This window comes from Aureimonas sp. CAS, assembly GCF_059838215.1.
Window position 1 is genome coordinate 3241851 of record NZ_CM187563.1, and the last position, 55226, is coordinate 3297076.

Genomic DNA, 55226 nt, shown 5'->3' on the forward strand with positions numbered 1-55226 from the left:
GGCGACCTGCGGGCGCCTCGCCGCCCAGCGCCTGACGGCCGAGGACCGGGCCGCCCTGGAGGCGACGCACGAGGCCTGCCGGCGCGCGCAGGAGGCGGACGACGGCGAGGCCTATTATCCGGCCAACACGGCCTTTCACGATGCCATATACCAGGCGACGCACAACGGGCATCTATTCGAGCACGTGCGGCGCATGCGCGACCGGCTTCAGCCCTATCGGCGCCTGCAGTTGCGCGCGAACCAGCGCCTGCGGAACTCCTTCGCCGAGCACGAGGCGATCCTCGCCGCGATCCTTTCGGGGGATTCGGCGGAGGCGGACGCGCGCCTGCGCGCCCATGTCCAGGTTCAGGGAACACGCTTCGGCGACTTCGTCGCGAGCGTCCGCACGCTCGGGCAGGCGCCGGCGGCCTGATCGGTCAGGGCACAGGATGGAGGACGAGGTCGCCGCGCGCGTCGGCGGCCTCGAACCACCGACGCTCGGCCTCCCAGGGATGGCCGTCCCAGCCCGCGAAGCCGAAGCCGAAGATCTCGATCGGCCGATCGGGGCGCCGCCCGTCCAGAAGATCGAAGACGACGAGGAAGCCGGTGCTCGGATCGATCCGCCCCGGCGCCCCGAGCCCCCGGAGCACGCGGCGCGCCCGCTCATGCAGGTCGCCGCGCAGCGTGCGCGTTCGAACGCCGAAGGGCACCAGCCTCTCCTGCATCTCCCGCGTCCAGCAGATGTCCGGCGGGCCGTCGACCAGGCGCGGAAAGGGCAGGATGACCTCGCTCGCCTCCCGCAGGGCCGGCAGGCGCGCGAACCCCTCGTCCACCCATTCGCGCGGCTGCCCGCCCCGGTTGACCAGCGCCAGATGGGTGACGCGCCGTCCCGCCGCTCCGCCGAAGCCGGGCGCGTTGTTGAAGCGGATCACCGTGCCGCAGGAATCGATCTTCGCCGCATGGTCCCCTAGATCGGGCGCATTGCCGACAACCGCGATCGCGGCGCGAGCCGCGGGGGCCAGTCCGGACGTCGAGACAGCGGCAGTCGGCTCGGAAGCGGAGATATCGGTTCGGGTGATCATGATCGAGTTTCCGTCCGTTCGACCGGACTCCGCGAACGCGCCCGGCGGGCTGGCGTTGCCGCCGAACCCCTCCTTTCCGCCGCGACAAATCGGTGCCCGGCTATGAGCTTCGACGCCGGCGCCCGCTGCCCGGCCTGTTCGGCGCGCGCCCTCCAGCCGACCGACCGAGCCTTGCGGTACCCGGACGGCTCGCGCCGGAGCTTCGCCTTCGCCTGCGCCTCCTGCGGGCTGCTCCTCGGCTCCGACATCCAAGCCGCCGGCCATGCGCTCGGCGCGCTCGGAGCGGGCTCGTTCGCCTCGCCACCGGACGCGCCCTTCGGCCTCGATCTCTACACGCTGCGCAGCGCGGCCCTCGCGCGGGACCTTCGCGCCCTCCCGGCCGACGGAGCGCAGGCTCGCGCGCTCGTCGAGCCTCATTCGGAGCTCGCAGCAAAGGCCCGGCTCCTGCCGCTCGCCACGCAGGTCCCGCGCCCGGTGTCTCTCGGCATTCTCTGCAAGGCGAGCGAGATCGAGGCCGTGCTCGCTGGCCTTCACCTCCAGACCGCCGCCACATCCAGCATCATCATCCTCGCGGATGGCGAAGCGGCCGAGCCTCGATCGGTAACGGTGGACGGTTTCGCAGAGAACACGGTCCGGCTCGCCTTTCGGCCGCTGGCGGGCGACTTCGCCGCGCAGCGCAACGCGCTGCAGGATCTGTCGCGCGAGACATGGATGCTTCAGCTCGATTCCGACGAGACGCTGGCGCCCGGCTGCGCGGCGAGGTTGCCCCGCCTGGCGGGGCTCGCCGAGGCGGACGGGCTCCTGTCGGTCGGCCTGACGCGCCGCAATCTGGTCGACGGGATCGCCTCCGACGTCTTCCCGGACGTCCAGTACCGGCTCAACCGACGCGACATCCGCTATGCCGGCCTCGTTCACGAGCGGCCCGAGCGGCCCTGGACGAAGAGCCTGCTCGTTCCGGGCGCCGGGATCGAGCATCATCTGACGCGCGAGCGCGTGCTCACCCGCTCGCGGACCTATGAGGCGATGGCGCCCGGCCACGGACGCCCGGAGGAGGAAGACGACCTCCTGAAACCCTATCGCGACTGACGCGAAGCGATGGCGCGGGCATAGAGGTCGAGCGTCCTTCGGCCGAGCGTCGCGCGGCTGGAGCGGCCGGCGGCCTCGAGCGCCCGTGCCCGCAGTTCTATGCGACGCTCCGGCGAGGCGACGAGCGGACGCAGGGCCTCGGCGAGCGCCGGTCCTGTCGTGTCCGACGCCAGTTCGCCGACGCCACCGATCGCCTCCCGCGCGCTGGCGTCCTCGGCGCTCGCGACGACCGCGCGGCCATAGGCGACCGCCTCCTCGTAGACGAGGCCGAAGCTCTCGTATCGCGAGGGCGAGACGACGATGTGGGCGCGCTCGTATTCCTCGTGCAGCGCCTCGCCCGGCTGCCGGCCGAGCGGGACCAGCCGGGACCGAACGGCCTCGGCAAGATCCGACGGCAGGTCGCCCTGCGACACGCCGAGCAGGCGCAGTTCGAAGGCGGGCAGGTCGTCGCCCGCGCAAAGAAGACCCACGGCCTCCAGCAGCGCGTCGAAGCCTTTGCGGTGCTCGGCGCGCCCGACGAAGAGTAGCCGCACCGGCCCCTCAACGGGATAGGCCGCGCGCGTCGCCCGATCGAGGAAGTCGGGCGCCAGCGACAGGCCGATGACGTCGTGCGGCCGGCGGTCGAGCCCGTAGAGCGCCTCCATGCGGCGGCCATGGTCGATCCTGTTGTAGATCGCCGCATCGCTGCCGCGCGCCTGCCGCCGCTCCAGGGCGTCGGCCCCGGCCGCGTCGATCCTGTCCCGAAGGCTCGTCGCCGGATCGCGCGAGAAGGCGGCGGGCGTCGAGTGCCGCGTCACGAGCGCCGGCCCCTGTCCGACGAGGAGGCTGGCGGGGCCGTACCAGTTAGTCGCCTCGACGACGTCGAACGGCCGGCGGGCATGTTCGGACAGGACCGCGCGGCGGAACGCGATCGGCGCCGCCAGATGCCCCGCCCCGCCCCAGAGGCGGAGCCGCGAAAGGGCCGAGCCCGTCGCGATGGCGCAGCCGACGATCCGCACGCCGCCGGCTTCGGCCGTCCCCTCCCGGTCGAGCGTGAAGACCGTCGCCTCCGCGCCCGCCTGGGCGAGGCTTTCGGCGATCTCGCGCGCGGCGACGGACAGCCCGCTCGGCGCCGGCGGATAGTCCCAGGCGATCAGCGCGGTGCGCATCAGGAGGCCCGGCCGAGGAGGTCGTGATAGATCTCGATGTAGCGCTCGGCCATCCTCTGCGCGGTGAAGCGCGCCTCGAAGCGCGCCCGGATCGCCCGGCGGTCGAGCGTGTGGAGCCGTCCCACCGCCGCGACCGCCTCCTCCTCGGTCTCGACCACGAAGCCGGTGACGCCCTCCTCCACGATCTCGGGCACCGAGCCGTTGTTCCAGGCGATCACCGGGGTGCCGCAGGCCATCGCCTCGATCATCACGAGGCCGAAGGGCTCGGGCCAGTCGATCGGGAAGAGAAGCGCCTCGGCGCCTCCGAGGAGATCCTGCTTGCCGGCATCGTCGAGCGTGCCGACATGGATCGCGTCCTCGCCGAGCAGCGGGCGGACCTCGCGGTCGAAGTAGAGCGGATTGCCGACGTCGATGCCGCCGGCGAGCCGGATCGGGCGGCCGGCGGCGCGCGCGACGCGGATGGCGCGGTCGGGCCGTTTCTGGTCCGTCATCCGGCCGACGAAGGCGAGATGGCCGGCCGGCCGCTCGCCGAGGCGGTAGCGGTCGGCGTCGATGCCGTGATGGACGATGCCCGCGCGGTTCGAGGCCGGAATGCCCCTCTCCTGCGCCGCGGAGATCGCCGCGACGGGCAGATCGGGGAAGGCCTCGAAGAACAACTTTCGGTCGAGCTCATCGACCCGCCAATGGATCGTCGTCAGCGATCGGCGGCGCGATTCACCCAGCAAGGCGGCGTGCGCGAACTCTCCGTGGCAGTGCACGAGGTCGAAATCACGCAGCCGGCTACGCAGTTCGTCGAGCCGCACCGCGTCGAGAACCCCAGGGATTCCAGGGGGTACGCTTCCGTGTTCCCGTTCGAGAGCGGAAAGACTCGGCAACCGGCCGACCCGCGTCAGTATTGTCGCACTATCCGATGGAGCGAACAGCGTTAGCTCGACTCCGGCGTGCGCCAATGCTCCGCACAGGTCGTGGACGACGCGTTCGGTCCCGCCCTCCTTCAGGGGAGGCACGGGTAGGATGCTCGGAGCGACCTGGGCGACCCGCAGCGGCGCGCGATTGAGGTGCGTGGTTGGCATCCGCACTTGTCCGTCTGTCTTGCGTCAAGGCCGCGTCATGTACGTTCTGCACATCGCTCTCCAAGGCTGCCTGAAGGGCGCCGAGGTCGAATACGGGATGACCGCCGATACGGGGGGACATATCCGATACCTTCTCGACCTCGCGCAAGCGGTCTCTTCCTGCGACCCTCGGACGCGCATGGTCATCGCCACGCGGCGCTTCGAAGGGTTCGGCCCGGACTACGAGACGGCGCGGGAGAGCGTCCGGCCGGGCCTCGACATCGTCCGCCTGCCCACCGCCGATCCGGCCTATCTGCCGAAGGAAGCCCTTCACAGCGAAGTGAAAAGCTTCGCCGAAGCGCTGATCGCCTTCATCGAGGCGGAAGGCCGGCCGGACCTGATCCACGCCCATTATGCGGACGCGGCGAGCGTCGCCTCGATCGTCAAGGCGCGCCTCGGCATCCCCTTCTTCTTCACCGCGCACTCGCTCGGGCGCGTCAAGCGCGAGGCGCTCGGGGCCGACCACCGGATCGAGGGCATCGACGAGCGCATCCGCGCCGAAGAGACCGCGCTGTCCGACGCATCGCTCCTGATCGCCTCCTCGCGCGACGAGGCGGAGGTGCAGTACGCCTCCTACGAGGGCTACGACGCCGGGCGCATCCGCATCCTGCCGCCGGGCAGCGACCTCTCGGCCTTCCGCTCGGCGAAAACGAGCTTCGACGTCGATGCCGAGCTGGCGCGCTTCCTGGCCGATCCCGGAAAGCCCGTCATCCTCGCCATCGCGCGCCCCGTGCGGCGCAAGAACCTCGCCGCCCTCGTCCGGCTCTTCGGCGAGAGCCCGGCCTTGCGCAAGCGCGCCAATCTCGTCGTCGTCGCCGGCACGCGCGAGGACATCGACACGCTCGACGGCGACATGGCCGAGACGATGCGCGAGATCCTCATGCACATCGACCGCTACGACCTCTACGGTCAGGTCGCCTACCCCAAGCATCACCGGCCGCAGGACGTGCCGGCCTACTACGCCTATGCCCGCGAGCGCGGCGGCCTCTTCGTCAATCCTGCGCTGAACGAGCCCTTCGGCCTGACGCTTCTGGAAGCCTCGGCGGCGGGCCTGCCGATCGTGGCGACCGACAGCGGCGGCCCGAACGACATCGTCGAGACCTGCGGCAACGGGCTTCTGGTGGACCCGCGCGATCCCGGCGCCATCGGCGAGGCGATCCTGCGCATCCTGTCCGACCGGCATCTGCGCGAGCGCTTCGCCAAGGCCGGCGCGCGGGTGGCGGAGGCCTACGACTGGTCGCGCCATGCCAAACGCTACGGTGAACTGGTCGAGGGCACCGTGCGGCCGGAGCGCCCGGCGGCCGAACCGCGCCAGCTCCTCATCAGCGACATCGACAACACGCTCGTCGGCTGCTGCGAGGGCGTGCGGGCCTTCGGCCACTGGCGCCGGCACCAGAGCGATCTGGCCTTCGGCATCGCCACCGGCCGCTCCTTCCACAGCGCCATGGCGATCCTGGAGCAGGAGGAGGCCCCCCGCCCGCAGGTGATGATCACCTCGGTCGGCTCGGAAATCTACCATCTGGACGAAGGCGGCGTGACCTACCGCGCCGACGAGGTCTGGCGCCGGGCCATCGCGCGCGGCTGGGACCGGGCGGGCGTGCGCACCGTCCTCGACGGCTTCGCGACGCTGACGTCGCAGGCCCCGCTGGAGCAGCGCGCCTTCAAGCTCTCCTACTTCTCGGACGGCGACCCGGACACGGTGCGGATCGTGCAGGAAAGGCTCGAGAAGGCCGGGCTGCGCGCCTCGCTGATCCACAGCCACGGCCGCTATCTCGACGTCCTGCCGTTCCGCGCCTCCAAGGGCACGGCCGTCGATCACGTCCGGCAGCTCTTCAGGCTGCCGCAGAACGCCGTCTATGTGGCGGGCGACAGCGGCAACGACGTCGAGATGCTGCGGACGGTCCCGCAGTCGATCATCGTCGCCAACCATTCCGACGGGCTGGCGAGCCTGCCCGCCCTCGCCCATTCCTACGTCGCGCGCCGCACCCACGCCAATGGCGTGATCGAGGGCGTGCTGCACTTCCAGACGATGTCGCGGAACCCATGCAAGCCGGTGTCCTGACCCTCGTCCGGGGGCGGGAGGAGCACCTGCGCAACCTCATGCTCGGCCTGTCGCGGCAGACCGAGCGCCCGGCCGAGCTCGTCATCGCCTGGATGCAGAATGCGCCGGCAGCCCACCTTCCCGACCCCGGCTGCCCCGTCCGCCACGTCATGGTTCCGGGCGAGCCGATGCCGCTGGCCGCGGCACGCAACCGGGCGGCGGAGGCCTGCGGCAGCGATCTCCTGATCTTCCTCGACGTCGACTGCATCCCCTCGCCCACTCTCGTGAAATCCTACATGCAGGCCGCGTGCGAGAGACGCGGGCTGTTTCTCGGCGAGGTCCTCTATCTGCCCGGCGGCGCGGTCGACGAGCCGCTCGACTTCGGCCGGCTCGACGCGCTGGGATGCGTCCATCCCTCCAAGCCGCCGATCCCGGAGGACGGCGTGCGCGAGGAGCCGGACTCCGGCGAGCTCTGGGGGCTTTCCTTCGCGCTCGCCGCCGAGGACTGGCGCGCGCTCGGCGGCATGGACGAGGCCTTCTTCGGCTATGGCGGCGAGGAGACGGACTTCGCCGCGCGCGTCTCGGCCGCGGGCCTTCCGGTCTACTGGACCGCGAGGGCGCGCGCCTACCATCAGCACCACCGCGTCCACGTCCCTCCGCTCCACCAGTTCGGGCACATCCTGCGCAACGCGAGCCTCTTCCACGAGCGGCACGGGCGCTGGTGCATGGATTACTGGCTCGGCCAGTTCCGCGAGGCGGGTCTGATCGAGTGGAGCGAGGGCGCGGATGCCATCCATGTCGTCCGCCCGCCGACCGAGGTCGAGATCGCCGCCTCGCGGCGCTCCGACGACATTCTCTTCTCCTGACGCCGCCGGCCGAGGACGCCTTCGATGCAAAAGCCCATCGCCTTCTTCGTCCACCATCAGGGGCGCGGCCATGCCAACCGGACGATGGCGCTGGTGGAGGAGATGTCCGCCACGCGGCCGGTCTCCGTCCTGACGGCCGGCCCGCACCTCTTCGACGGCTTCTCGCGCGACATCGAGATCGTGGAGCTGCCGAACATGATCGGCGCGGCCGTGCCGACGCCCCGTCTCTTCGCCGAGCAGACGCCGCAGGTGATGCACTGCGTGCCGCTCGGCGTCCCGGAGATGCGCCGCACCATGCGGACCATCCTCGACCATCTCGACGAGCGCGACATCGGTCTCTTCGTCGTCGACGTCTCGGCCGAGATCGCGCTCCTGTCGCGCGCCGCCAGCGTTCCGGCCGTGCAGATCCGCATGCACGGGGACCGCTCCGATATCGGCCATATCGGCTCCTACGAAGCCTGCGTCGGCATGTTCGCACCCTTCGACGAGCGGCTGGAGCAGGCGGACTACCCGGCCTATCTGCGCGCCCGCACCTTCTATTCGGGGGGCTCTGCACGACGCGCGACCCGATCCCGACCAAAGCGGAAGCTCGCGCGAAGCTCGGAATCGACCCGGAGCGCGAGCTCATCGTCGTCCTCACCGGCGGCGGCGGGGCCGGCACGCCCTACGCTCCGCTGACCGTCGGCGCGAGGGCCGCGCCCGACGCGCTCTGGCTCGTCCTCGGGCCCACTTTGCGCGAGGGCCACGAGACCGATTTCGCGAACTTGCGCGAACTCGGCTGGGTGCCGAACGTCACCGACCATCTGGCGGCGGCCGACATCGTCCTCGCCTCGGCGGGCGACAACACGGTCCACGAGGCCGCGCGCGTCGGCGCCCGGCTCGCCGTCATGCCGGAATGGCGCTACTTCGCCGAGCAGCACCGCAAGGCGGATGCGCTGGTCGCGATAAGCGCGGCGGCGGGCGCTCCGGCCTGGCCGGGCGACTTCTCCGCCTGGACGGACCTTCTTGATCGTGCCCGCGCGCTCGATCCCGACATCATCCGCTCGCTGCACGCGCCCGAGGCCGCGCGGCGGGGCGCCCAGTGGCTGGAAGGGCTGACCGACGAGCTCTGGGCGGGCGCCGCCCCCGTCGAGGCGCCGCTCCTGCGCGCCGTCTGATGGCTACCCTCGTCACGGTTCTGAAGGGCGGCGGGCGCTACGACGCGTCCTGGGTCGAACGCCTCTCCCGCGGCGTCCGGCGACATGCACCCTCCTTCGACCGCATGATCTGCCTCACCGATCTCGATCTTCGCGTCGACGGCGTGACGGCCGTGCCGCTTCGCCACGACTGGCCGGCGTGGTGGGCGAAGATGGAGGCCTTCCGGCCCGGCCTCGTGACCGGCACGGCGGTGCTCTGCGACCTCGACACGGTGCTGACGGGAGACGCTGACGCGCTCGCCAGCCCCGGCTCCGCCGTGATGGAGGACCACTTCCTGAAGGGCCGGGCCTCGACCGCGCTGCTCCGCTGGCAGGGCGACGACCTCGCCCATGTCCACGACGCCTTCGCGGCCGAGCCGGAGCGTTGGATGCGGCCGGGCTCCTGCGGGACGGTGCCGAACGCGGTCCATGGCGATCAGGTCGTGGTCGATCATCTGATGCGCCGTGCGGGCGGTCTGCCGCCCTTCCTGCAGGACGTCCATCCCGGGCTGATCGACTTCTACGATCCGGAGAAGGCCGATCCCGGCCCGGTCGTGGTCTTCATCGGCGAGGCCAAGCCCGACAATGCGCGCGGCCCGGTCGCCGGCCACTGGCGCGGCGACTGACCGTCAGGCGCGCCAGTGCGCCTCGATCGTCTCGCTGGTCGTCAGCGCGACCTGAAGGCCGAAGCGCTGCGCGTAGAGCGCCATCAGCGCGTCGTGCGTGTCGTCGGTCGAGGAGCACATCCCGTCCTTGGCCAGCACCACGCGAAAGCCGTGGTCGACCGCGCTCATGACGGTGGAGAGGACGCAGACGTCGGTCTCGGTGCCCGTCACGATCAGCGTCTCGGCGCCGCGCTCGCGCAGGTGCGGAAGAAGATCGGGCGTCGAGAAGGCCGAATAGCCCGGCTTGTCGAAGACCGTGGCGGGCGGCACGAAGCGCGCCAGTTCCGGCACGAGGTCGGCGATGCCCGGCTCGGCTTCCTCGCCCGTGAACTGGTGCCATTTGGCGAAGTAGTCGGTCCAGGACCCGGCCGCCTCCTCGGCCCGGACCGGCGGCATGAACCGCGTGAAGACTGTCCTGTCGGGGTGCAGCGAAACGAGACGCTCCGCCACGGGACGGACCCGGTCCATCCAAGGCGCGCGCCACGCCGTGTCCTCGGCGAACATGCGCTGCATGTCCACGCACAGATGAAGGGTCGGCCGCGCCAGGAAGTCTATGGTCTGATCGGTGTCGGACATGAATGCTGCTCCTCCGCAAGAGCGACGAGCGCTCTCGAAGAGGGCAACGCGCATCCGGCGCGCGAAGCTGCCCTTGCATGGCCGGCTGATGGTTGGACGCGAAACGAACGTCACGCGTGAAGGCGGAGAATCGGATCGCCTTCAGGCCGAGATGTCGCGCCAGCCCTCTTCCAGCGCCCAGCGCGCGGCGTCGAAGACGAAGAAGCATCCGCCGCCGGAGACGGGCTGGCCGCGCCGCATCGAGATCGGCTCGTTCAACAGGTCGCAGAGGAGAAGCGTACCGACGCCGCCATGCGAGACGAGGCAGATGTCGTCATGACCTGACGCCGACGAGGCGATGTCGCGCACCGCTCCGACGATGCGGGCCTGCGCATCGCGCGCCCGCTCCCATCCCTCGACGCTGACATCCGGCTCGGCGAAGAAGCGCTCGACGATCTCCCAGAAGCGCGGCGGAGCCACATAGCCGGTCGCGGACCGGTCGTTCTCGCCGAGGCGGGCATCGGCCTCGACACTCAACCCGAGCCGGGCGCCGACGATCGCCGCCCCGTCGCGCGCCTTGCGCTCGTCGCTGCAGACGATCCGGCCGACCGAGGCGAGTTCGGGACGGCCGCAGAAGGCTTCCATGCGCTCGCGCCCGAGCGGCGAGAGCGGCCAGTCCGGCACCGGAACGGCCGGATCGATCACCACCTCCGGATGGGTGACGAAGAGGATCCTCATGCGGGCTCGCCCGCTTTCGTCCGTCAGAAGTCCAGCTCGGAGTAATGGCCGGCGGGCGAGACGCCGCGCAGCCGCTCGGCCAGAAGCGGGCGGAAGGCCGGGCGCGACTTCAGCCGCATGTACCATTCCTTCGCCGCCGGCTCCTCGTCCCACGCCACCTCGCCCAGATAGTCGAGGACCGAGAAGGCGGCGGCGCCGGCGAGATCGGCGTAGGAGAGATGGGTGCCCGACAGCCAGTTCCGGCTCTCCGACAGCCAGCCCACATAGCGCATGTGGTGCTTCAGATTGGCGCGCGCGGCCCGGATCGCCGACGAGTCCGGCGCCCCGCCGCCGTGCTCGGCCCGCATCTCGCGCTTGAACACGCGCTCGCGCACCAGATAGCGCGTCACCTCCGCGTCCATCTTGCCGAGGAACCATTCGGTGAGGCGCCGGATCTCGGCGCGCTCGGCCGGCTTGTCGGCGAAGAGCCGCCGCTCACGCTGGAAGGCGCCGCGCGTCTCGTCGAGATATTCGGCCGCGACGAGCCCCCCGACGATGGGCGGACCGTTGTCCTCGACCATCACCGGCAGGCTGGCGGCGGGATTCATCGCCAGGAACTCGCGGCGGCGCTCCCAGGGGCGTTCCTCGATGAGCTCGATCCGCTCGCCGTACTCTCCGAGCACAAGGCGCACGAAGCGCGAGGCCGCCGACATGGGGTGATGGTGAAGCCTGATCATCGAAATCGCCCTGAAACCCCATGCTCGTTTCGCCGCGCACGGGCCGCCCAGCCCTGCCTATCGTCCGCAGTATCAGGCTTTCTCAAGGCGGAGCAAAGCATGTCGCGCCGACTTCGTGCGATGCAGCAATGCGACATAGCGCCGAATTTCCACTCCGGCGGGCCGGCCGCCTTCATCCTCGCGCAAAGGCTAGGGCATAGGAGAGCCGAAAGAATGGCGAGGGGCCCATGACGACCGACCTCTTCAACGCGACGCTGCTCGGCGTGATCGAGGGACTGACCGAGTTCATTCCCGTCTCCTCGACCGCCCATCTCCTGCTCGCCGGCCGGATGATCGGCTTCGATTCGACCGGCAACAGCTTCGAGGTGCTGATCCAGCTCGGCGCGGTGCTCGCCATCGTCACCGTCTATTTCGGCCGCCTCTGGGCGATCGCCCGGACCCTGCCGACAAGCGTGGAGAGCCGGCGCTTCGTCCTCTCGGTCCTGCTCGCCTTCCTGCCCGCCGCCGTGATCGGCGCCCTCGCCCATTCCTTCATCAAGGACGTCCTGTTCGAATCGCCCGCCCTGATCTGCGTGATGCTCGTCATCGGCGGCTTCATCCTGCTCGCGCTCGACCGCATGACGCTGGAGCGCAAATACACCGACGCGATGCAGTTCCCGCCCTCGCTCTGCCTGAAGATCGGCTTCATCCAGTGCCTGGCGATGATTCCGGGCACCTCGCGCTCGGGCGCGACGATCGCGGGGGCCCTGTGGCTGGGGGCCGAGAAGCGCGCGGCGGCGGAGTTCTCGTTCTTCCTCGCCATGCCCACCATGGCCGGCGCCTTCGTCTACGACCTCTACCGCAACCGCGACATCCTCTCGATGGACGACGCGGCCATCATCGGCGTCGGCTTCGTCGCCGCCTTCCTCTCGGGCGTTCTGGTCGTGCGCTACCTTCTGGACTTCGTGTCCAAGCACGGCTTCGCGCCCTTCGCCTACTGGCGGATCTTCGTCGGCCTGACGGGGCTCGCGACGATCGCGATCTTCGGCTGAGCGAGCGCCAGGATCGCCGAAAGGATCGCCGCCCGCGTCCTCAGACGCGGGGCGCGATCTCCTCGTCCACCGTCTTGTCGGAGGTCGGGGCGCCGCGCGTGAACTGGCCCTGCGGGCGGAAGCGCACGAGATAGGTCGGCAGGATCGCCTCCAGCGAGCGCGGCGTGATGCCGAAGGCCTCGAAGGTGCGGCCCTCGGCCTTCGCCGCCTCGGAGACGACGTTGTCGCGCTGCAGTTGCACGACCTGATCGGAGGTGATCGGCGCGCCCGGCAGCTTCTCCATCACGCCGGCGAGACGCGAGGCGATTCCCTCCGACAGCGGCAGGATGAAGCGCTTGCGGTCGATGACGAGGAGCATCTCCTCCATCAGCTCGCGGAAGGTGCGAATCTCGGGCCCGCCCAGCTCGTAGACCCGGCCGCCCTCCACCGCGCCGTCCACGGCGCCCGCGACGGCGAGCGCCACGTCGTTGACGAAGACCGGCTGGAAGCGCGTGTTGGCGCCGACGAGCGGCAGCACCGGCGAGAGGACCGCCATCGAGGCGAAGCGGTTGAAGAACTGGTCCTCGGCACCGAAGACGATCGAGGGCCGGAGCACCACCGAGCCGGGCACGAGCGAGAGCGCCGCCGCCTCCCCTTCCGCCTTGGTGCGCGCATAGCGGCTGGCCGAGCCCGTGTCGGCGCCAATCGCCGACATGTGGACGAGACCGGCGCCGTTGGCCGCGGCCGCTTCCGCCACGTGGCGCGCGCCCTCGGCCTGGACCGTGGAGAAGCGCTGCGCCCCGCTCTCGGCGAGGATGCCGACGAGGTTCACGACATGATCGGCGCCCTGGACGGCGCGGTCGATCGACCAGCGGTGGCGCAGATTGGCCTGGATCGGCTGGATCTGGCCGAGACGGCCGGCGATCTGCAGATGATAGGCGAGGTCGGGCCGGCGGCAGGCGACGCGCACGCGGTGGCCGCGGCTGGCGAGCGCCTGGACGACGTAGCGGCCGAGGAAGCCGGAGCCGCCGAAGACGGTGACGAGCTTGTTGGTATCGACCTTCATGGCAGCCTCTTCTGGCGCGGCGTCTCTTCGATGTCGCGGCTCGATCTACAACATCGGCCGGCAAATCCGAAACCCATTTCGGGTCCATCCCGGCCCTTGGAGGAAGATAGGGCGAACGGCTCGTTTCATCCGCCCCGGAGCGCTCTCGCCGCCCTGTCGTCTTCGCGTTCGGCGTGACATCGCGAGCCGGTGCGGGACGCCTCGGACGGCCCTTTGAAAGACATGCGACAAGGGCTTGATCGGGCAATCGTTATGGCTATAGTCCGCGCCGTTCGAGGGCGGAAGCTTCGTTGAGCGCCGACCGGCCCACGAAGCATCCGTTCGAACGGACGGAGGGGTGGCCGAGTGGTTGAAGGCGCACGCCTGGAAAGTGTGTATACGGGAAACCGTATCGGGGGTTCGAATCCCCCTCCCTCCGCCATTTGTCCTCGCGTAAACGTTCTCCCGATCCAGCTGCGGCCGGGTTTTCTGTTGTTTTTGCGGGTTAACGAAAGGTGCTGAGCACTGCCTTCGGCGCCATCAGACCCAGGAGTGGCCCTCAGGGCCGAAATTCTCCGGACCTCGTGACTGCGCGGATTTGGTGGAATCCCCATAAGAGCTTGTCGAAGCAATGAAATCCCGGCGCTGAAATTGCTTGGATTGAGGTCGCGTCTGCCTCCGCCGCGACCGGGATCGGAGCTCTCAGGCCATAGCCCGTTCCAACCTCTACTTCCGCAGTTCCCAATCTGGCGTCACCTTGTCAATCGGCTCAAAGAATGCGGGCCGTGATGTGGCTCAGCCGCTTTCGGCGAAACCGCCGAGGCCGCGCTCACCGGCATCTTCGACATCACCAAGATCGGCTCGCAGGCCTGATGGTGGCGAACTGGGTGGCGGACCTAGCCGTCGGCCGCCGGTAGTGCCGGCATAACCGTCCGCAACAGAACCGCGAGCTGACGCTGATACTCGGCAACCGAATGCTCGGGATTTCCGACTCCGGCTACGTGCGAGAGCGTGAAGCCGTGCAAGTGGTCGACGAGAATATCCGACCATTCCTGCCGCAGTCCAACCGCAGCCACGATGAGTTTGAGTTGTCGGGTCCATGCCTCATGTGGTCGAGGCAGGTCGCCCGTCCTAGACACGAGCGCCAGGGTCAGGCCAGCGTGAGCCAAAATACGTTCGCAGTACCAAGTCAGATGGTGACGTAGAGCTTCGGCATCCGCTGTCGCACCCTTGCTTGGCACGTCTTCGAACCAGCGCTCGGCAAGGCCAAGCAAGACGTCGTCGACACCCTCGACATGGGAGTAAAGCGCCATCGGTGTCACGCCGAGGTCACGCGCCAGAACACGAAGTGAGAGGGCCTGCGACTGAGGATTGCTAAGACGCGCCTGTGCGACAGAGAGGATGGCCTCACGGCTCAGGGGAGACGCCTCCTTCTTTGGACGTCCGCGCCCCCGCGTCATCGGACGACCTCGTAGCGTGACTGCACCAGACCGGAGGGAAAGCTGCGTGTCTCCACATGATCGAGCCTGATATCGGCGTCCACTGGGCCGAAGAGCGGCAGGCCAGTCCCAAGAAGGACCGGAATCCGCGTGATTACCATGTCCTCGATAGCACCGACTCGCAGGAAGGACCGGATCGTCGCGCCACCGTCGACATATGCGCGTTTCCAACCCCGACGAGCGGCTTCCTCGCGCGCCTCCGGTACATTTCGCGCAATCGAAACCTGACCCGCGAGGTGACCAGGGATGTCCGCATCCTGGAGTTTGGAGCTCAGGACAATGATCGGCTTGTCATACGGCCATGGTTCGAAGCCGAGCGAGACGTCGAATGTCGCGCGTCCCATGAACAGACCGTCGATGCGAGAGACGAAGGTGTCGTAGCCGTGATCCTCACCTGTGGCATTTGCCTGCTGAAGCCAATCCAGCCCGCCGTCCGAGCGGGCAATGAAGCCATCTAGGCTTGTTGCAATGAAAACGTGCCCGGTGGTCATCCGTCACTCCAGAATCATTTATACGTCGTATAAATCTACTCAACGGTGACGACAACCGCTCAACAAGATCGAGCCGAGGCAATGCCAACCGCCCGCGAACCCCCCTTATCGCGCTCCACACACGGCTCTCGGCGTAGGGCGGAACGGGAGGGGCTCTTTACGTTCAGCGCGATGACTTTCCTTCAGTCGCAAAGTCCCACCTGCGACTCCTCGATTTACCGTCTTGTCTGAATGCTCGGCAGGTGAGGGTGCGTTCCGGTGCCTCCGCACTGCAGAAGGACGCACTCAATCCCAGAATCTGCTCCGGGGAGAGGTTGTAGAGGGCGATTCCATCCCCTTACGGCCACGCCTTGATCTATCGAAAGCCTACATTGCGGGCCCTCAGCAAAGCGCTATCTCCTGCCGGCACTCATCTACGTCGCCTAGAAGCATTTCAGCTCAAGGTCGCGTTTCGTGCCAAGATGAAACAGTCAATAAACGGCGCCGCGATCGTCGAAGAATTGGACCGTGGCGTCACAGCGTCGGTGATGACGCAATGACCAAAACACTCGACGGCACCAGAAGCTTTAAAGAGGTGAGTGGAGCCAAACCGTCCGGAGTCGAGTTGACTGTTCAACAGCGTGAGCCGCAGAACAATACATCGTTGGAGCACGCGCTTTTCCCGCGGCGCACGCTCCGCGTTTCAGGGCCTACAGGTCACGTCCCAAGCCCAAATGCCACTGACCCACACCGACAGGACATCAGGCCGCCCGGAAGCTGATCCCGGCCTCCGGCACCCCTCCCCTCACGCGAACCCTAGCTTGAAAGCCGCCGGTCCGCCGCTCTCGCGCCGCGATCCTTCATGCGGGCAAAGACGCTCGCCAGCATGGCGCCGCTGATATTGTGCCAGACGCTGAAGATCGCGCTCGGGACCGCGGCGAGCGGCGAGAAATGCGCGCTGGCGAGCGCCGCACCGAGCCCGCTGTTCTGCATTCCCACCTCGATGCTGATGGCCTTGCGCTTGGCGAGCGAAAGCCCGCTCGCATAGGCCGCGGCGAAGCCGATCAGGAACCCGATGCCGTTGTGCAGGACGACGACCGCGAAGATCATCAGGCCGGAGGTCGCGATGGCGGCCTGGTTGACCGCGACCACGGCGGCGACGATCAGGACGATGCCGGTGACGCTGACGAGCGGCAGCGCGGGGATTGCGATCCGCACGAGGCCCGGAAGAAGCTTCTGGAGCGCGAAGCCGAGGGCGAGCGGCACGAGAATCACCTTCACGATGCTGACGAACATGCTCGACGCGTCGACCGGGAGGAACTGGCTGGCGAAGAGCCAGACGAGGAACGGGGTGACGAACGGGGCGAGGAGCGTGGTGACGCTCGTGCAGGCGACGCTGAGGGCCACGTCTCCCTTGCTGAGATAGGTCATGACGTTGCTCGACGTGCCGCCCGGGCAGCAGCCGACCAGGATCACGCCGGCCGCGACCTCGGGCGGCATCGGGATGACGAGCGTCAGAAGAACCGCGACGAGCGGCATGATGAGAAACTGCCCGAAGACGCCGACGGCGACGTCGAAGGGACGCTTGCCGACTTCGGCGAAGTCCTCGAGGGAGAGGGTCAGCCCCATGCCGAACATGATCACGCCGAGCAGCGTCACGATGTAGGGCGCGATCGGGGTGAAGACCGGCGGCGCGACGAAGCCGAGGACCGCGAAAGCGATCACCCAGATGGCGAAGGTCCGCCCGACGAAGGCGGAGACAGAACCGACGAAACCCATGCGTCCCTCCCTATGAATGGACGATGCAGTACCGCCCGGTACGGCCGCGCGCAATCCTCAAACCCATGTCCGCAAGCTCAGGCGGCTCCGGATGCGTCTCTTGAGAATCCGATGGCGAGCGTCTCGGCTACGTGGAATGATGACTTTGCGGCACGTCCGGCCGTCTGGGCGCGAATATGAGATACTGGTTCCCGATCGCCGCCGCTGCGGCCCTTCTTGCCCCAACCGTTGCGAGTGCGGTTTCACTCGACTCCTTTGAGCTCGATGACGGGTCGTCGGTCGTGACGATCAGCGGGGAGTTCGCCTTCGAGGACGACGCACGCGATCTCGTCGCCTTCGTCCAATCGACAGGCGCGACCACTGTTACTTTCAATTCGGGTGGCGGCAACGTTGACGCGGCCATGCGGTACGGCCGCGCGATCCGCCTTCTCGATCTGTCGACGATCCAGCTGCGGGCGTTCGAATGCTCGTCGGCCTGCGCCCTCGCCTTCCTCGGCGGCGCCGAACGGTATGCGGAATCCGGCGCGATCGGCGTCCACCGGTCATCCTTCAGTGCCGTCGAGGGTTTGGACACCGAGACCGCTGTCGCCAGCATCCAACTCGGCGTGGCCAACACAATGGCCTACATCACGGAGATGGGTGCCGATCCGAAGCTGATGCAGTTGAGCCTGACGATCGACAGCGGCGACATGCGCTATCTGACCAGCGCCGAGATGATCGAATATCGCGTCACGACGATCGATGGTCCGCAGAGTTCGTCACCGATCGCGGGCCAAGACTTGGTGGAACCGCCGCCCCGCACGCTTTCCAAAGCGCCCAGCGTCACAAGCTCCGCGCCGCGCGATCCGCAGAGGCCGAACCGCCTCGCGCTCTACGATGGTCTCGACTTTCTCGGGCGAGACATCGACATGCGTTCGGTCGCGGACGGCCCCAGCTGTGCGGCGCAATGTCTGGCGCACGGCCAATGCAGGGCCTTCACTTTCAACACCATGACGCCAATGGACCGAGGCCCGAACTGCTTCCTGAAGGACGGGCAAGGCGACCTCGACGGGAACTCGGCGGCGATCTCCGGGCGCCTGCTGAGACCGCTCGATCCAGACGCCCCGCCCTACAGCTTCGGCACGATAGACCCGAACACTGCCCTCTACCGTGATCGTGACATTCCCGGCTACGACCTGTCGCCACGTCCTCTCCTCGGTGCCGAGACGGAGTTCCAGTGCCGCATGGCGTGCGTCAACGAAGCAACCTGCGCCGCTTTCACCTTCGTCCGGCCGAAGACGCAGTGCTGGCTGAAAGGCGCGGTCGGGGACGCGCGCGCGATGGCCGGCGCTGTGACGGGCGTGAAGAGCGCATCCACCTTCGCTCCGACACATGTTCCCCTCGACTGAGCAGGAGGTTCGATGACGTTTACGACCGCAGGCCACCCCGGCGTATCCGAAGGACCGCCAAGCCAGGTGCTGTTGGCTCTCGTGCTCGCGGTCGGTGCGGTCGCGGTGCCGGGCCGGGCCTGTGCCCAGCTCTTCGACGAGACGCCCCGCATCGCCGTCATGTCGGCCTTCGAGCCCGAATGGATCGCGCTTCAGGAGGCGCTGAGCGACGGGCAGGAGCATCGGGTCGGCGAGGTGCGGTTCCTCTCGGGGACGATGGAGGGCCGCGACGTCGTTCTCTTCCTGTCCGGCGTCTCGATGGTCAACGCCGCGATGACGACGCAGATGGCGATCGACCATTTCGCCGTCGAGGGCATCGTGTTCTCCGGGATCGCGGGCGGCGTCGATCCCGCCCTGTCGATCGGCGACGTCGTCGTGCCGGAGCGCTGGGGTCAGTATCTGGAGGGGGTGCTCGCGCGCGAGACGGAAGACGGGACCTTCGAGGTGCCCGGCTTCCTACAGGCGGCGCCCTTTCCCAATTTCGGCATGATCTTCACCCGGGAGGTCGGCCTGCCGAACGCGGACGGGGAGCCGGAGAAGCGCTTCTGGTTCGACGTGGACCCCGGGATGCTCGAAACGGCCCGCCGGGTCGCCTCCTCCGCCGAACTCGAACGCTGCACGGGCGACGGCCAGTGCCTCGAGGACCCGAAGATCCTGGTCGGCGGCAACGGCGTGTCCGGCTCCTTCTTCATGGACAACGCGGCCTTCCGCGAACACGTCTTCGCCGCGTTCGAAGCCAACGTTCTCGACATGGAGAGTGCGGCCGTCGCGCAGGTGGCGGCGGTCAATTCCGTCCCCTTCATCGCGTTCCGCAGCCTGTCGGACCTGGCCGGCGGGGACGGCGGAGCCCCGAACGAGATGGCGACCTTCATGGGCTTGGCGTCCGGGAACGCCGCCTCGGTCGTGAGGGCCTTTCTTCGCGAGCACCCGGCGGACTGATCGGCCGCCCCCGCAGACATGCGCCTCCCCCGCAAAGGCTCGGACGGCGGGGGCGAGACGCCGGTGCATCCCGCCCGTCGCGCGTTCCCGCCAAGCTCAGCGCGGCTGGCCGGCCTTGAAGGCGGCGTAGCGGGCCTTCGTCTCCTCGTTCATCGGATAGAGACCCGGCAGGGGAACGCCGCGCTCGACCTCCGTCATGATCCAGGCCTCCATGCGCTCCTGCTCGGGCGCCTCGGCCAGCACCTCGTCGAGATAGGCCGCCGGGATCAGCACCGCGCCGTCCTGATCGACCACGACGATGTCGCCCGGGAACACCGCCACGCCGCCGCAGGCGATCGGCTCCTGCCAGCCGACGAAGGTGAGGCCGGCCACCGAGGGCGGCGCGGCGACGCCGTCGCACCAGACCGGCAGGCCGGAGCCGAGCACGCCTTCGGCGTCGCGCACGACGCCGTCCGTGACGAGGGCCGCGACGTTGCGCTTCACCATGCGCGCGCACAGGATGTCGCCGAAGATGCCGGCATTGAGGACGCCCATGGCGTCGGCCACCGCGACGACGCCCTCCGGCATCGCCTCGATCGCGGCGCGGGTGGAGATCGGCGAGGCCCAGCTCGCGGGCGTCGCCAGATCCTCGCGTGCGGGCACGAAGCGCAGCGTGAAGGCCGGGCCGACGATGCGCGGCTGGCCCGGACGCAGCGGCTTGGTGCCGCGCATCCAGACATTGCGCAGCCCCTTCTTCAGAAGCACCGTCGTCAGGGTGGCGGTCGAAACCGTCTTCAGCGTTTCGATCGCCTCGGCGTCGAGAGACATGGAATTTCTCCTGGGAATGCTTGGGTGCGCGAGCGGTCCAGAACGGGAGCCGACCGCTCGCGGCCGGTCCCCGTTCGGCCTTCGGGTCAGTGGCCGGCGATCAGGCCGCCGTCGATCCGGATCTGCGACCCGGTGACGTAGGAGGCACGCTCGCTGGCGAGGAAGGCGACGACGTCGGCGAACTCCTGGGGCCTGCCGTAGCGCTGGATCGGGATGGCGCCCTTCGACGCGGCCTCGACCTCCTCCAGCGGCTTGCCGGTGCGCGTGGCGGCGCCCTCGTCGAGCTGGCGCAGCCGGTCGGTCGCAATGCGCCCCGGCAGGACGCTGTTCACCGTCACGCCATCGGCCGCCACCTCGGAGGCCAGCGTCTTGGCGTAGCCGACGAGCGAGGCGCGCAGCGCGTTCGACATGCCCAAATTGGGGATCGGCTGCTGGACGCCCGAGGAGACGACGTTGACGATCCGGCCCCAGCCCCGCGCGCGCATCGACGGCACGAGATGGCCGGTCACGGTGAAGAGCGAGGTGATCATCGTGTCGAAGCTCTTGCGCCACTCGTCCGCCGAGACGTCGAGGACCGAGCCCGGACGCGGGCCGCCGCCATTAGCGACGAGGATGTCGATGTCGGTCGAGCCCTTCGCGCCGAGGCTCTCCACCGCGCGTTCGACGCTGCCCGCGTCGGCGAGGTCGATCAGGAGGGTCGAGGCGTTGGCGCCGAGCTCGCCCGCGATGGCGTCGAGCCTGGCCTGATCGCGGCCGCCGAGGACGACATGCGCGCCCTCCGCGTGAAGGGTGCGGGCGATGGCGTTGCCGAGGCCGCGCGTCGCTCCGAGAACGAGGGCGCGCTTGTTGGTCAGTCCGAGATCCATGAGATCAGCCTTTCAGACGGGTTTCGAGGCGCGCCAGAAGCTCGTCGAGCTCCTGATGGTCGCGCGGGGAGAGTTTGGGTCCGGGGTGGCGGACATGGGCGGTGGCGATGGCGCCGCGCCGGCGCAGCACCTCCTTGCGCACCGCGAAGCCGAAGCCGAGCTGCTGCTCGTGGCGCAGATACGGAAGGTAGACGTCGAAGGCGTCCTCCGCGCCCTCCGCGTCGCCGGCCTGGAAGCGGTTCACCACCTCCACCAGCATCTCCGGATAGGCGAAGCCCGTCATCGCGCCGTCCACGCCCCGGCGCAGCTCCTGCGGCAGATGCAGCCCGCCATTGCCGACGAGGATCGAGACGCGGCGCCCCTCCCCCCTGTCGGAGCGCTCGCGCATCTTCGTGATCTTCGTCAGCCCCGGCGATTCCTCGTGCTTGAGCATGACGAGGTTCGGGAAGGCGTCGATCAGGCGGTGCAGCACGGCGACGGAAGTCGAGACGCCCGTCGTCTGCGGATAGTCCTGATAGCAGACGGGAATGCCGTCGAGGCGCGAGAGCACCGTCTCGAAATAGGCGTAGATCTGGTCGTCGGTCTTCAGCCCCGGAATGGGGGCGACCATCACGCCCGCCGCGCCCGCGTCCATCGCCGATTTGGAGAAGGCGACGAGATTGTCCGTGCCGGGGTTGCTGGCGCCCACGATCACCGGTTTGGCGCCGTTCAGCCGCTTCATGTAGCGGTCGAGGAAGCGCTTCGATTCGTCGGGCGTCAGCTTGTTCGCCTCGCCCAGAATGCCGAGGATCGTGAAGCCGGTCACGCCCTTCTCGACATAGAAGTCCACCAGCCGATCGGTGGATTCGAGGTCGAGCGACCCGTCCTCTCCGAAGGGCGTCGGCGAGATGATGTAGACGCCCTTCGTGGTTTCGTTGATCCGTTCGGCTGCCATGCCTGTCTCCCGTTTCCGCTCAGATGGAGGAGAGCATCGCGATGATGCTCTTCTTCACGTTCTCGATATGCGTCTCGACCAGAGCGCGGGCGCGCGTCGCGTCCTTCGCGCGCAGGGCCTCGACGATCTCCAGATGTTCCCTGTGACCGACGGCGAAGCGCTCGGGGATCCGCTCGACGTTGAACATGTGCGTCTTCAGACGCAGTTCGCCGATCAGCCGTGCCAGCAGCGAATTGCCGCTGTGGGCGGCGATCGCGCCGTGGAGGAGATTGTCGATCTCCCAGTCCTCGTCGACGGTGGGCGAAGGCTGCGCCATGAGGCGCGCGATGGCGGCCTCCACGGCGTCGAGCTCGGCCTCGGGGATGCGGCCGGTCGCGAGCGTCGTCGCCTCGCCTTCCAGAAGCCGCCGCACGTTCAGCGCCTCGATCACCCCGCGCGTGGACAGGCCGCGCACGACCAGGACGCGGCTCGCGTCGCGGCTGACGAGCCCTTCGCGCTCCAGCCGACCCAGCGCCTCGCGCACGGGCGTGCGCGACACGCCGAGACGCTCGGCCAGCCGCCGCTCCTGCAGGACCGAACCCGAAGGCAGCTCGCGACGCAGAATCAGATCGAGCAGCTGCTGGTAGACGCGCTCGCCCAGATGCCGGTCGGCCGGAGAGGCACCTGCGTCCTCGGAGGGGGAATTGACGGCCATCGATGCCTTCGGCTTCACGCTGCCGCGTGCTTTTCGATGGTATACCAGAGGAATGCAAGCGTGATCGGCGAAGGATCGGATGTTCGTCGTCGGAAACGGGCTCAACCGTCGATCGGAGCGCGAGGCCTGCGCGACGCGCCGCCGGATCGCGCGCGAATGCCGGCGCGCGAGATGCGACAGCATCGGCCCGAAAATCGGAATCGATCTTCGGAAAGCCTGATGCGTCAAATCAAAGAGGTAGAGCGGCCTCTGTGCGTCCGAACGGATGCACGGCGCTCTACGGTTCGACGGTCGGCTCCGGGCAAAAGAAAAGCCCGCCGGAACGAAGCTTGAGGGCTGGTTCCGCGGGCTGAGGATTGGTTGCGGGGGCAGGATTTGAACCTGCGACCTTCAGGTTATGAGCCTGACGAGCTACCGGGCTGCTCCACCCCGCGCCGTGCCGTTCGGGCCGTGCGGCCCTCGGTGAAGCGCGATATAGGCGATCGTGACGGCTCTGTGAACCCCCTTTCCGGATCTCCCGACCTTAAAGTTTCGCCTCGGGCGCGGCGGATGCTGTAGGAAGCCGGCACGCACAGACAGACCGGAGTTCCGCTTGCCCTTCACCATCGCCACTTGGAACATCAATTCGGTGCGCCTGCGCCTGCCGCTCGTCGAAGGCTTCCTGCGCGACCACCGGCCGGACGTCCTCTGCCTGCAGGAGACCAAATGCCCGAACGAGCTCTTCCCGAAGGAGGCGTTCGAGGCGCTCGGATACGAGCACGTCGCGTTCCATGGCCAGAAGGGCTATCACGGCGTGGCGACCCTCTCGAAGCAGCCCTTCGAGGACATCGTGCGGCAGGATTTCTGCGAGGTCGGCGACGCACGCCACCTCTCGACGCGCATCGCTGTCGGCGGAACGCGCATCCGCATCCACAATCTCTACGTCCCGGCGGGGGGCGACGAGCCCAACCCGGCGATCAATCCGAAGTTCGACCACAAGCTCAAGTTCCTGGCCGAGATGCGCCTGATGCGCGCCGCGGCCGAGCCGGGCGTCTCCGCCATCCTCGTCGGCGACCTCAACGTCGCGCCGCATGCGGAGGACGTCTGGAGCCACAAGCAGCTCCTCAAGGTCGTCTCCCACACGCCGGTGGAGACAGACGCGCTCCTCGCCGCCATCGAGGAGGGCGGCTGGGACGATCTCGTGCGGCGCCACATTCCCCTCCCCGAAAAGCTCTACACGTGGTGGAGCTACCGCTCGAAGGACTGGACGGTGGGCGACCGGGGCCGGCGGCTCGACCACATCTGGGCCTCGCCCGATCTCGGCGAGCGGCTGATCGAGGCGCGCGTCCTGCGCGAGGCGCGGTCCTGGGAGCGGCCGTCGGACCACGTGCCGGTGCTGGCGACGCTCGATGTCTGAGCCCTTCTTCGAAGGCTTCGCGCTTTCGGAGATCGAGGCCGGCGGCGTCCGCTTCCGGCTGCGGCAGGGCGGCGAAGGACCGCCGCTCCTGCTTCTGCACGGGCACCCGCGCACCCAATCCACGTGGTGGCGGGTGGCGCCGCTTCTGGCGAAACGCTTCCGGATCGTCTGCCCGGACCTGCCGGGCTTCGGCCGCTCGCGCTTTCACGAGGGTGCGGACCTCGCCGAGGTCTCGACCAAGCGCGCCAAGGCGGCGGCGCTCGCCGCGCTCATGCAGGCGCTCGGCCACGAGCGCTTCTTCCTCGCCGGCCACGATCGGGGCTCCTACACCGCCTTCCGCCTGGCGATGGACCGGCCGGACCTCGTCGAGCGGCTGACCCTGATCGACTGCGTTCCGATCCTGGAGGCATTGGAGCGTTGCGACGCGCGCTTCGCCGAAGCCTGGTGGCACTGGTTCTTCTTCGCCGCGCCCGGCGGCAAGGCGGAGCGGGCGATCAACGCCGACCCGGACGCGTGGTACGCGCCCGACGCGGCGCGGATGGGGGCGGCCAGCCATGCCGACCTGCGCCAGGCCATCCACGACGAGAGCGTGGTGGAGACGATGGTCTGGGACTATCGGGTCTCGCTCGATCGCGACCGCGCCGACGACGAGGCGGACCGCCGCGCCGGCCGAACGCTCGCCTGCCCGACGCTCTGCCTCTGGTCCTCGCGCGACGATATGGAGGCGCTCTACGGCGACGTTCTGTCCGTCTGGAGACCCTGGGCGCCCGATCTTCGCGGCGGCCCGATCGACAGCGGTCACCATGTCGCCGAGGACGCGCCCGAAGACCTCGCTTCGGCCTTGGGCGGCTTCTTCGACGATCTCAGTCCCGGAAGCGGCTCTCCAGCCGGGTGATCGCGCCGGTGAGGTCCACGAGGTCGGAGGCGACGCGCTCGCGCAGCGTCTCGGCGATCTCGGGAAACTCCTGCAGCATGCGCCGGAAGAGCGGACGCGAGATGCGGATCACCTCGCAGTCGGTGCGCGTCACCGCGCTCGAGCCGCGGCGCGTCTCGATGACGAGCGCGAGTTCGCCGAGCAGAGCGCCCGGGCCGACCGTGGCGAGGATCCGGGCGTTCCCGCCCTCGCCGGCGACGAGGTCGATCTCGCCCGCCACCAGAACGAAGCCGGCGTCGGCCCGCGCCTCCTCCCGGTACAGGTACTCGCCCGCGCGCACGATCCGGTGCTCGGCGCCGAAGGCCAGGAGACGGCGCTGGTCGCGCGTCAGATCGGCGAACAGAGCGACGCCGCCCAGAATATCGATGTCGCTCTCGAGGCTCATCGGCTTATGACATCGCGTCCCCGTTGCGCGAACGCGTCATGCGCTCGCGCACAGTATCAGGATCAATCCCTTCGCAAGGATCAATTGACCTTGGCCGTCCCCCCGGGCGGCGTCAGGTCGGGCTGCCCCTCAAGGCATAAGCTTGTAGCCGCCCGACTCGGTGACGATCAACCGGGCATTCGAGGGGTCGGGCTCGATCTTCTGACGAAGTCGGTAGACATGCGTCTCCAGCGTATGGGTGGTGACGCCCGAATTGTAGCCCCAGACCTCCTCGAGCAGCACGTCGCGCGTCACCACGCGGCGGTCGGCCCGGTAGAGATAGCGGATGATCGCCGTCTCCTTCTCGGTCAGGCGAATGCGCCCGCCCTTCTCGTCGGTCAGCGCCTTCTGGCTGGGGCGGAAGGTGTAGGGTCCGACCTGGAAGGTCGCGTCCTCGCTGAGCTCGTGCTGGCGCAGCTGGACGCGGATGCGGGCCAGAAGGACCGCGAAGCGGAAGGGCTTCGTCACGTAGTCGTTGGCGCCGGATTCCAGGCCGAGAACGGTGTCGGCCTCCGAATCGTGCCCGGTCAGGATGATGATCGGCGCCGCGAAGCCGGCCTTGCGGAGGATCTTGACCGCCTCGCGCCCGTCCATGTCCGGCAGGCCCACATCCATGACGACGAGATCGACGCGGCCTTCGCGCGCGGCGGCGATCCCGGCGGCGGCACTTCCCGCCTCCTGCACGACGAACTCCTCATGCAGCGACAATTGCTCGGCCAGCGTCGTCCGCAGATCGGTGTCGTCGTCCACGATCAGGATGCTTCGCGCGGTCATGGATGTAATCTAGCTTTCTTCTGTTTCTCGAACGAGCAGGCCCGTCCTACCGCGTTGGTCCCCTTCCGTCTGGAAACAATCTGTGAACGATAGGCACCGGAGTCCAGCTTTCGAAGGCGTCTCTTGCGAAAAAGACATCGACTGACGGTGCGGCGCTCGCCGTCCGACCCCTTGAAGGGAATCATCGCGGCGGGTTCCCTTCGTCTGCGCTGCGCCATCGGCAAGGGCGGCACCTCGATCTTCAAGCGCGAGGGAGACGGCGCGAGCCCGGTGGCGCGGATGGAAATCCTGTCCGCATGGCGCCGGCCGGGGCGGATCGCCCTGCCGCGTCTGGCTCTGCCCTCCCGCAACACGACGGCCAGGGACGGCTGGTGCGACGCGCCGGGCCACGGCGCCTACAACCGCCCCGTCCGGCTGCCCTTTCCGGCCAGTTGCGAGCGCATGGCGCGCGCGGACCTGCTCTACGATGTCGTCCTCGTCCTCGACTGGAACGTGCGCGAGCGCCGATCGTCCCGCGGCAGCGCGATCTTCCTGCACCTCGCCCGCCCCGGCTACGAGCCGACGGAAGGCTGCGTTGCCGTGTCGCGCCGCGACATGGTCCGGCTGGCGCCGCTCCTTCGAACGGGCACGTCGGTCGAGATCGTCCGATGAGCGGCAAAGCATGAAGGTCACGCGGTCGTTTCGTTGAACCGAAACTTTCCTGCGTCATTTGCCCCTGTGTCGGCGTTGGGACCGCAGAAGAAGAGGAGTGACGACACATGCGCCGCAGCGAGATTCAGTCCGAGCCGACGGTCAAGCCCTACGACCAGCCCACCGGCGGCTGGGGTTCGATGAAGTCGCTTCTCGACAAGTCCCTGGCGGAGAAGATTTCCAAGCCCGCGCTCATGGCGGCGCTCGCCAAGCAGAACAAGGCGGACGGCTTCATGTGCGTCTCCTGTTCCTGGGCCAAGCCCGGCAAGGAGCACGCCCATCCGGTGGAGTTCTGCGAGAACGGCGCGAAGGCGACGATCTGGGAGATGACCGAAGCGCGGACCGACAAGGACTTCTTCGCCCGGCACAAGCTCACCGACCTTCTGGAATGGACCGACTACGAGCTGGAGAAGCATGGCCGGCTGACGAGCCCCATGCGCTACGACGCCACGCTCGACCAGTACGTGCCCGTCTCCTGGAAGGACGCCTTCGCGGAGATCGGCGCGGAGCTGCGCAAGATCCGCGAGTTCGATCCGAAGGCGGTGATCTTCTATCTCTCGGGCCGCGGTTCGCTCGAGACGAGCTTCATGTACCAGCTTCTGGCGCGCATCTACGGCAACCAGAACCTGCCCGACTCCTCCAACATGTGCCATGAATCGACCTCGGTCGGCCTGCCGAAGTCGATCGGCTCGCCCGTCGGCACGGTGACGATCGAGGATTTCGATCACACCGACATGATGTTCTTCTTCGGCCACAACACGGGCACCAACGCCCCGCGCCTGCTCCACCCACTGCAGGAGGCGCGCAAGCGCGGCGCGCCGGTCGTCACCTTCAATCCGGTCCAGGAGCGCGGCCTGATGCGCTTCAAGAGCCCGCAGAACCCGGCCGAGATGCTCTCGCCGGGCCCGGGCACGAAGATGTCGAGCGACTATTTCCAGATCAAATGCGGCGGCGACATCGCCGCGATGACCGGCATCGCCAAGACCGTTCTGCAACTCGACGACGAGGCCAAGGCCAAGGGCGGCGAGCGCGTTCTCGACGTCGCCTTCATCGAGGAGCACTGCCACGGCTTCGAGGAATTCGAGGCCTTCGTGCGGGCCTCCTCCTGGGACGAGATCGAGCGCGTCTCCGGCCTCTCGCGGGCCGATCTGGAAGGCGTCGGACGCACCTATTCCAAGGCCAAGGCCGTCATCGGCCATTACGGCATGGGCCTGACGCAGCATCGCAACGGCGTCCAGAACGTCCAGATGCTGTGCAACCTCCTCCTGATGCGCGGCAATATGGGCCGCAAGGGCGCGGGCGTCTCGCCGATCCGCGGCCATTCCAACGTGCAGGGCCAGCGCACGGTCGGCATCACCGAGAAGACCGAGCTCGCGCCGGTCGAGAAGTTCGAGCAGTTCTACGGCTTCCAGGCCCCGCGCGAGAAGGGCAAGGCGACGGTCGAGGCCTGCCAGGGCGTGCTCGACGGCACCGTGAAGGGCTTCATCGGCCTCGGCGGCAATTTCGTTCGCGCCATTCCCGAGACGCAGCTCATGGAGAAGGCGTGGCGCAATCTCGACCTGCATGTCGAGATCGCGACCAAGCTGAACCGCTCGCATCTCCTGCCGGGCAAGGTCACCTATCTCCTGCCCTGCCTCGGCCGCACCGAGCGCGACACGCAGAAAACGGGAGACCAGTGGGTCTCGATCGAGGACTCGACCGCGACCATCCACGGCTCCTTCGGCTACCGGCCGCCCGCCTCGCCCGAGCTCCTGTCCGAGCCGCGCATCGTCGCGGAGATCGCCAAGGCGACGGTGCCGGGCGAAAGCACGATCCCGTGGGACGAATGGGTGGGCGACTATTCCATCGTGCGCGACGAGATCGAGCGCTGCTATCCGCAGCACTTCCGGGACTTCAACCAGCGCTTCCGCCAGCCCGGCGGCTTCCGCCGCGACATCAAGGCGGCCTATCGCGAATGGGAAACGCCGAACCGCAAGGCCAACTTCCTGGTGCCCGAGGACGGGTTCGACGCCTTCACCAACATCGACCTGACGGGCGAGAACGTCTTCACGCTGATGACGCTGCGCTCCAACGACCAGTTCAACACGACCATCTACGGCTATGACGACCGGCTTCGCGGCGTTCACGGCTCGCGCATGGTCGTGCTGATGAACAAGGACGACATGAAGCGCCTGGGCTTCAAGGACCAGGACTTCGTGGATCTGGAGACCAACGCGGATGACGGGGTCGAACGCCGCGCCACGGCCTTCCGCGTGCACTCCTACCCGCTGCCCAAGGGCAATGTCGGCGGCTACTATCCGGAGCTGAACAAGCTCGTGCCGCTCTGGCACCACGCCAAGGAGAGCGACTGCCCGGCGGCGAAATCCGTGCCGGTCCGCATCACGCGCTCCACGGGCCCGGTCGCCTGACGGGTCGAGGCGGACTTCGTTAAAGGGTCGGGCGCGAGAGCGTCCGCCCCTTTCTCATTCGGCGGGGGCCCGCGCCTGCGCCTCGGCCAGCTGCCGCTCCAGCTCGGCCTCGCGCTCGGCGCCCGATTTGGAGAAGCGGGCGAGACCGAGATAGACGACCGGCGTCAGGAAGAGCGTCGCGACCGTCGACAGGCCGAGCCCGCCGACGATGACGTAGCCGAGCGACATGCGCGCCTCCGCCCCCGCCCCGAGCGAGAGGATGAGCGGGACGCCGCCCAGGACCGTCGAGATCATCGTCATCATCACCGGGCGCAGGCGGATGACGCTCGCCTCCTCCACGGCCTCGCGCACGCTGCGGCCCTCGTCGCGCAGCTGGTTGGCGAACTCCACGATCAGGATGCCGTTCTTGGCCATGATCCCGACGAGGAGAACCAGCCCGATCTGCGAATAGAGGTTCAGGCTCTCCCCGAAGAAGGAGAGCGCGAAGACCGCGCAGGCGAGCCCGAAGGGCACGGTCGAGATGATGATGAGCGAGGAGACGAAGCTCTCGAACTGGGCGGACAGGACGAGGAAGACGATGAGGAGCGCGATGGCGAAGACGATGGTCACGCCGCTCGACGTCTCCTGCAGGGCGGCGGCCTCGGCGAGCGGTACGAGGACCATGCCGTCGGGCAGGCGCTCGGCCGCGAAGGCGCGCAGCTCGTCCCAGCCCTCCTGCACCGTCAGGCCCGTGGAGAGGTCGGCCGACATGGAGACCGCGCGCGACTGGTCCTCGCGCGCCAGCGAGGGCGCGATCGCCTCCTCCTCCATGCTCGCCACGCTCGACATCGGGATCATGCGCCCGTCGCCGGCGCGCAGGAAGATGTTCTGGAGGTCCGACGGGTCGAGCACGGGCTCGGCGGTGGAGACGAGCCGGATCGGCACCGAACGGTCCTCGACGAAGGTCGTGGCGATCTCGCGCCCGTCGAGGAGGGACTGCATGGCGGTGGCGATGCCGTCGATGGCGATGCCGAGATCGGCGGCGCGGCGTCGGTCGATCCTGACCGAGAGCTGCGGCTGCGTGGCGTCGAAGGAGAGTTCGGGCGTGCCCCAGCGCCCGTCGGCCGCCATCGCGTCGCGCAGATCCTCCGCCGCGTCGGCGATGGCGTCGTAGTTCGAGCCGGTGATCGCGAAGCTGAGGCCGCGCCCGCCGCCGCGGATGCCGAGCGAGTTGGGCTGGATCGCCCGCGCCGAGACGCCGGGAATGTCGGCGAAGGCCGCGTTGATCTCGCCGACGATCTCGCCTTGGCTGCGCTCGCGGTCCCGCCAGTCGGCCAGCGGCATGACGAGGAAGGCGCGATTGCCCGTGCCGAGCCCGACGCGGGAGAGGATCGTCGTCGCCTCGCCGCTCGCCACATAGGGGTCGAGCACCGCCTCCACCGCCCGCATCTGGGCGTCGGTGTAGTCGAGCGACGCGCTCTGCGGCGCCGAGACGCTCATCAGGACGACGCCCCGGTCCTCGTTCGGCGTCAGCTGGCTCGGCAGGGCCTGGAAGACGACGAAGGCCGCCATGGCGAGAACGGCACAGGCCGCGACGACGGCGACCGGGAAGGCGAGGGCGAGCCGCAGGAGGCGCCTGTAGAGGCCCGCGGCACGGTCTCCGAAGCGGCCGATGGCGCGCTTCGCGGGTCCGGGCTCGCGCTGCCGGCCGATCAGGCGCGAGGCCAGCATCGGGCAGAGGGTCAGCGCGATGAAGGAGGAGATCGTCACCGAAATGGCGAGGACGAAGCCGAACTCGCGGAAGAGCCCGCCCGCGACGCCCGGCAGGAAGGAGATCGGCACGAAGACCGCCGCGAGCGTCGCCGTGGTCGAGATGATGGCGAAGAAGACCTCGCGCGCGCCCAGCACGGCCGCCGCCTGCGCGCCGAGCCCCATGGCGCGGCGGCGCACGATGTTCTCCAGGACGATGATCGCATCGTCGACGACGAGGCCGGTCGCCAGCACCAGCGCCAGGAGCGTGATGATGTTGAGCGAGAAGCCGGCGAGATAGATGCCCGCAAGGACACCGACGAGCGCGATCGGAATGGTGAGCGCGGGGATGAGCGTCGCCCGCATCGACAACAGGAAGAGGTAGATGACGGCAACGACGATGAGGATCGACAGGACCAGCGTCGAGCGCACCTCCTCCAGCGCGCCGTTGATGAAGATGGCCTCGTCGGAGGTCACGATCACCTGCGTGCCGTCCCGCATCTGCTCGTTGATCTGCGCCGCGGCCTCGCGCACCCCTTGCGAGATCGCGATGGTGGACGAGCCGGCCTGCCGCAGGATGTCGAGGCCGATGCCGGTCTGTCCGTTGACGCGCAGATAGGAGCCCGCCTCGTCCGGGCCGAAGCGAACGTCGGCGACGTCGGAGAGGCGCGTCGAGGCGTCGAGCATGATGGCGGCGAGATCGGCCGGGTCGCTCACCGAGGCGTCGGCGCGCACGACGAGCGTCTGGCGCGACGACCCCAGCGATCCCGCCGGCGCGTCGAGCGCGGCATTGGAGAGCGCCGCCGTCACGTCGGCGACCGTCAGGCCGCGCGTCGCCAGCTGGTCGGGGCGGATATCGACGAAGATCTGGCGCTCGCGATCGCCGGAGAGCTGGACCGCTGCGACGCCCTCCACCGCCGCCAGCCGGTCGGAGATGCCCTCGTCGACGAGCGTCGTCAGGTCCTCGATCGCGAGATTGGGCGAGAGCACGGCGAGGCGCATGATGGCGTCCGCGTCGGCGTCCGCCTTCACGATGCGCGGCTCCTCCACGTCGTCGGGAAGCTGGCGCACGACGCTCGACACCGCCTCGCGCACGTCGCTGGCCGCGACGTTCAGGTCCGTCGAGGTCGAGAATTCGATGGTGACGCGGCTGGAGCCGAGCCGGGAGGTCGAGGAGAGCGAGACGATGCCGGGGACGCGCGCGACGGCGCCCTCGATCGTCGAGGTCACCTGCTGGTCGATCACCTGCGGGGAAGCGCCGCTGAAGTCGGTCGTGACCGAGATGACCGGACGATCGACGTTCGGCAGCTCGCGGATCTCCACGCCCTGGAAGGCGGCGAAGCCGGCGACGACGATCAGGAGGTTGACGACGATCGTCAGGACCGGGCGGCGGATGAAGAGCGAGGTGAACTTGGTGAGCGCGTCGGTGGCGCCGTCCCTGGCCGTCACCGTGCGACCTCGGCGGCGTTCGCACCCGCGCCGAAGGCCGCGCGGCGCGACGGGTCGGCGCCGGCCCGTTCCGCCCCGCCCGCGCCGGGCGCGTCGGCGACGGGCGCGCCCGCGACACCGCCCGCGTCCTCGGGGTTGCGCACCCTCACGCTCACGCCCTCGCGCAGCGACTGGATGCCTTCGACCACCACCGCTTCGCCTTCGGAGAGGTCGTCCGAGGCGACGAGGAGGCGGTCGACGTTGCGCTCCACGATCCGGACCTCGGCCTTGGTGGCCGTCCCGTCGCGCACGCGCCAGACATAGGGGCCGGTCCGCTCCCACTGGACCGCGAGCGGATCGACCGACAGGAACTCCTGCCCCGGCAGCGCCAGCTCGATCGAGAAGGACATGCCCGGGCGCAGATCGTCGGCCTCGTTGTCGAGCAGGGCCTCGACGCGAAGCGTCCGGCTGGCTTCGTCGATCCGGCTGTCGATCGCGGAAATCTCGCCCTCGTAGACCGTGCCCGAGCGCGTCGTCGGCATGGCGCTGAGCGGCTGGCCGACGGACAGGTCGGAGACGAAGCCCTCCGGCGCGTTGAAGGCGACCTTGAGCCGCGCGCGGTCGTCGATCGTGGCGATCAGCGTCGAGTTGCCGACGAGGGCGCCCGTGTCGATGGAGGTCAGGCCGACGCGCCCGCCGATCGGTGCGAGGACGCTGCGGCGCTCCAGCGCGATCTCGGCGGCGCGCAGATCGAGCCGTGCGGTCTGCAACGCGCGCTCCACCTCCTGAAGCTGCACGGCCGTGACGGCGGCCGAGGAGGAGAGCGAGCGGTAGCGCTGCAGCTGCTCCTCGGCGGCCGAAAGAGCGATCCGGGCGCGTTCGACCGCGAGCTCCTGGTCGGCGCTCTCCAGCCGCGCGAGCACGTCGCCGGCCGCGACCAGCGTTCCGGGCCGCACGCTCACTTCGGTGACGATGCCGGCGGCGTCGGGATAGACCTGCACCGAGCGCTCGGCCTCGCCGGTGCCCACGGCGCGAAGGCGGTCCCGCGTCACCAGCGGCCGCGCCGCATCGACGACGACGAGCGGATCGCCGGCCGGGCCGCGACGGCCCTGCGTCGGGCCGACGCGCTCCACCGGCGCCGGGGCGATCGCGGCGACGACGGGATGAAGCGCCTGGGGGAGCGGGCTGCCCTCGGCCGTCAGGGTGGCGCCGACCGAAGGGTCGAGCCGGATCCAGACCACGCCCGCGATCGCGAGGACGGCGAGCGTGACGACGCCCTGCTTCCAAATTCCCATGTCACGCCTTCTCGTCGCGGGCCGCTCCCGTCCCGCCATCATCGTCCCCCGACAATGAGGATAGGCGAAGGCGGCCGAAGGCACCCCATAAAGTTTCGTAAGGTCGGCGAAGCGCGGCCCCGATGTCCTTTGCCGCCCGCGCGCCTATCTCCCGGACGATGGCTCGGCTGCCCTGCCGCGCGAACTCCATTGGCCGCGAGGACGAAACTGCGATGAAGGTGCATGCGATCCTCAACCGCGACGGCGGCACGCTGAAGACGACGGACCTCGCCGTCCTCTCCAGGCTGATCGAGGACGAGTTCCGGCTTCACGGCCACGAGATCGAGGTCGAGGTCGTCGCCGGACAGGACGTGGTCGGGGCGATCGGCGGCGCGGGCCGGCGCGAGGACATCGACGTCCTTCTCGTCGGCGGAGGCGACGGCACGGTCTCCTGCGCCGCCGCGACGCTGATGGATCGGCGCACCGCGCTCGCCATCCTTCCGGCCGGGACGATGAACCTCTTCGCCCGCAGCCTGCAGATCCCGCTCGCCCTTCAGGAGGCCGTCTCGGCGCTCGCCGGCGGGCGCGTCACCGCCGTCGACATCGCGACCGTGAACGGCAAGCCCTTCGTCCACCAGTTCTCGGTCGGCCTGCATGCCCGCATGGTCCGCGCCCGCGAATCCCTCGACTACGGGTCGCGCATCGGCAAGATGTGGGCCTCGACGCGCGCCATCGTCACCACGCTGCGAAGCCTGCCTCTGGTCCACATGGAGATCGAGATCGACGGCAAGCGCCAGCGCATCCAGAGCCCGGCCATCGCCGTCTCCAACAATCTCTACGGCGAGGGCCATCTGCCCTTCACCGACGAGCCGCAGGCCGGGCAGCTCGGCATCTACATCTGCCGGACCGACAACATCACGGCCGTCTCGAAGCTGGCGCTCGACATCCTGCGCGGCGCCTGGCGCGGCAACCCGGCGCTCGCGATCCTCACCGCCAGGACGATCAAGATCGACGCCACCCTGTCGAAGGCAAGCGGCCGCGCGGTGCGCGACGGCGAGCTGGTCGATCTCGAGCCGAGCTCCGAGGTCAAGATCCATCCCCGCGCGCTGCGGGTGCTCGTCCCGCAGGACGCGACGCTGTCGGACTGATCCGCCCGATCCGAGCGCCGCTCCGTCACATCGCCGCCACACTCGCCCTTCCGGGCGTGCCGCTGGGCAGGACATAAGTTGACTCGGGCGATCCAGTTAAACTAGCGCTTTCGGGCCGGTGCCTCGGGGGCTTTCGCATCGGCGACCGCCTGCCGAGCCTCGGGACATCGCCATGACCATCCTTCCCCGCCGCGCCGCCGGGCGCAGCCTTCTCGTCTCCACGGCGCTCTTCGCCGGGCTCCTGCCGGCGAGTGCGCAACAGAGCGTGACGCTCGACACCGTCGTGGTGGAGGGCGGCGTTCTCGGCGGCACGGGCACCGGCCCGTTCACCGGCTACGTGCCGGCCGCGAGCGTCAGCGCCGGCAAGAGCGACCTGCCTCTGATTGAAACGCCGCAGGCCGTCAGCGTGGTGGGCGCCGAGCAGATCGCCGACCAGGGCGCACGGTCCGTCACCGAGGCGACGCGCTATTCGCCCGGCATCCGCTCCGAAACCTTCGGCGCCGACCCGCGCAACGACTGGTTCCTGATCCGCGGCTTCCCCTCGCAGGTGAACAGCTACTTCCTCGACGGGCTGCAGCTCCAGTCGAGCGCCTTCGCGACCTGGAAGGTGAACCCCTACCTGCTCGACCGCATCGACATCCTGCGCGGCCCCTCCTCCGCGCTCTACGGCTCGTCCAATCCGGGCGGCCTCATCAACCTCCAGTCCAAGCGCCCGGTCATGGCCAACACCGGCGAGGTCTCGGTCGGCGTCAACGAGTTCGGCAATGTCTGGAGCGGCATCGACGTCAACGGCGTGAACGCCGACGGCACGCTCGGCTACCGGATCGTCGCGACGGGCAATGCCGGCGACACGAAGGTGGACTTCACCGAGGACGACCAGTTCGCGCTCCTGCCCTCGATCACCTGGTCGCCGGACGCGAGCACCAGCCTCAACCTGTACGCGCACCTCTCCAAGGCCAAGACGAACGGCCAGAACTTCCTGCCTTACGAGGGCACCGTCGTGGATGCCCCGTTCGGGCGCATTCCCCGCTCGCTCTTCACCTCCGAGCCGGACGTGGACGAGTTCGACCGCGAGCAGGCGATGGTTGGCTACGAGTTCAGCCATTCCTTCAACGACGCCGTGACCGTGCGCCAGAACCTTCGCTACGGCGAGCTGGCGGTGGATTTCCGCACGGTCTACGGCCTCGGCTATGTCGATCTGGACGGCGACTTCCTCGGCGATCCGGCGAGCGGCCTCCTCTCGCGCGGCGACTTCAAGACGCAGCCGCGCATTGACCTCTTCAACGTCGACAACCAGCTCGAATGGGCGGTGGAGACCGGGCCGGTGGCCCACACCTTCCTGTTCGGGCTCGACTACCGGCACTTCGACTTCGACGAGGATGCCGGCTTCGCGATGGCGCCGCCGCTGGACCTTCGCAGCCCGTCCTTCACCGGCGCGCCGGGCGTCGATTCACGCTACGCCCTCGGCTCCACGCGGCAGGAGCAGCTCGGCTTCTACGCGCAGGATTCGATCCGCTACGGCAATCTCGGCCTTCTCCTGTCGGGCCGCTACGACGACGTCTCGACCCGCACGGACGACCGGCTCTTCGGCGGGCGCTCCGAGACGTCGGACGGCGAGTTCTCGGGCCGCGCCGGCCTCATCTACAATTTCGAGAACGGCCTGGCGCCCTATGCCAGCGTCTCGCGCTCCTTCCTGCCGCTCGTCGGCACGGAGGGCCTGTCGGGCGACCCGCTGAAGCCGGAGACGGCCACGCAGTACGAGGCGGGCATCAAGTACCAGCCGGAGAGCTGGGGCGGCAGCCTGATCGGCGTCTCGGTCTTCGACCTGACGCGCGAGAACTTCACGACGACCGACGGCACGCTCTTCAACCGCCAGATCGGCGAGGTGAACTCCACCGGCGTCGAGTTCGAGGCGGTCGGCCAGATCACCGACGCCCTGAAGGTGACCGCGGCCTACACCTTCCACGACGTCGAGGTGGAGGCCGGCGCCCCGACCGAGATCGGCCGTCGCCCGACCGCGACGCCGGACCAGTTCGGCTCGCTCTGGCTCGACTATTCGGTGCTCTCGGGCAATCTCGAGGGCCTGAGCGTCGGAGGCGGCGTGCGCTATGTCGGCTCGTCCTACGCCGACATCGACAACACGCTGAAGGTTCCGGACGTGTGGCTGGCGGATGCCGCGATCCGTTACGAGAAGGGCAATTACGCCGCGGCCCTGAACGTCTCGAACCTCTTCGACGAAGAGTTCGTCGGTTCGTGCTCCTCGCCGACCGCCTGCTTCTACGGCGACGCGCGCGAAGTGAAGGCGACCTTGACCTACAAGTGGTGAGGCCGGGCGCCGGGGTCCTCCAGCCCGGCGTCGAACGGACCTGAAACGAAGAAGGCCCGGCGGATCGTCCCCGCCGGGCCTTCTTCGTTCGTTCTCCGGCCGGATCAGGCGGAAAAAGCAGGCGCGCCGACGAGATCGGCCTGCGTCTCGCGGTGGCCGGCCTCCTGGGCCCGCACCAGCCGCGCATAAGCGCCGCCGCGCACGACGAGTTCGCTATGGCTCCCGGTCTCGGCGATCCGCCCGCCCTCCACCACGACGATGCGGTCCGCATGGCGGATCGTCGACAGACGGTGGGCGATGACCAGCGTGGTGCGCCCGGCCGAGAGTTCGGCCAGCGAGCGCTGGATCGCCCGCTCCGTCTCGGTGTCCAGCGCCGAGGTCGCCTCGTCGAGGATCAGGATCGCCGGGTCCTTCAGGAACATGCGCGCGATGGACAGGCGCTGCTTCTGCCCGCCCGAGAGCTTCACGCCGCGCTCGCCGACAACCGTGTCGAGCCCGTCGGGAAGGTTCGCGACCATCTCCTCCAGATGGGCGCGTGCGATCGCCGCCTCGATCTCGGCCTCGCCGGCATCGAGCCGCCCATAGGCGACGTTCTCGCGCACCGTACCGCCGAAGAGGAAGACGTCCTGGCTGACGACGCCGATCCGGCGCCGCAGCGAATCCAGCGTCACCTCGCGGATGTCGTGCCCGCCGATGCGGATCGCCCCACCGGTGACGTCGTAGAAGCGCGGCACCAGCGAGCAGATCGTGGTCTTGCCCGCGCCGGAGGGACCGACGAAGGCGACCGTCTCGCCCTCGCGGATTGTCAGGTCGATGCCTGCCAGGACCGAGCGCCCGCCCTTGTAGGCGAAGCGGACGTCCTCGAAGACGATGTCGCTCTTCGCCTCGGCCGGCAGAGGCCGGGCGCCCGGCGTGTCGGCGATGTCGGGCTCGGTGTCCAGAAACTCGGTGTAGCGGCGGAAGCCCGCGATGCCCTTCGGATAGGTCTCCAGCACCGCGGCGATCTTCTCGACAGGGCGGAAGAAGACGCCGACGAGGAGCAGGAAGCCGACGAAGCCGCCGTAGGAGAGCTCGCCCTGGATCACGTACCAGGTGCCCGCCACCATCACGATCACCTGCGTCAGGCGCATCGAGAAATAGTTCAGCGACTGCGAGACGGCCATGATCCGGTAGGCGTCGAGCTTGCGGTCGCGATAGGCGCGGTTGTTGACCGCGAAGAGGCTGCGCTCGTGCTCCTCGTTGGCGAAGGCCTTCACCACGCGGATGCCGCCGACATTCTCCTCGATGCGCGCGTTGAAATCGCCGACCGAGGCGTAGATCGAGCGCCAGGTGGCCGCCATGCGCGTGCCGTAGCGCGTCGTGACATAGGCGCCGACCGGGACCACGATGCCCGTGATGAGCGCCAGGTCCACATGGATCGAGAGCATCAGCGCGAAGGCGCCGAGGAAGGTCATGACGGCGATGAAGAGGTCTTCCGGGCCGTGATGGGCGATCTCGCCGATCTCCTCCAGATCCTTGGTCAGCCGGCCGACCAGATGCCCGGTCTTGACGTTGTCGAAGAAGCCGAAGGACAGCTTCTGCAGATGGTCGAAGGCCCTGCGGCGCATCTCCGTCTCGATGTTGATGCCGAGCATGTGGCCCCAATAGGTGACCACGGCCATCAGGCCGGTGTTGAGGACGTAGATCGCCATGAGCCCGGCCGAGGCGAGCAGGATCAGCGTCCAGTCGCCCGAGGGAAGCAGCCGGTCGATGAAGAGCTGGACGGCGAGCGGGAAGCCGAGCTCCAGGAGGCCGGCGAGGATCGCGCAGCCGAAATCGAGCGCGAAGAGCCCCTTGTAGGGGGTGTAGTAGGCGAAGAAGCGCTGGAGCATGTCGTCATTCCCGGATGGCGCGATGTCTCGCGCCGGCGCAGAAAACTCACCCCGCACCGCAAGGTTTTCCCGTATCAGTCCCGGCGCGCCGCCGCCAATCCCTCGTCGCCGAACGGGCGTCAGTCGAAGCGGATCGGAACCGTCAGCGAGACCGACCGTCCGCCCGGCGGCACCGGGAACGGGCCGGCGCGCCCGACGAGCGCCACCGCCGCCTGATCGAGCACGGGGCTGCCCGAGGATCGCGCGAGGCGCACGCCCGAGGCCGCGCCATTGGCGGAGATCGTGAAGGAGACGACCGCCGTGCCGCGCCCGCCGCCGGGCGGGGTCCGGCGCGCCCGGTTGAGCCGGGCCTGCACCTGCGCCTGCCACTGCTGCTGCGCGGCGCGGGAGACCGGCGCGCCCTGCGAGGCCTGCTGGCGCTGCTGGCCCTGGCTCGCGGCCGAGGGCGGGGGCGCCTGTCGGCGCTGCTGCGCCTGCTGACGCTGCGGCTCGGGCCGACGCTGCTCGCGGCGCGGCTGCTCGCGCGGCCGCTCCGGCTCGACGCGGCGCGGCGGCGGGTTCGGCCGCATGGTCGGGAGCGGAATGGCGTCGACGCGCAGTTCCTCCTCCGGTGTCGGCTCGGGCTCGGGTTCCGGGAGCGGCTCCGGTTCTGGTTCCGGCTCGGGCTCGGGCTCGGGAACGAGTTCCGGCTCCGGTTCGGGAAGCGGCTCCACGACCGGTTCCGGTTCCGGCTCCACGACCGGTTCGGGTTCCGGCTCGACGACCGGCTCGGGTTCGGGTTCCGGCTCCACCACCTCCTCGGGCGCCTCGACGGGTTCCTCCGCCTCCTCCGGCACGTCGGTCGGCGCGATCTCGGGCGCGGCGGCGGGCGGCGCGAGCTCGATCAGGACGGCCGCCTCCGGCGCACCCTGGGGCGGCAGGTCGGGCTGGCGCGCGAGCAGCGTCCAGGCGCCCATCGCGTGGACGCCGAAGACGACACCGGCCGCGAGCGTCCAGCGCAGGGCCGCGCCGGTTCGCGAGCCGGTGAGGGCGGCGCCGTGGAGGTTGGCCGTCATGGCGCGGTCGGCGCGCCCGCGCGGGCCGCCTGGGCGGCGCGTGCCGCCTCGACGGCGGCGGCCGGGTCCTCCGCGCCCACGAGACCGATGCGCAGATAGCCCGCCGTGCGAAGGTCGTTCATCACGTTCATCAGATCGGCATAGGCGACGGCGCCGTCCGCGCGCAGGAAGACGCGCTCCTCGCGATTGCCGCCCGTGCGGCGGTCGAGCGCGGCGCTCAGCGCCTCGGCGGTCACCGGCTCCTCGCCGAGCGTCAAAGAGAGGTCCTGCTGCACGGTCAGGAAGATCGGCTCGTCCGGCCGCTCCTGCGGCGGCGCGTTGGAGGTCGGCAGATCCACCGGCACGTCCACCGTCGAAAGGGGCGCTGCCACCATGAAGATGATCAGGAGGACCAGCATCACGTCGATGAACGGCGTGACGTTGATCTCGCTCATCTCGTCGGCTTCGTCGTCGCCCCCGCTCTTCAGGTTCATCCCCATCGGATCACTCCGCCGGCTGGGCGTAGGGCGAGCCTTGGCCGGCGTCGCGCCGGTCGAGGTCGCGCGAGAGATGGCGCATCACCGCCGCCGAGCCGTCCGCGAGGATCGCGCGATAGCCGGCGATCGAACGCGAGAAGGCGTTGTAGATGATGACGGCGGGGATCGCCGCGACGAGGCCGATGCCGGTGGCGAGCAGCGCTTCGGCGATGCCGGGCGCCACGACCGCCAGATTGGTCGTGTTGGTCTCGGCGATGCCGATGAAGGAGTTCATGATGCCCCAGACCGTGCCGAACAGGCCGACGAAGGGGGCGGTCGAGCCGATCGTGGCCAGGATGCCGGTGCCCCGCGACATCTGACGGCCGGAGCGGGCCTCGATGCGCTGCAGGGCGACGGCGACGCGCTCCTTCACCCCGTCGGCCGGAAGCCGGCCGGAGAGTTCGCTTTCGGAGGCCGCCGTCAGGGCGAGCGCCGCGACGGGTCCCCGCCTCAGCGGCTTGCGACCCTCCTCGATGGCCCCGCGAAGGCTACCCGCGCGCTCGATCCGCGCCACCTGCGACCGCGCCCGGCGCTTGGCCAGCGCCAGTTCCAGCGCCTTGGCGAGCCAGATGGTCCAGGTGACGAAGGAGGCGAAGACGAGGCCGATCATCACGGCCTGGACCACCCAGTCGGCGGCCATGAACATGCCCCAGGGCGACAGATCGTGGGCCATGGCGGCTCCGGCGACGTCGCCGGTCTCGACGTCCACGGCTTCGCTAGCAGCCAGGGGCTCGGCGGCGGGCTCGGCCGAAGGCGCCTCTGCGGCCTCCGGCTGCGCGGAAACGACAGGCTCGGCCGGTGCCGCCTCGCCCGCTCCGGTCGGGGCGGCGGGCGGGGACGGCGGAGCGACGGTCGAGGATGAGGGTTCCGTGGTCGGGGCGGGCGTCGCGGCGGAACCTGCATCGGGCTGCGACGGCGCCGCGTCGGGCTGTGGAGCGACGGCGCCCGGCAGGCTCGTTTCGGGGGCGTTCGCCTCCGGCGCGCTCGTCTGCGGCGCGCCGGCTTCGGGCACCGGCTGGCCCGGCGCGGCATCCTGAGCGAACGATCCGGTGGCCACGACCGCGGCGACGGCCAGAACGATCGCGCCGGCCACGTGCCGGCGCAGGAAGGACGACAAGATCATCGTTGCCCCTTTAGGGGCGGAGGGACCGGACCTCCGCTGGCATCCCCGCCATCCGGAGCGTTCGGCGGCCGGTCGCGCGCCTCTTCGGGTCGGGGGTCGCCTGCGGACTATAAATCCTGATGACCCGAGTCAAGTTAGTCGACGGGTCCGGGGCCGATTTCTATAGATCTTGCAAAATGTTAGAGGAATTCCAAACTAGACGATCCGACGCTGGGCGGCGCGTAGCGCTTCGCTTCCCTTGCGGCCGGTCGGGGTATCGTTCGCCGCATCCGCGCTTCGGGGTTTTCGCGGCGCGAGCGCGCCATCCCGCTCGCGCAGCGCCGAAAGAGAGAACGGAGCGCGCATTTCGTCCCACGACGCGGCCGAGGGCTCGATCGGCTGCAACCCGTTCTCACCGATCCCGGAATGAATGTTCCGACGCGAAATTGAGCACATTGCCTGTTCTCCCTGCGCCTCCAAGCCAGAAGATAGGCAACGGGTTCCGGCATGCCGAATCCTTCAATCGATTAGCGCCGAACACGTTTCGATGAAGGTCGCGACGCGATGGCCGCGGGCGGGCGCTCCGACAGCCCCGCAAAAGTTAACGGAACGATAAGCGGGACGCCGGGACTGCGCTCGACCCGGCGCAGGGGTTCCGGGGATCCGACACATGGCCGTCGATACGCTGAAGATCGCGGGGAGCGCCTCCCCCGTCGCCGCCTCGCTCGGGGCCGCCAAGGCCGGGCGACGCTCGGCGCGCGACATCGGCTTCGCCTTCGGCATCGTCTTCATCCTCGCGGTTCTCTTCGTTCCGATTCCGCCCATCCTGATCGATCTCGGTCTGGTGCTTTCGATCGCGCTCTCCGTGCTCGTCCTGATGGTCGCGCTCTGGATCCAGAAGCCGCTGGAGTTCTCGGCCTTCCCGACCGTCCTACTCATCGTCACCATGCTGCGTCTGGCGCTGAACGTCGCGACCACGCGCGTCATCCTTTCGCACGGCAACGAGGGCGTGAACGCGGCCGGGCACGTGATCGGCGGCTTCTCCAACCTCGTCATGGCCGGCGATTTCGTGATCGGCCTCGTCGTCTTCGCCATCATCATCACGGTCAACTTCCTCGTCATCACCAAGGGCGCGACGCGCATCGCGGAAGTGGGCGCGCGCTTCACCCTCGACGCCATCCCCGGCAAGCAGATGGCGATCGACGCCGATCTCGCCGCCGGCCTTCTCGACGACAAGCAGGCGCAGGCGCGCCGCCGCGAGCTCGAGGAGGAAAGCTCCTTCTTCGGCTCAATGGACGGCGCGTCGAAATTCGTGCGCGGCGACGCGATCGCCGGCATCATCATCACCACCGTCAACATCTTCGGCGGCATCATCATCGGCATCACCCGCCACGGCATGGACGCGGGCAGCGCCGCCGACGTCTTCGTCAAGCTGTCGGTCGGCGACGGCCTGGTCACGCAGATCCCGGCGCTGATCGTCTCGCTCGCGGCGGGCCTTCTGGTCTCCAAGGGCGGAACGCAGGGCGCGGCCGAGGCGACGGTCATGCGCGCCCTCGGCCTCTATCCGCGCGCGCTGGCGGTCGCCGGCATCCTGATGGGCGTGCTCGCCGTCCTGCCGGGTCTGCCCTTCCTGCCCTTCGCCATCATCGGCTCGGTTCTCGGGCTCGCGGCCTATCTCATTCCGCGCAACCGCGCGGCGGAAGAGGCGCGGGTCGACGCCGAGCGTGCCGACGCGGAGGAGAAGGCGGCGGAGGTCGAGCGCCAGTCGGTCAAGGAATCGCTGAAGATCGTCGAGGTCGAGCTCGTCCTCGGCAAGCAGGTCTCGGCGCAGCTCGCCTTCCAGCGCGACGAGCTCGCCAGCCGCGTCCAGAAGATGCGCCGCCGCTTCGCCTCGCGCTTCGGCTTCATCGTGCCGCAGATCAAGCTCTCCGACGACCTCGCCACCGATCCGCGCTCCTACGAGATCAAGATCCACGGCACCTCGACCGCCAGCCAGGAGCTGCGGCTCGGCGATCTTCTGATCGTCCTCGGCGAGCAGGCCCCGCCGGACATTCCGCACGACCTGACCAAGGAGCCGGCCTTCGGCCTGAAGGCCGCCTGGATCTCGGAGACCTTCGCCAGCGCCGCCCGCCGCGCCGGCTTCGAGCCGGTCGACACGCTGTCGATCATTCTGACCCACCTCTCCGAGGTCATCCGCAACAACCTCTCCCAGCTCCTGTCCTACAAGGACATGCGCGCGCTGCTCGACCGGCTGGAACCGGAGTACAAGCGGCTGACGGAGGAGATCGTCCCCGCCCACATGTCCTATTCGGGACTGCAGGCGGTTCTGAAGCTGCTCCTGGCCGAGCGCGTCTCGATCCGGAACCTGACGCTGATCCTGGAGGCGATCGCCGAGATCGCGCCGCATGTGCGCCGCTCGGAGAAGATCGTCGAGCATGTGCGCATGCGTATGGCCCAGCAGATCTGCGGCGACCTCATGGTCAAGGGGCAGCTTTCGGTGCTGCGCCTCGGCAACCGCTGGGATCTCGCCTTCCATCAGGCGCTCAAGCGCGACGCCAAGGGCGACGTCATCGAGTTCGACATCGACCCCCGCCTCGTCGAGGACTTCGCCGCCGAGGCGACCAAGATCATCCGGGAGAAGACCGCCGAGGGCGAGAACTTCGTCCTCGTCGCCTCGCCGGACGCCCGCCCCTATGTGCGCATGATGATCGAGCGCATCTTCGTCCATCTCCCGGTGCTCTCGCATCTGGAGATCGCACGCGGCGTCGACATCAAGGCCATCGGCTCGATCTCATGAGCGCGGAGGCGTCGACGGTCCTTCTCGGGCTGTTCCTGGTCTTCTGCCGGGTGGGCTCCTGCCTGATGCTGCTGCCGGGCTACGCCAGCTCGAACATCCCGGCGCAGATCCGGCTCTTCGTCGCCATCGCCCTGTCGCTGGCGATCTCGCCCATGCTCCTGCCCGAGCTCCTGCCCGTGGTGCGCGGCGCCGACGACGCGGCCCGGCTGAGCCTCATCATGGGCGAGATCCTGAACGGCGCGATGATCGGCCTCTTGGGCCGCGTCTTCATCCTGGCCCTGCAGTTCATGGCGAACTTCATGGCCTTCGCCGTCGGCATGGGCCAGGGCTTCGGCACGCCGATGGACGAGGCCGAGCCCGTCCCGGCCGTCGTCTCGCTCATCACGCTGACCGCCACCGTGATGATCTTCTCCTTGAACCTCCACGCGGAGGTCGTCTCGGCGATCATCGCCTCCTACATGACGCTGCCCGTGGCGCTCGGCTTTTCGCCGCGCGCGGGCCTCGTCGCTTTGACCGACAATCTCGACGACACGTTCCGCCTGGCGCTGCGCATCGCCAGCCCCTTCGTCGTCTACGCCGTCGTCGTCAATCTCGCGGTCGGCATCGCCAACAAGCTGACGCCGCAGGTGCCGATCTACTTCATCTCCCTGCCCTTCGTGCTGGCGGGCGGGCTCATCCTCCTCGGCTTCTCGATCGGCGAGTTCCTCACCGAGTTCCTCGCTGCCTTCCGCAGCTGGGTGCTGAACGGATGAGCGCCTCGCGCGCCGACCGGCTGGAGCGGCTGCGCGCCCTGCAGGGCCGTCGCCGCGAGATGGAGGAATGGCGGCTGGCGACGCTGGAGCGGCGCGCCGGCGAACTGAAGGCCGAGGCCGAGGCGATCCTCGAAAGTCTCGGCGCCCACTCCCCGCTCTCTGGCCTGTTCCTGGAGGCGAAGGCCCAGCGCCTGCGCCGCAAGGAGGCCGAGCGTGCCGAGACCCTTCGCGAGGCCGAGGCCGTCCGCACGTCCGCACGCGAGATCGCGGCGACCGAGAAGCGGCTGGAGCGGCTCGGCCTGCAGGCGCGCGCGAGCGAGAACGCCGAGGCCGAGAGCCGGAGCCTCGCCGACATTCTCGACGCCCATCTCGCGTCGCAGCGCGCAAGCCTCGAATAAGCGGCCGGGCTTACATCCTTCAGTCATGACGATCGAAGCCCTGACCACGCTCTCGCGCTCCATCGAAGCGCTCGCCACCGAACGGACGAAGCCCGCCGCGGCACCGGCCGCCGGTGGCGCCGCCGGCGCCGATTTCGAGCGGGCGCTGGACGCGGCGGCCATGCGGCCGGTCGAGGCCAAAGGTCACCAGAGCGGCAAGCCGGACGATCTCGAGCAGTTCGAGGGCTTCGTCCTTCGCACCTTCGTGGAGGCCATGCTTCCCAAGGAGGGCACGAGCTTCTTCGGCTCGGGCACGGCCGGCGGCATCTGGCGGTCCATGATGGCCGAGCGGCTCGGCGAGGAGCTGGCGGCCGGCGGCGGGATCGGCATCGCCGACCTCCTGCGCGACCAGGCGAACGCCTCGGCGTCGGCCGGGCGCGAGGATCTGCGCGCCGAAGCCGACCGGGCGCTCGCCCAATCCGCACGGACGCTGCCGACGCCCTGATCCGCATCGCATACCTGACATTCCAGTTCTGTTCCTTCGGAGTACCACCACTTGGAAGCGGTTCTCACCCAGGCCATCAATCGTCTCGAAGCCGTTCTCGCAGGAGAGACGATCGCGCTGCGCGCCGGCCGCCAGCTCGACCTCGGCGAAACGAGCAACCGCAAGAACCAGAGCCTTCTGGAGCTCACCCGCATCGCGCGCGGCATAGAGCCCGGCACGATGTCGGACGCGCTGCGCTCCCGGATGGGCGTCCTGCGCGAGCGCCTGGAGGACAACAGCCAGCTTCTGCGCCTCCACATGGAAGCCACCGGCGAGATCGCCGGCATCATCGCCCGCTCCATGGCCGAGGCCGATTCCGACGGCACCTACGCCGCCTCGGCCCACGGAGTCGTCACCCCGCGATGATCAAGATCCTCGGTCTCGGCATCTGGGTGCTTCTCGTCGCGGTCGGCTCCTCCTACGTGACGGCGTCGGTGCGCGAGAACGCGGCCGTGGCCGGGGACGAGCCGACCTATTTCGCCGGCCTGGACTACCGGCGCACCGAGGGCATCTCGGTGCCCATCATCGCCGACGCGCAGATCCGCGGCTACGTGCTCGCCCGCTTCGTCTACACGATCGACGGCAAGCTCGTCGCGACCATGGCCGTGCCGCCGGACCCCTTCGTCGTCGACGAGGCCTTCCGCTCGATCTACTCGGTCGAGGGCTTCGACTTCGAGAACCCCGAGCGCTACGACCTTCCCGCGCTCACCGGCTCGATCCGCGACGCGGTGAACGCGCGCTTCGGCTCCAACATCGTGCGCGAGGTGCTGGTCGAGCAGTTCGACTATCTGCCGAAGAACGAGCTCGGCGGAGAGGGCGCGCGCCAGATGCTCGACCAGCGGGCAGGGTAAAGAATCCCGTAATGTCTTTTCGTTAAGCATGTCGCGAACGCGCCGCCGCCCGGCGCGACGCCTCTCCTCGCGGGAAGTCCTCCATGCTCTCCACGCTCGCGAACTACAAACTCCTCGTCGGCGACATGACGAAGACGCTGGCGCGCGTCGAGGCGCAGGGCAACGTCGCGCGCGACGCCGCCTATTACCGCGACAAGATCGGAACGGTCCGCACCGTCGACGATCTGATGGGCGACTACCGGCTCTACTCCTATGCGCTGAAGGCGCACGGGCTGTCCGAGCAGGTCTCCTCGCCCGGCTTCGTGCGCAAGATCCTGGAAAGCGACCTCGCCGATCCGCAGAGCTTCGCCAACCGCCTGTCCGACCCGCGCTACCGCGCCTTCGCGACCGCCTTCGACTTCCAGACGGCATCGGCGACGACCGGCATCCAGAGCCAGGCCCAGACCGACCGGCTGGTCGAGGCATATTCCGAGCATCTGGTGCGCGGCGGCGCGAACGCGGCGCAGAAGGCGGAGACCTTCCAGACGAGGATCGCCCGGGTCGGCTCGGTCGACGAACTGCTGGCCGATCCCGACCTCTTCGCGATGGTCGCCAAGGTCGCCGGCCTCGACCCGGCCTTCGCCTCTAAATCCTTCATGCGCGCGGTCCTGACGGGCGGCGACATCGGCGCGACGACCTCCACGGGCTTGGCCTATCTGTCCGGCGCCTTCGACTTCGCGCCCGACGGAAGCCTGAAGCCCGGCGGCGCCGCGCAGACCCCGGCGCAGACCGCCGAGTTCGTCTCGCGCTACTTCTCCGCCGTCGGCCAGTCGACCAGCCCCCAGGCCGCGGCCTTCGACGCGCGCCATTTCGAGAAGGCCGCCCTTTCCGCCGCACGCGTCGAGGACCTCGTCGGCGACCCGACCGTCCTGCGTGTGCTCCGGCTGGCGGCCGGTCTCCCGGACGTTCCCTCCTCCGCCGACGTTCTGGTGAACCTCATCTCGCTGCCGGCGGACGATCCGAAGAATCCGCTCGCGCGGCTCACCGGCACGGACGCGACCAGCCAGGCGCAGCGCGAGAAGCTTCTGGCGGTCAGGGCCGCGTTCGACTTCTCGCACGGTGCGGGCACCGACCCCGTCACCGACCCCCAGCGGATCGCCGGGCTCGTCGATCGCTTCCACGATGCCCATCCGAAGGCCGATCCGAACCAGATCACGCTCCAGACCAATTCGTTCCGCGTCGCCTTGTCCAAGATGGATACGGTGAACGACCTTCTCTCGCGCGACTTCACCGGCCGGCGGCAGGCGCTCGACTACGTCCTCAAGGCCTTCGACATCGACCCCTCGACGCAGAGCCTGTCGAAGATCCGTCAGGTCCTGACGAGCGATCCGTCCGACCCGAACTCCTTCGTGCGCTCGCTCAAGGACGAGCGCTACGAGAGGCTCGCCGCCGCCTTCAATTTCGGACCGGACGGCAAGGCCGCGCCCGAGCGGCTGGCGCAGTCGGTGCGCGCCTCGCAGGAGACCGCGACGCTCTATGCCAAGAGCTTCGGCGCCGACCAGAGCGAGGCGACGAAGGCGGATATCCGCAAGGCGACGGTCAACTATCTGGAGGCCATCGGCGGCATCCGCTCGCTCGACGACATCCTCTCCAACCGGACCGTCCTCGACTACGCGCTGAAGGCGCACGGGCTCGACGGCGAGAAGCTGTCCACGCGCGACATCTCGAAACTTCTGACGAGCGACCTGACCGACCCGGACAGCTTCGCCCGGTCCTTCGGCGACAAGCGCTACACCGACTTCGCGGGCAGCTTCCGCTTCCAGGCGGACGGGCGGATCGGAAGCGGCGGCAGCGGGGCGCAGGATTCGGGCGATGTCTTCACCACCCAGAACCTCTACCTCCTGAACATGCTGGAGGAGCAGGCGGGGGAGACGAACGAGGGCACGCGCCTCGCTCTCTATTTCCTGCGCAAGTCGCCCGGCATCACCAACGCCTTCTCCATCCTCGCCGACAAGGCGCTCTTCGAGGTCGTGCGCACCGCGCTCGGCCTGCCGCAGCAGATGTCGCAGCTCGACATCGATCGTCAGGCGAAGATCCTGGAAAGCCGTCTCGACTTTTCGGACTTCAAGGACGCCAAATCGCTCGACCGGTTCATCGGGCGTTTCGCCACGCTCTACGACATGAACAACGGGGCGGGCGGGGCGTCCGACCCCGTCCTGCTTCTCTTCGGCGGCGGCGGCAATTCGAGCGGTATCGCGGGCCTGTTCTGAACGGTCAGCGGACCGCGTAATAGGGCCCGGCGGCGGCCAGGAAGTCGCGCGTGCCCATCGGCCCGCTTCCCTCGGCAAGGCTCAGGCCCGCCTCGTCTCCCCGCTCCCAGACCGTGCGCGAGAAGAAGCTCTCGCGCCCCGCCTCGTCGATGAGGCGGAAGGCCTCCGGCACGCTCTCGGACCCGAGGACGCGGATGCGCGCGCCTTGCGCGGAACGGTCGAGGATCAGGCAGTCGGCGACGAAGGTGCCGTCCATGGCGAGGATCTTGCCCGGACGCAGGCGCGTGCGCGTGCGTCCGTCCATCCGTCGCTCATCCGTTCGTTCCGTCATCCCGGCCTTCCTGAGGCGTCCCTTGCATCCGTTCGAACGCTCGAACGCTCGCCCGACCTCTTCGATCCGGCGCGTCGCGAGCCGAACTCGGGCGCCGCGAAACGCTATGGGCCCGATCTAGCGCGGAATGTCCCGGTCAGCGCGCAAGGGACCCGCGCGACGCCGTGAAAAGCTTATGGGATCGTTAATCGGCGTGTTTCGGCAAGGATTCGCAAACCATGCGGAGCGATTGAGCTCCGAGCGCGCTCCACCTTGCGCGCACGCTTAACGAATGCCGTCCATCCTGTCCGGGTTTCGACCGAACGGTTCCGAACCTGGACCCACGCCCATGCCGCAGCCCCGCGCCGCCAATGCCCTTTCGAGCGCCTCCTTCGCCGATCTCGCGCGGGAGGCCGTGCGCCGTATCGATGCCAAGCTCGCCTGGCTTCCGGACGGCACGCGCTGGACGAAGGTGGACTGGGCACTCTCGATCGTCGTGCTCGGCCTCGCGATCGGCTCGACCGGCTTCTTCACGGCCACCTACAGCGTCTTCTCCAACGACCCGGACTACTATTCGCGCCGCGCCATTGCGGCGCTGGAAGCCCGCGCCGTCGATCCGATCGAGACGGGCGCCATCGGCGGAGGCGCCGCCGCGCCCCACGATCCGGCGGAAGGCGCCCTCCCCGTGCCGGTTCTCGTGCGGCAGCCGCCGCTCGCCCCCTCCGACTACGAGATCGTGATGATCTTCGGCGGCGAGGCGTTCCTGGCGAGCCCGCGCGAGCTGTTCCGCGCGCGCGTCGGGACGGTCCTGCCGGGGCTCGGCAAGCTCATGGCTCTCGACGGCAACACGGTGCGCTTCGAGAGGGCGACGCTGGAGGCCGTGGAGCGCTGAGCGCGCTCCCGGATCCGTCCGCGCGCGGCTACTTCTTCTCAAGGAGGATCTGACCCTCCTTGCGGATCTTGCCCGTCAGCTTCTCGGCGATGGACGCCAGGAAGGCCGGCAGGTCGATCTCGACATGGACATGGTCCTCCAAGACGTCCAGCCGCCCGGTGACGGACTGCATCATGACCTTGGCCCGGAAATCGAGCCGGTCGCCGGTCCACACGTCCTCGAACTTCACCATGCCCCCGGTCGCGTCCGAGCGGATGCGGTCGAAGCCCTTGGCGATCCGCTCGCGGGCCTCGGCGCGCGTCAGCTTGTGCGGAATGTCGATCGTCACGGTCTCGGCCATCGGCGCGTCTCCTCGCATGTGCCGGGCGCATATGGCCGTTCGCGGCCGGCGATGCAACGAGAAAGGGGCGCCCGAAAGCGCCCCCCGTCATCCGTCACGACCGATCCGGATGACCGGATCAGGCCTCGGAGCCGCCGTTGCCGCCGGCACGACGCCGGTTGCGGTTGCGCGGCGCGTCGGGCCTCGCCGAATCGGCACGGACCGGAGCGCGGGCGCCGTCGCCCTGCGGCTTGCCGCGGCGCTCGCCGGGCTTGCCGCCGCGCGGGGCCTTGGACGCATTGCCGCCGGGGCGCGCGTTGCGATGACCCGGACGCCCGGCGTTCGGGCGCGGCGCGCGCGGCGCGTCGGCCGGAAGGGCGGCCAGGGCCGCCGCGTCCATGAACTCGGTCGGCTTCACGTCGAACTTCAGGCCCGTGAGCTTCTCGACCTGGCGCAGCTTGGAGCGCTCCGACGGATCGCACAGCGTGATCGCGATGCCGGACTTGCCGGCGCGGGCCGTGCGGCCGATGCGGTGGACGTAGCTCTCCGGCTCTTCCGGCAGGTCGAAGTTCACCACATGGGTAATGTCGTCGACATGGATGCCGCGCGCCACGATGTCGGTGGCGACCAGCACCTTGAGCTTGCCCGAATGGAACTCGCCGAGCGCCTTCTGGCGGGCGCCCTGGCTCTTGTTGCCGTGGATCGCCAGCGCCTCGATGCCGGCCTTGCCGAGATCCTCGGCGAGGCGGTTGGCGCCGTGCTTGGTGCGCGTGAAGATCACCGTCTTGTCGAAGCCGGGCAGGCTCTTGATCAGCCAGTGCTTTTTGGCCTTCTGCGGCACCAGGAAGACGCTCTGGTCGATCTTCTCGACCGTCACGACCTCCGGCGTCACCTCGACGCGGATGGGATCGGAGAGGATCTCGTTCGCCAGCGAGGCGATGTTCTGCGGCATGGTCGCCGAGAACAGGAGCGACTGACGCTTCTTCGGCACGAGCTTCATGATCCGCTTGATGTCGCGGATGAAGCCCATGTCGAGCATGCGGTCCGCCTCGTCGAGGACGAGGTGGCTGATCTCGGAGATCGAGAGCGCCTTCTGCTCGATGAGGTCGAGCAGGCGGCCCGGCGTGGCGATGACGATGTCCACGCCCTTGCGGGCCGTGTCGATCTGCGGACGGATCGACACGCCGCCGAAGACCGTCATGTGGGTGATCTTGGAGCCGTGCGTGAAGCCCTTCACGTTCTCGGCGATCTGTATCGCGAGTTCGCGGGTCGGCGCCAGCACCAGCACCTTGGTCGTGCCGGGCTTGGGACGGCCGCCCTTCTCCAGAAGGGCGTTGAGGATGGGCAGCGAGAAGGCGGCGGTCTTGCCGGTGCCCGTCTGGGCGATGCCGAGGACGTCGCGGCCCTTCAGGACGGCGGGAATCGCCTGTCCCTGGATCGGCGTCGGAACGGTGATCTCCATGCGGTCGAGCGCGGAGAGGAGCGCGTCGGCGAGGCCGAGCGACTGGAAATTCGAAATGGACAAAATAGGCTTTCGTAGAGCTGCAGCCGCCTCGCTCATCTTGGCGAACGGTGACTGCGGGGCGGCCGATCGTCCTCGCGCTTCACAAAAGCGACGGATCGGCACGGGCCGTGGCCCGGACGAAGACGTCCAGGCATGGCGCCGCATCGAGATTTCCGACGATAAGGATCGAGGGAGGATGGGCGCCGCGCGATCACGGCGTGACAGGTTCCATATCGGCGCGTTCGTCACGAAGGTCAAGTCGCGATTGTTTGACAAACTTTGCCAATAGGCGGATCGTCGAAGCCTTGAGCGAGGACTTTGGCCATGGCGACGATGAACATCTCCCTTCCCCAGCCGATGAAGGACTGGGTGGAAAGCCGCACCGAGGACGGGCGCTACGCCAATGCGAGCGACTATGTCCGCGACCTGATCCGCCGCGACCAGATCAAGCAGGAGAAGATCGCGAACCTCAATCGCCTGATCGAGGAGGGCGAGGCGAGCGGGTACACCGATCGGACGGTGGAAGACGTCTTTTCAGAGGCGAGGGAAGTCGCAGCGCGTCGGCGCTTGAAGGCATCGTGATATGGAGTACCGGCTGTCCGCGCAGGCGCAGCAGGATCTTCTCGCCATCTACGTGCAGGGTGCGGAACGCTTCGGGCCGGATCAGGCCGACCGCTACGCCGAGCGCTTCATCGATGCCTTCGAACGGCTCGTGGACTTTCCGGAGATGGCGCGCCCCCGTCGCGAGTACGGCGGCCGACGCATTCTTCGCGTCGGCATTCACATTGTCGTCTACCGCATCGAAGCGGACACGATCTTCGTGATCCGTGTGCGCCACGGTCGGGAAGACTGGCGAAGCGACGAGGACGATATCGACGTCGAGCCCTAACCCGCCAGCTCCGCCTTCAGCATCTCCAGCTCCAGCCACTCGTCTTCCTTGGCCGCGAGGCTGGCCCGCTTCTCCTCGATCGTCCTGGCGAGCTTGGCGAAACGGTCCGGGTTCTTCGAAAACAGCGCCGGATCGGCCATCTCGGCTTCCGCCTTCGCGATGTCGGCCTCCACCGCGGCGATTTCCTTGGGCAGGTTCTCCAGCGCGAATTTCTGCTTGAAGGACAGCTTCGCCGCGTTCCCCGACGCGCCTGCGCCAGACGGTTTCGACGCCGCAGCCGGCTTCGGCGCGGCCTTGGCCGTCGCTGCTGCCTCCTTCTCCGCGCCCCTTCGCTGCGCCGCCATGTCCGAATAGCCCCCGGCATATTCGAGCCAGACCCCGCCGCCGGAGGGCGAGATCACGCTCGTCACCGTCCGGTCGAGGAAGTCGCGGTCGTGGCTGACGAGGAGGACCGTGCCGGGATAATTGGCGATCAGCTCCTGCAGGAGATCGAGCGTCTCCATGTCGAGATCGTTGGTCGGCTCGTCGAGGACGAGGAGATTGGCGGGCGTCGCCAGCACCTTGGCGAGCAGAAGCCGCGCGCGCTCCCCGCCCGACAGATTGCCGACCGGCGTGCGGATCTGCTCGGGCGAGAAGAGGAAGTCCTTGAGATAACCCGCGACGTGGCGCGCCTCGCCGTTCACCATCACCTGGTCGCCCCGCCCGTCGGTCAGGGCGTCGGAGACGGAGAGGTCGTCGCGCAGCGCCGCGCGCTTCTGGTCGAGAAAGGCGATGTCGAGCTTGGTGCCGATGCGGACGCGCCCTTCGTCCGGCTCCGATTCCCCGATGAGTATCTTCAGGAGCGTCGTCTTGCCCGCCCCGTTCGGTCCGACGAGGCCCACCCGGTCGCCCCGCTGGATGCGGGTCGAGAAGTCGCGCACCAGCGTGCGCTCGCCGTAGCTCTTCGAGATGCCGACCGCCTCGATCACCAGCTTGCCGCTCTCGCGGACCGCGCTCGCCTCCATCTCCACCGTGCCGACGGCGCGCCGCGCGTTCTTGCGGTCGGCGCGAAGCTGGTGAAGGGCCGCGAGGCGCCGCTCGTTGCGCGTGCGCCGTGCCGTCACGCCGTAGCGCAGCCAGTGCTCCTCGCGCACGATCTTGCGGTCGAGCTTCTGGAGGTCCCGCTCCTCCTCCTCCAGCACCTTGTCGCGCCATTCCTCGAAATGGGAGAAGCCCCGGTCGAGCCGCTTCGTCGCGCCGCGGTCGAGCCAGACGGTTGCGCCGGTGGTGCGCTCCAGAAAGCGCCGGTCGTGGCTGATGATGACGAAGGCCGAGCGCGAGGCGCGCACCTCCTCCTCCAGCCATTCGATGGTCGGCAGGTCGAGATGGTTCGTCGGCTCGTCGAGGAGAACGATGTCGGGCTCGGGGGCGAGAACCCGCGCGAGGCCGGCGCGGCGCGCCTCTCCGCCCGAAAGCTCGGACGGGTGCGCGTCGGCGCGAAGGCCGAGTCCCTCGATCATGCGCTGGACCCGCCAGGCATCGTCGGCCGGTCCGAGACCGGCGGCCACATAGGCCTCGACGGTGCGCGCGTCGCCGAAATCGGGCTCCTGTCGCAGATAGCGCACGGTCGCCTGCGGCTGGCGGAAGACCTCGCCGCCATCGGCCTCCACCAGCCCGGCCGCGATCTTGAGCGCGGTGGATTTGCCCGAGCCGTTGCGGCCGACCAGCGCGATGCGCTCGCCCGGCAGGACGTTGAGTTCGACGTCGGTCAGGAGCGGCGTTCCGCCGAAGGTCAGGCGGACGCCGGCGAGGCGAAGAAGCGGAGGAGGAGCCATGGCCGGCTTCTACAGGATCGATCCGTCCGGCGGAAAGGGTTTCCGCGGCCAGAGCGCCGTGCGTCCGAACGGACGCAGTTGCGGCCGCAACCGATGGGACCTTGCGCAGCAGGTGGTTTGGTGGATCACTGAGATGTCATCGATCGGAGCGAAGCGACATGTCTCTGGAACACTGGCTGGCCTTCGTCGCCGCCTCGGCGGTCCTCCTCGCGATTCCGGGTC

Annotated in this window: 52 protein-coding genes, 2 tRNA genes and 1 pseudogene (2 of these 55 cut by a window edge); 28 read left to right on the forward strand and 27 right to left on the reverse strand. The window is 68.8% G+C overall.

Annotation, left to right across the window (positions count from 1 at the left end):
* A protein-coding gene (locus AC6R2M_RS15615) for a GntR family transcriptional regulator (RefSeq protein ID WP_500483709.1) crosses the window boundary here: on the forward strand, nt 1–412 show its 3' portion. It extends 272 nt beyond the left edge of the window; 412 of the gene's 684 nt are visible here — the last part of the coding sequence; its start codon lies off the left edge, out of view; its stop codon occupies nt 410–412.
* A 4-nt stretch (nt 413–416) separates the two neighbouring features.
* On the opposite strand, the gene AC6R2M_RS15620 is transcribed toward AC6R2M_RS15615, so the two are convergent.
* Entirely contained in the window at nt 417–1061 is a 645-nt protein-coding gene (locus AC6R2M_RS15620; RefSeq protein ID WP_500483711.1) for a glycosyltransferase family 29 protein, read from the reverse strand.
* 102 nt (nt 1062–1163) lie between these two features.
* On the opposite strand from AC6R2M_RS15620, the gene AC6R2M_RS15625 reads away from it, so the two are divergent.
* Nucleotides 1164–2147: a glycosyltransferase family protein gene (locus AC6R2M_RS15625; RefSeq protein WP_500483713.1), complete on the forward strand. Its 984-nt coding sequence runs from the start codon at nt 1164–1166 to the stop codon at nt 2145–2147.
* On the opposite strand, the gene AC6R2M_RS15630 is transcribed toward AC6R2M_RS15625, so the two are convergent.
* On the reverse strand, nt 2135–3295 hold the full coding sequence (locus tag AC6R2M_RS15630; protein WP_500483715.1) for a glycosyltransferase family 4 protein: 1161 nt from the start codon (nt 3293–3295) through the stop codon (nt 2135–2137). The genes AC6R2M_RS15625 and AC6R2M_RS15630 overlap by 13 nt on opposite strands.
* Nucleotides 3295–4368: a glycosyltransferase family 4 protein gene (locus tag AC6R2M_RS15635; RefSeq protein WP_500483717.1), complete on the reverse strand. Its 1074-nt coding sequence runs from the start codon at nt 4366–4368 to the stop codon at nt 3295–3297. The genes AC6R2M_RS15630 and AC6R2M_RS15635 overlap by 1 nt, the downstream gene beginning before the upstream one ends.
* A 37-nt stretch (nt 4369–4405) precedes the next feature.
* Between AC6R2M_RS15635 and AC6R2M_RS15640 the strand changes: the two genes are divergently transcribed.
* The 4 genes and pseudogenes from AC6R2M_RS15640 (at nt 4406) to AC6R2M_RS15655 (ending at nt 9115) form a co-directional block, all read left to right on the forward strand.
* Nucleotides 4406–6469, forward strand: coding sequence for an HAD-IIB family hydrolase (locus tag AC6R2M_RS15640; RefSeq protein ID WP_500483719.1), 2064 nt, complete (start codon nt 4406–4408; stop codon nt 6467–6469).
* Entirely contained in the window at nt 6451–7314 is an 864-nt protein-coding gene (locus AC6R2M_RS15645) for a glycosyltransferase family 2 protein (RefSeq protein ID WP_500483721.1), read from the forward strand. The genes AC6R2M_RS15640 and AC6R2M_RS15645 overlap by 19 nt, the downstream gene beginning before the upstream one ends.
* Nucleotides 7315–7338: 24 nt before the next feature.
* Nucleotides 7339–8471 (forward strand): annotated as a pseudogene (locus tag AC6R2M_RS15650) (glycosyl transferase).
* The gene (locus AC6R2M_RS15655; protein ID WP_500483723.1) at nt 8471–9115 is read left to right on the forward strand and encodes a hypothetical protein; all 645 of its coding nucleotides are present in this window, start codon (nt 8471–8473) and stop codon (nt 9113–9115) included. Before AC6R2M_RS15650 ends, AC6R2M_RS15655 begins: the two are co-directional and overlap by 1 nt.
* Nucleotides 9116–9118: 3 nt before the next feature.
* Here the strand turns inward: AC6R2M_RS15655 and AC6R2M_RS15660 are convergent, their stop codons facing one another.
* The 3 genes from AC6R2M_RS15660 to AC6R2M_RS15670 form a co-directional block, all read right to left on the reverse strand.
* Nucleotides 9119–9730: a cysteine hydrolase family protein gene (locus tag AC6R2M_RS15660; RefSeq protein ID WP_500483725.1), complete on the reverse strand. Its 612-nt coding sequence runs from the start codon at nt 9728–9730 to the stop codon at nt 9119–9121.
* Between the two features lie 141 nt (nt 9731–9871).
* Nucleotides 9872–10447 carry a histidine phosphatase family protein gene (locus AC6R2M_RS15665; RefSeq protein ID WP_500483727.1) on the reverse strand — a complete coding sequence of 192 codons (576 nt, stop codon included), beginning with the start codon at nt 10445–10447 and terminating at the stop codon, nt 9872–9874.
* 23 nt (nt 10448–10470) lie between these two features.
* A complete protein-coding gene (locus tag AC6R2M_RS15670; RefSeq protein WP_500483729.1) occupies nt 10471–11163 on the reverse strand; it encodes a glutathione S-transferase family protein in 693 nt (230 codons plus the stop codon).
* A gap of 227 nt (nt 11164–11390) precedes the next feature.
* Here AC6R2M_RS15670 and AC6R2M_RS15675 point away from each other — a divergent pair, with 227 nt between their 5' ends.
* Complete coding sequence (locus tag AC6R2M_RS15675) at nt 11391–12194, forward strand: undecaprenyl-diphosphate phosphatase (protein WP_500483731.1); 804 nt, start codon at nt 11391–11393, stop codon at nt 12192–12194.
* Nucleotides 12195–12234: 40 nt separating this feature from the next.
* Here AC6R2M_RS15675 and AC6R2M_RS15680 read toward each other — a convergent pair whose 3' ends face one another.
* Nucleotides 12235–13239, reverse strand: a complete 1005-nt coding sequence (locus tag AC6R2M_RS15680) for a complex I NDUFA9 subunit family protein (RefSeq protein WP_500483733.1) — start codon at nt 13237–13239, stop codon at nt 12235–12237.
* A 331-nt stretch (nt 13240–13570) separates the two neighbouring features.
* Here AC6R2M_RS15680 and AC6R2M_RS15685 point away from each other — a divergent pair.
* Nucleotides 13571–13660: transfer RNA gene (locus tag AC6R2M_RS15685), tRNA-Ser, on the forward strand.
* 454 nt (nt 13661–14114) lie between these two features.
* Here the strand turns inward: AC6R2M_RS15685 and AC6R2M_RS15690 are convergent.
* The 3 genes from AC6R2M_RS15690 to AC6R2M_RS15700 all read right to left on the reverse strand — a co-directional run bounded on the left by AC6R2M_RS15690 (nt 14115) and on the right by AC6R2M_RS15700 (nt 16966).
* The gene (locus tag AC6R2M_RS15690; RefSeq protein WP_500483735.1) at nt 14115–14678 is read right to left on the reverse strand and encodes a TetR/AcrR family transcriptional regulator; all 564 of its coding nucleotides are present in this window, start codon (nt 14676–14678) and stop codon (nt 14115–14117) included.
* A complete protein-coding gene (locus tag AC6R2M_RS15695) occupies nt 14675–15208 on the reverse strand; it encodes a dihydrofolate reductase family protein (protein WP_500483737.1) in 534 nt (177 codons plus the stop codon). The genes AC6R2M_RS15690 and AC6R2M_RS15695 overlap by 4 nt, the downstream gene beginning before the upstream one ends.
* Nucleotides 15209–16003: 795 nt before the next feature.
* Nucleotides 16004–16966, reverse strand: coding sequence for a bile acid:sodium symporter family protein (locus AC6R2M_RS15700; protein ID WP_500483739.1), 963 nt, complete (start codon nt 16964–16966; stop codon nt 16004–16006).
* 176 nt (nt 16967–17142) lie between these two features.
* Between AC6R2M_RS15700 and AC6R2M_RS15705 the strand changes: the two genes are divergently transcribed.
* Both AC6R2M_RS15705 and AC6R2M_RS15710 read left to right on the forward strand, forming a co-directional pair.
* Entirely contained in the window at nt 17143–18354 is a 1212-nt protein-coding gene (locus AC6R2M_RS15705; protein ID WP_500483741.1) for a PAN domain-containing protein, read from the forward strand.
* Between the two features lie 66 nt (nt 18355–18420).
* The gene (locus tag AC6R2M_RS15710; RefSeq protein ID WP_500483743.1) at nt 18421–19332 is read left to right on the forward strand and encodes a 5'-methylthioadenosine/S-adenosylhomocysteine nucleosidase; all 912 of its coding nucleotides are present in this window, start codon (nt 18421–18423) and stop codon (nt 19330–19332) included.
* Between the two features lie 96 nt (nt 19333–19428).
* Here AC6R2M_RS15710 and AC6R2M_RS15715 read toward each other — a convergent pair whose 3' ends face one another.
* From AC6R2M_RS15715 to AC6R2M_RS15730, 4 genes are all read right to left on the reverse strand, one after another.
* Entirely contained in the window at nt 19429–20139 is a 711-nt protein-coding gene (locus tag AC6R2M_RS15715; protein ID WP_500483745.1) for a ribonuclease activity regulator RraA, read from the reverse strand.
* A gap of 86 nt (nt 20140–20225) precedes the next feature.
* Nucleotides 20226–21005 (reverse strand): SDR family oxidoreductase, encoded by a 780-nt coding sequence (locus tag AC6R2M_RS15720; RefSeq protein ID WP_500483747.1) that lies wholly within the window; start codon nt 21003–21005, stop codon nt 20226–20228.
* A gap of 4 nt (nt 21006–21009) precedes the next feature.
* Nucleotides 21010–21939 carry a dihydrodipicolinate synthase family protein gene (locus tag AC6R2M_RS15725; RefSeq protein WP_500483749.1) on the reverse strand — a complete coding sequence of 310 codons (930 nt, stop codon included), beginning with the start codon at nt 21937–21939 and terminating at the stop codon, nt 21010–21012.
* Nucleotides 21940–21958: 19 nt separating this feature from the next.
* Nucleotides 21959–22633 carry a GntR family transcriptional regulator gene (locus AC6R2M_RS15730; protein ID WP_500483751.1) on the reverse strand — a complete coding sequence of 225 codons (675 nt, stop codon included), beginning with the start codon at nt 22631–22633 and terminating at the stop codon, nt 21959–21961.
* A 79-nt stretch (nt 22634–22712) separates the two neighbouring features.
* Between AC6R2M_RS15730 and AC6R2M_RS15735 the strand changes: the two genes are divergently transcribed.
* Nucleotides 22713–22853 (forward strand): hypothetical protein, encoded by a 141-nt coding sequence (locus AC6R2M_RS15735; RefSeq protein ID WP_500483753.1) that lies wholly within the window; start codon nt 22713–22715, stop codon nt 22851–22853.
* A gap of 137 nt (nt 22854–22990) precedes the next feature.
* Here AC6R2M_RS15735 and AC6R2M_RS15740 read toward each other — a convergent pair.
* Nucleotides 22991–23067: transfer RNA gene (locus AC6R2M_RS15740), tRNA-Met, on the reverse strand.
* Nucleotides 23068–23225: 158 nt separating this feature from the next.
* Here AC6R2M_RS15740 and AC6R2M_RS15745 point away from each other — a divergent pair.
* Nucleotides 23226–24029 (forward strand): exodeoxyribonuclease III, encoded by an 804-nt coding sequence (locus tag AC6R2M_RS15745; protein ID WP_500483755.1) that lies wholly within the window; start codon nt 23226–23228, stop codon nt 24027–24029.
* The gene (locus tag AC6R2M_RS15750; RefSeq protein WP_500483757.1) at nt 24022–24924 is read left to right on the forward strand and encodes an alpha/beta fold hydrolase; all 903 of its coding nucleotides are present in this window, start codon (nt 24022–24024) and stop codon (nt 24922–24924) included. Before AC6R2M_RS15745 ends, AC6R2M_RS15750 begins: the two co-directional genes overlap by 8 nt.
* Here the strand turns inward: AC6R2M_RS15750 and AC6R2M_RS15755 are convergent.
* Nucleotides 24893–25348: a cyclic nucleotide-binding domain-containing protein gene (locus tag AC6R2M_RS15755; protein ID WP_500483759.1), complete on the reverse strand. Its 456-nt coding sequence runs from the start codon at nt 25346–25348 to the stop codon at nt 24893–24895. The genes AC6R2M_RS15750 and AC6R2M_RS15755 overlap by 32 nt on opposite strands.
* A gap of 129 nt (nt 25349–25477) precedes the next feature.
* Nucleotides 25478–26161, reverse strand: a complete 684-nt coding sequence (locus tag AC6R2M_RS15760) for a response regulator transcription factor (RefSeq protein WP_500483761.1) — start codon at nt 26159–26161, stop codon at nt 25478–25480.
* A gap of 147 nt (nt 26162–26308) precedes the next feature.
* Between AC6R2M_RS15760 and AC6R2M_RS15765 the strand changes: the two genes are divergently transcribed.
* Nucleotides 26309–26812: a L,D-transpeptidase family protein gene (locus AC6R2M_RS15765; RefSeq protein WP_500483763.1), complete on the forward strand. Its 504-nt coding sequence runs from the start codon at nt 26309–26311 to the stop codon at nt 26810–26812.
* 107 nt (nt 26813–26919) lie between these two features.
* The gene (locus tag AC6R2M_RS15770) at nt 26920–29259 is read left to right on the forward strand and encodes an FdhF/YdeP family oxidoreductase (protein ID WP_500483765.1); all 2340 of its coding nucleotides are present in this window, start codon (nt 26920–26922) and stop codon (nt 29257–29259) included.
* Nucleotides 29260–29313: 54 nt separating this feature from the next.
* Here the strand turns inward: AC6R2M_RS15770 and AC6R2M_RS15775 are convergent, their stop codons facing one another.
* Together AC6R2M_RS15775 and AC6R2M_RS15780 are read right to left on the reverse strand one after the other, a co-directional pair.
* Nucleotides 29314–32436, reverse strand: coding sequence for an efflux RND transporter permease subunit (locus tag AC6R2M_RS15775; protein WP_500483767.1), 3123 nt, complete (start codon nt 32434–32436; stop codon nt 29314–29316).
* Nucleotides 32433–33710, reverse strand: coding sequence for an efflux RND transporter periplasmic adaptor subunit (locus tag AC6R2M_RS15780; protein ID WP_500483769.1), 1278 nt, complete (start codon nt 33708–33710; stop codon nt 32433–32435). Before AC6R2M_RS15780 ends, AC6R2M_RS15775 begins: the two co-directional genes overlap by 4 nt.
* 212 nt (nt 33711–33922) lie before the next feature.
* Between AC6R2M_RS15780 and AC6R2M_RS15785 the strand changes: the two genes are divergently transcribed.
* Together AC6R2M_RS15785 and AC6R2M_RS15790 are read left to right on the forward strand one after the other, a co-directional pair.
* Nucleotides 33923–34837, forward strand: a complete 915-nt coding sequence (locus AC6R2M_RS15785; RefSeq protein WP_500483771.1) for a diacylglycerol/lipid kinase family protein — start codon at nt 33923–33925, stop codon at nt 34835–34837.
* Nucleotides 34838–35009: 172 nt separating this feature from the next.
* Nucleotides 35010–37163 carry a TonB-dependent siderophore receptor gene (locus AC6R2M_RS15790; RefSeq protein WP_500483773.1) on the forward strand — a complete coding sequence of 718 codons (2154 nt, stop codon included), beginning with the start codon at nt 35010–35012 and terminating at the stop codon, nt 37161–37163.
* Between the two features lie 104 nt (nt 37164–37267).
* On the opposite strand, the gene AC6R2M_RS15795 is transcribed toward AC6R2M_RS15790, so the two are convergent.
* The 4 genes from AC6R2M_RS15795 to exbB all read right to left on the reverse strand — a co-directional run bounded on the left by AC6R2M_RS15795 (nt 37268) and on the right by exbB (nt 41727).
* Nucleotides 37268–39034 (reverse strand): ABC transporter ATP-binding protein, encoded by a 1767-nt coding sequence (locus tag AC6R2M_RS15795; RefSeq protein WP_500483775.1) that lies wholly within the window; start codon nt 39032–39034, stop codon nt 37268–37270.
* A 119-nt stretch (nt 39035–39153) separates the two neighbouring features.
* The gene (locus AC6R2M_RS15800) at nt 39154–40089 is read right to left on the reverse strand and encodes an energy transducer TonB (RefSeq protein ID WP_500483777.1); all 936 of its coding nucleotides are present in this window, start codon (nt 40087–40089) and stop codon (nt 39154–39156) included.
* Nucleotides 40086–40568 (reverse strand): TonB system transport protein ExbD, encoded by a 483-nt coding sequence (gene exbD / locus AC6R2M_RS15805; RefSeq protein WP_500483779.1) that lies wholly within the window; start codon nt 40566–40568, stop codon nt 40086–40088. Before exbD ends, AC6R2M_RS15800 begins: the two co-directional genes overlap by 4 nt.
* A 4-nt stretch (nt 40569–40572) precedes the next feature.
* Nucleotides 40573–41727, reverse strand: a complete 1155-nt coding sequence (gene exbB, locus AC6R2M_RS15810; RefSeq protein ID WP_500483781.1) for a tonB-system energizer ExbB — start codon at nt 41725–41727, stop codon at nt 40573–40575.
* A 649-nt stretch (nt 41728–42376) separates the two neighbouring features.
* Between exbB and flhA the strand changes: the two genes are divergently transcribed.
* The 7 genes from flhA (at nt 42377) to AC6R2M_RS15845 (ending at nt 49276) form a co-directional block, all read left to right on the forward strand.
* Nucleotides 42377–44503: a flagellar biosynthesis protein FlhA gene (flhA, locus tag AC6R2M_RS15815; RefSeq protein WP_500483783.1), complete on the forward strand. Its 2127-nt coding sequence runs from the start codon at nt 42377–42379 to the stop codon at nt 44501–44503.
* Nucleotides 44500–45255 (forward strand): flagellar biosynthetic protein FliR, encoded by a 756-nt coding sequence (locus AC6R2M_RS15820; RefSeq protein WP_500483785.1) that lies wholly within the window; start codon nt 44500–44502, stop codon nt 45253–45255. The genes flhA and AC6R2M_RS15820 overlap by 4 nt, the downstream gene beginning before the upstream one ends.
* A complete protein-coding gene (locus AC6R2M_RS15825) occupies nt 45252–45653 on the forward strand; it encodes a hypothetical protein (RefSeq protein WP_500483787.1) in 402 nt (133 codons plus the stop codon). The genes AC6R2M_RS15820 and AC6R2M_RS15825 overlap by 4 nt, the downstream gene beginning before the upstream one ends.
* 25 nt (nt 45654–45678) lie before the next feature.
* On the forward strand, nt 45679–46137 hold the full coding sequence (locus AC6R2M_RS15830; RefSeq protein WP_500483789.1) for a rod-binding protein: 459 nt from the start codon (nt 45679–45681) through the stop codon (nt 46135–46137).
* A 51-nt stretch (nt 46138–46188) separates the two neighbouring features.
* Nucleotides 46189–46542 (forward strand): flagellar protein FlgN, encoded by a 354-nt coding sequence (locus AC6R2M_RS15835; RefSeq protein ID WP_500483791.1) that lies wholly within the window; start codon nt 46189–46191, stop codon nt 46540–46542.
* Nucleotides 46539–47027 (forward strand): hypothetical protein, encoded by a 489-nt coding sequence (locus AC6R2M_RS15840; RefSeq protein WP_500483793.1) that lies wholly within the window; start codon nt 46539–46541, stop codon nt 47025–47027. Before AC6R2M_RS15835 ends, AC6R2M_RS15840 begins: the two co-directional genes overlap by 4 nt.
* A gap of 83 nt (nt 47028–47110) precedes the next feature.
* On the forward strand, nt 47111–49276 hold the full coding sequence (locus AC6R2M_RS15845) for a DUF1217 domain-containing protein (protein ID WP_500483795.1): 2166 nt from the start codon (nt 47111–47113) through the stop codon (nt 49274–49276).
* Between the two features lie 4 nt (nt 49277–49280).
* Here the strand turns inward: AC6R2M_RS15845 and AC6R2M_RS15850 are convergent, their stop codons facing one another.
* A complete protein-coding gene (locus AC6R2M_RS15850) occupies nt 49281–49580 on the reverse strand; it encodes a hypothetical protein (RefSeq protein WP_500483797.1) in 300 nt (99 codons plus the stop codon).
* A 355-nt stretch (nt 49581–49935) separates the two neighbouring features.
* Between AC6R2M_RS15850 and AC6R2M_RS15855 the strand changes: the two genes are divergently transcribed.
* Complete coding sequence (locus AC6R2M_RS15855) at nt 49936–50478, forward strand: hypothetical protein (protein WP_500483799.1); 543 nt, start codon at nt 49936–49938, stop codon at nt 50476–50478.
* A 28-nt stretch (nt 50479–50506) separates the two neighbouring features.
* Here AC6R2M_RS15855 and AC6R2M_RS15860 read toward each other — a convergent pair whose 3' ends face one another.
* On the reverse strand, nt 50507–50818 hold the full coding sequence (locus AC6R2M_RS15860) for a polyhydroxyalkanoic acid system family protein (protein ID WP_500483800.1): 312 nt from the start codon (nt 50816–50818) through the stop codon (nt 50507–50509).
* A gap of 118 nt (nt 50819–50936) precedes the next feature.
* Nucleotides 50937–52316 (reverse strand): DEAD/DEAH box helicase, encoded by a 1380-nt coding sequence (locus tag AC6R2M_RS15865; RefSeq protein WP_500487627.1) that lies wholly within the window; start codon nt 52314–52316, stop codon nt 50937–50939.
* A 309-nt stretch (nt 52317–52625) separates the two neighbouring features.
* On the opposite strand from AC6R2M_RS15865, the gene AC6R2M_RS15870 reads away from it, so the two are divergent.
* Together AC6R2M_RS15870 and AC6R2M_RS15875 are read left to right on the forward strand one after the other, a co-directional pair.
* Nucleotides 52626–52883: a type II toxin-antitoxin system ParD family antitoxin gene (locus AC6R2M_RS15870; RefSeq protein ID WP_500483802.1), complete on the forward strand. Its 258-nt coding sequence runs from the start codon at nt 52626–52628 to the stop codon at nt 52881–52883.
* A 1-nt stretch (nt 52884) separates the two neighbouring features.
* On the forward strand, nt 52885–53190 hold the full coding sequence (locus tag AC6R2M_RS15875; RefSeq protein ID WP_500483804.1) for a type II toxin-antitoxin system RelE/ParE family toxin: 306 nt from the start codon (nt 52885–52887) through the stop codon (nt 53188–53190).
* Here the strand turns inward: AC6R2M_RS15875 and AC6R2M_RS15880 are convergent.
* Nucleotides 53187–55004 carry an ABC-F family ATP-binding cassette domain-containing protein gene (locus AC6R2M_RS15880; RefSeq protein WP_500483806.1) on the reverse strand — a complete coding sequence of 606 codons (1818 nt, stop codon included), beginning with the start codon at nt 55002–55004 and terminating at the stop codon, nt 53187–53189. The two genes, AC6R2M_RS15875 and AC6R2M_RS15880, sit on opposite strands and share 4 nt — an antisense overlap.
* Before the next feature lie 158 nt (nt 55005–55162).
* On the opposite strand from AC6R2M_RS15880, the gene AC6R2M_RS15885 reads away from it, so the two are divergent.
* Nucleotides 55163–55226 carry the 5' end (the start) of a LysE family translocator gene (locus AC6R2M_RS15885; protein ID WP_500483808.1) on the forward strand. It continues 569 nt past the right edge of the window, so only the first 64 of its 633 coding nucleotides appear in the window; it begins with the start codon at nt 55163–55165; the stop codon falls past the right edge of the window.

Coding starts and splice junctions, on each gene's coding strand:
- AC6R2M_RS15620 (WP_500483711.1), bottom strand. CDS start 1,061: ATGATCACCCGAACCGATATCTCCGCTTCCGAGCCGACTGCCGCTGTC.
- AC6R2M_RS15625 (WP_500483713.1), top strand. CDS start 1,164: ATGAGCTTCGACGCCGGCGCCCGCTGCCCGGCCTGTTCGGCGCGCGCC.
- AC6R2M_RS15630 (WP_500483715.1), bottom strand. CDS start 3,295: ATGCGCACCGCGCTGATCGCCTGGGACTATCCGCCGGCGCCGAGCGGG.
- AC6R2M_RS15635 (WP_500483717.1), bottom strand. CDS start 4,368: ATGCCAACCACGCACCTCAATCGCGCGCCGCTGCGGGTCGCCCAGGTC.
- AC6R2M_RS15640 (WP_500483719.1), top strand. CDS start 4,406: ATGTACGTTCTGCACATCGCTCTCCAAGGCTGCCTGAAGGGCGCCGAG.
- AC6R2M_RS15645 (WP_500483721.1), top strand. CDS start 6,451: ATGCAAGCCGGTGTCCTGACCCTCGTCCGGGGGCGGGAGGAGCACCTG.
- AC6R2M_RS15655 (WP_500483723.1), top strand. CDS start 8,471: ATGGCTACCCTCGTCACGGTTCTGAAGGGCGGCGGGCGCTACGACGCG.
- AC6R2M_RS15660 (WP_500483725.1), bottom strand. CDS start 9,730: ATGTCCGACACCGATCAGACCATAGACTTCCTGGCGCGGCCGACCCTT.
- AC6R2M_RS15665 (WP_500483727.1), bottom strand. CDS start 10,447: ATGAGGATCCTCTTCGTCACCCATCCGGAGGTGGTGATCGATCCGGCC.
- AC6R2M_RS15670 (WP_500483729.1), bottom strand. CDS start 11,163: ATGATCAGGCTTCACCATCACCCCATGTCGGCGGCCTCGCGCTTCGTG.
- AC6R2M_RS15675 (WP_500483731.1), top strand. CDS start 11,391: ATGACGACCGACCTCTTCAACGCGACGCTGCTCGGCGTGATCGAGGGA.
- AC6R2M_RS15680 (WP_500483733.1), bottom strand. CDS start 13,239: ATGAAGGTCGATACCAACAAGCTCGTCACCGTCTTCGGCGGCTCCGGC.
- AC6R2M_RS15690 (WP_500483735.1), bottom strand. CDS start 14,678: ATGACGCGGGGGCGCGGACGTCCAAAGAAGGAGGCGTCTCCCCTGAGC.
- AC6R2M_RS15695 (WP_500483737.1), bottom strand. CDS start 15,208: ATGACCACCGGGCACGTTTTCATTGCAACAAGCCTAGATGGCTTCATT.
- AC6R2M_RS15700 (WP_500483739.1), bottom strand. CDS start 16,966: ATGGGTTTCGTCGGTTCTGTCTCCGCCTTCGTCGGGCGGACCTTCGCC.
- AC6R2M_RS15705 (WP_500483741.1), top strand. CDS start 17,143: ATGAGATACTGGTTCCCGATCGCCGCCGCTGCGGCCCTTCTTGCCCCA.
- AC6R2M_RS15715 (WP_500483745.1), bottom strand. CDS start 20,139: ATGTCTCTCGACGCCGAGGCGATCGAAACGCTGAAGACGGTTTCGACC.
- AC6R2M_RS15720 (WP_500483747.1), bottom strand. CDS start 21,005: ATGGATCTCGGACTGACCAACAAGCGCGCCCTCGTTCTCGGAGCGACG.
- AC6R2M_RS15725 (WP_500483749.1), bottom strand. CDS start 21,939: ATGGCAGCCGAACGGATCAACGAAACCACGAAGGGCGTCTACATCATC.
- AC6R2M_RS15730 (WP_500483751.1), bottom strand. CDS start 22,633: ATGGCCGTCAATTCCCCCTCCGAGGACGCAGGTGCCTCTCCGGCCGAC.
- AC6R2M_RS15735 (WP_500483753.1), top strand. CDS start 22,713: ATGTTCGTCGTCGGAAACGGGCTCAACCGTCGATCGGAGCGCGAGGCC.
- AC6R2M_RS15750 (WP_500483757.1), top strand. CDS start 24,022: ATGTCTGAGCCCTTCTTCGAAGGCTTCGCGCTTTCGGAGATCGAGGCC.
- AC6R2M_RS15755 (WP_500483759.1), bottom strand. CDS start 25,348: ATGAGCCTCGAGAGCGACATCGATATTCTGGGCGGCGTCGCTCTGTTC.
- AC6R2M_RS15760 (WP_500483761.1), bottom strand. CDS start 26,161: ATGACCGCGCGAAGCATCCTGATCGTGGACGACGACACCGATCTGCGG.
- AC6R2M_RS15770 (WP_500483765.1), top strand. CDS start 26,920: ATGCGCCGCAGCGAGATTCAGTCCGAGCCGACGGTCAAGCCCTACGAC.
- AC6R2M_RS15780 (WP_500483769.1), bottom strand. CDS start 33,710: ATGGGAATTTGGAAGCAGGGCGTCGTCACGCTCGCCGTCCTCGCGATC.
- AC6R2M_RS15785 (WP_500483771.1), top strand. CDS start 33,923: ATGAAGGTGCATGCGATCCTCAACCGCGACGGCGGCACGCTGAAGACG.
- AC6R2M_RS15790 (WP_500483773.1), top strand. CDS start 35,010: ATGACCATCCTTCCCCGCCGCGCCGCCGGGCGCAGCCTTCTCGTCTCC.
- AC6R2M_RS15795 (WP_500483775.1), bottom strand. CDS start 39,034: ATGCTCCAGCGCTTCTTCGCCTACTACACCCCCTACAAGGGGCTCTTC.
- AC6R2M_RS15800 (WP_500483777.1), bottom strand. CDS start 40,089: ATGACGGCCAACCTCCACGGCGCCGCCCTCACCGGCTCGCGAACCGGC.
- exbD (WP_500483779.1), bottom strand. CDS start 40,568: ATGGGGATGAACCTGAAGAGCGGGGGCGACGACGAAGCCGACGAGATG.
- exbB (WP_500483781.1), bottom strand. CDS start 41,727: ATGATCTTGTCGTCCTTCCTGCGCCGGCACGTGGCCGGCGCGATCGTT.
- flhA (WP_500483783.1), top strand. CDS start 42,377: ATGGCCGTCGATACGCTGAAGATCGCGGGGAGCGCCTCCCCCGTCGCC.
- AC6R2M_RS15820 (WP_500483785.1), top strand. CDS start 44,500: ATGAGCGCGGAGGCGTCGACGGTCCTTCTCGGGCTGTTCCTGGTCTTC.
- AC6R2M_RS15825 (WP_500483787.1), top strand. CDS start 45,252: ATGAGCGCCTCGCGCGCCGACCGGCTGGAGCGGCTGCGCGCCCTGCAG.
- AC6R2M_RS15830 (WP_500483789.1), top strand. CDS start 45,679: ATGACGATCGAAGCCCTGACCACGCTCTCGCGCTCCATCGAAGCGCTC.
- AC6R2M_RS15840 (WP_500483793.1), top strand. CDS start 46,539: ATGATCAAGATCCTCGGTCTCGGCATCTGGGTGCTTCTCGTCGCGGTC.
- AC6R2M_RS15845 (WP_500483795.1), top strand. CDS start 47,111: ATGCTCTCCACGCTCGCGAACTACAAACTCCTCGTCGGCGACATGACG.
- AC6R2M_RS15850 (WP_500483797.1), bottom strand. CDS start 49,580: ATGGACGGACGCACGCGCACGCGCCTGCGTCCGGGCAAGATCCTCGCC.
- AC6R2M_RS15855 (WP_500483799.1), top strand. CDS start 49,936: ATGCCGCAGCCCCGCGCCGCCAATGCCCTTTCGAGCGCCTCCTTCGCC.
- AC6R2M_RS15860 (WP_500483800.1), bottom strand. CDS start 50,818: ATGGCCGAGACCGTGACGATCGACATTCCGCACAAGCTGACGCGCGCC.
- AC6R2M_RS15870 (WP_500483802.1), top strand. CDS start 52,626: ATGGCGACGATGAACATCTCCCTTCCCCAGCCGATGAAGGACTGGGTG.
- AC6R2M_RS15875 (WP_500483804.1), top strand. CDS start 52,885: ATGGAGTACCGGCTGTCCGCGCAGGCGCAGCAGGATCTTCTCGCCATC.
- AC6R2M_RS15880 (WP_500483806.1), bottom strand. CDS start 55,004: ATGGCTCCTCCTCCGCTTCTTCGCCTCGCCGGCGTCCGCCTGACCTTC.